The sequence below is a fragment of the Mesorhizobium helmanticense genome (genome assembly GCF_003034915.1).
GTDB lineage: Bacteria > Pseudomonadota > Alphaproteobacteria > Rhizobiales > Rhizobiaceae > Mesorhizobium > Mesorhizobium helmanticense.
Map to the genome: position 1 here is coordinate 1 of NZ_PZJX01000024.1, position 54,682 is coordinate 54,682.

A 54,682-nucleotide genomic window follows, 5' to 3' on the forward strand; every position below is an offset into this window, starting at 1 on the left:
GATCTGCGAGAACAGATTCGAATGATGCGGATAGAGTGTGTTGTCGAGGTCAAACACCCAGTCGGTGACATGGGCAAAACGGGCGGGTTCGGGGAGCGTGGTCATGCGATCCTTATGGCACGAAACGATCCCTTTGGCAGAGGCTTTATCCACAACTTATGCGCGTCTCGGGTGGTGAAAGTGGCATCACGATTCAAATTTTAGGTATCGCCGAAAGATGGCGTTCAGGGCTTGCTGGCACAGAGACGGTCCAGTGGGAGCTAGCGATGAGTCGCATATTTCTGAAGTCCGCCGCCGTCGCTTTCGCCTCCCTCGCGGCCTCGCTCCTGCTGACGTTGATCGTCGTTCCGGCCATGGGCTTCCCAATCAACCGCACCATCTGGCTGACATCCACGGTCTGTCCACTGGCTCTCGCCTGGGTCGCCGGCGCCTACACGTTCTGGCAAGGCGAGAGGCTGAAAAGCGCTCACCGCGATCTCGCCCGCGCCCATGCCCAGCTCGCCGCCGCGCACCGGCGCCTCTCGGAGAAGGCGAGCCGCGACGACATGACCGGCATGCTCAACCGCGAGAGCTTCTTTGCCGCGCTCGACGGCTCGCGGCGCAAATCCGATCGCGGTGCATTGCTGATCATCGATGCCGATCACTTCAAGAAGATCAACGATAGCTTCGGTCACCTGACCGGCGATGACGCGCTGCTTCTGATTGCCGCCGCCATCGAACGTGGCGTGCGCAGCGGCGACGTGCTCGGCCGCATCGGCGGCGAGGAATTCGCCGTGTTCCTGGCCGGCGCCACCGACCAGGAAGCCAAACGCGTCGCCGAGCGCATCCGCCGTGAGGTCGAGCTGATCCGCTTCCGGCCGGTTGACGAGCGAGTCGTACCCCTCACCGTCAGCATCGGCGGCACCCTGTGCGGCGAGGATGCCGCCGTGTCGGAACTGATGCGCGCCGCCGATCAGTGCCTCTATGAGGCCAAGCACCGCGGCCGCAATCTGACGATCCTCGACAACGACATTTCCGAGGCCGCCTGAGCAATTCCGGCTGTTAGCACAATCCTAACCCTGTTCGAATTCATGCCGCCCGTTCACACGCCTGAAGCAGGTTTCCAGCTAGGTTTGGCATGGATTTGGCTTCCCCTGGCGAGCATGTGCCGTTGAGGGAAAGCCATGCGTGGATCGAAGCCCCAATCGAGAGACGTATCATGAGTTTCTTCACCAAAAAAATATCGCGCCGCATGGTCATGCAGGCGCTGATCGCGTTGCCGACCCTGTCGCTGTTCCGCGGACTGCCCAAGGCTGATCGCCCCGATGCCGATCCGGACGCGATCGTCGAGATCAATGGCTGGATCCTGAAGCGGAGCGATCTCGCATGATCTTCGACAGCTACGAGGCCTTCCGCGCGGCCAATTTCACTCCCAAGGTCTGCATCCTGGGCTCCGGGCCGGCCGGCACCACGATCGCCAGGAAGCTTGGCGCCGCCGGCATTCCGGTTGTGGTGCTTGAGGCCGGCTCCCGCGAATTCAGCGATGATTCGCAGGATTTCTACCGTGGCAGCACGGTCGGCGATCCCTATTTCGATCTCGACATCACCCGGCTGCGCTTCCTCGGCGGCAGCTCCAATCACTGGGCCGGCTGGTGCCGGGTGCTCGACAAACAGGATTTCGAGCCGAAGGCCTGGGCGCCCGATACCGGCTGGCCGATCAGCCGCGCTGATATCGAGCCCTATCTGAACGAAGTCCACGACATCCTCGAACTTCCCGACTTCCGGCCGGATGTGTCGATTTCGGACGACATTCGCTGGGTGCAACTGATCAAGAGCCCGGCCGTGCGCTTCGGCGAAAAATTCGCCGACGAACTCGACAAGAGCGAGAACATCGCCGTCGTGCTCAACACCTATGCCACCGAGCTGGCCGGCGACGGCAGACGAGTGACCGGCGCCAGACTGTGGTCGAACGGGCAGGATGCCGGATCCTTCACCGCCGATTATTTCATCGTCTGCACCGGCGGACTGGAGAATTCGCGGCTGCTTTTGTGGTCGAACCAGCGCTCGAACGGTGGCGTCGTGCCGAATGCCGCGGCCCTCGGCCGCTATTGGATGGAGCATCCGACCTTCGAAGGCGGCAATGCCATTCTCGCCGACTACAGCGAGTTCGAGGTCGATGCCACCAACGAGGCCTTCTTCTCGCCGACGCTCGCCGCCATGGAGCGACTGAAGATCATGAATTTCGGCATCCGGCTGATCGAGACGCCCTATGCCGGCATCAAAAGTCTGGTTGCCGACCTCGCTTGCACCGCACCCGACATGGCCGAATGGGTGGCCTATCAGCTCAGCCAGAATTTGCGCTGCGCCGCTCAGCTCTATGTCGCCTGGGAACAGGCGCCGCAAGCGTCGAACCAGATCGAACTGTCGAAAACCGATGTCGACCACGCCGGCGTGCCGCGCATCGAACTGCATTGGAGAAAGTCGGAGATGGAGTACCGCACCCTGCTGGAGGGACTGCGGCTGTTCGGTACGACGCTTGTCGAGAAGAATCTCGGACGTGTGCGTATCGCCGACTGGATCGTCAATGGCGGCGACTATCCGACGAATGAGGAGCTGGCCGGCCACCACCATATGGGCGGCACCCGCATGGGCACCGACGTGACCAAGAGCGTGGTCGATGCCAATTCAAAGGTGCACGGCATGGACAATCTCTATGTCGGCGGCTCCTCGGTGTTCTGCACGTCGGGCGAATGCAACCCGACGACCACGATCACCGCATTGGCCTGCCGGCTGGGCGATCATCTCAGCAAGGTGATCACAGTCTGATGGTTCCGCTCAAATCGTATTGCAGCGACGCCGAGCTGGCCACGATCTTGCGGTTCACGACAGCGGCGCTCGACCTTCAGCGCGAGCAGCTTGCCCGGCTGAAGGCAGAAACCGGCTGAACCGTCAGACGGCTGCCAGGTCGAGCGCCGGCTTGCCCTTGTTACGTCCGACGATGCCGGCCATGTCGGCGGTCTGGAACGCGTCGCGCAAGGCGTCGAAGGACGGCAGCACGAAATAGGCGCGCTGGAATTTGTCGATCTCGTAGCCGGTGCGCATCACCGTTTCCAGATCGAAGGCGACATGGTGCGCATCCCTGCTTTCGACGGCGAATTGCAGTTCGGTGAAGGATGACATCAGTCCGGCGCCGAACGCTTTCAGCGGTTGGCCGGCCTCCTGCATTAGCCCGTACTCGGCCGTATACCAGTAGAGCCGGGTGATCATCTCGTCGCCGCCGAGCGCGATCACGTCCTCGGCCTTCTCGCCATACATCTGCATGAAGTCGGCGAAGACCGGCTGCGTCAGCGCCGGCACATGGCCGAAGAAGTCGTGGAACATGTCCGGCTCGACGATGTAGTCGAGCTCCTGGCGCGTCCGCAGCCAGTTGGTGACCGGGAAGCGGCGGTGGGCGAGGTGGTCGAAAAATGGCGCGGCGGGAATAAGGCCCGGCACGGCGACGATCTCCCAGCCTGTCAGCTTGCGCAGCTTTTCACTGACCGCGCCGAAATCCGGGATCTGGTCGAGAAGACCAAGTTCGGCGACGCCGTCGAGATAGGAATGATGCGCCAGCTTGCGCGTCAGTTTCGTCTGGCGGTCGCACAGCGTGCGCCACACCGCCTGTTCGTCGGTGCTGTAGTCGTACCCCTGCGCCACCGTGAAGTCGGCGCGGCAGACCGAATAGTCGCCGCGCAGCCCTTGCGCGGCACACTCCCTGGCGTAGTCGGCAACGCTCATTGTCATGGCTGTTCTCCTCGCAATCGTGACCAGTGGCCTCCTGCCGAAGACTACGCAAATCCGGCGAGGCAAATCCGCCTTGATGATGGCTAGAACGCGGGATTTGAGGTAAAAACAACCACCAAAGAGCTCTGGGAGAGTGAAGATGCCTCAATTCGATGATTTCGAGATCAAAATGCTCGATATCCTGCAGCGCGACGGTCGCAAGCCGGTATCCGAACTGGCCGAGCAGATCGGCCTGTCGACGACGCCATGTGCCCGCCGTTTCGAGGCCCTGCAAAGCGCCGGCATCATCAAGGGCTTTGCTGCCGTGCTCAGCCGCCGCGCCGTCGGCCTGATGGTGGAAGTGTTCATCCAGGTGCGCCTGGTCAGCCACAGCGACGGTTCGCCCGAAAGCTTCATTGCCGCCGTGCAGCGCATGGACGAGGTCTCGTCATGCTGGACGATGACCGGCGATCACGATTTCCTGCTGCATGTGATGGTGCCGTCGGTCGACGAACTCAACGCCTTCGTCATGCACCGGCTGATGCGGCTCGCCGGCGTGCGCGACGTCCACACGCAGCTTGTGCTGCAGAACATCAAGGGGCCGGGCCATGTGCCGCTGGGGCATCTCAGGAAGTAGAAGGTCCGGTCGAGGGCCGCTGTGCGGCCGAAGATAGAGCCCGCTCGCGCGGAAGCGCGGTTGCCCCGGACACGTCAAAACATTGTCGTTCGCCTCGGTTGGCAGAATGACTTGGTCGCGCCATTTTCGGACATTGACGGCAAAGACTATAGCTCACATCGGCAAGCAATAGACCTCGCCGATTTGGTTCTACAGTGCTATATTCTGGTAGGACATTTAGGTTGACGGCCGGAAAGGCCCCGGTCGAATCGTCTGAGGAGGACGGGATGCTCGCCTCTGCTTTGAAGTTCGGCAGTTTGTTCCTTGCAGGAGCGTTTGCTATCGGCTTTGCGACGCAGGCTTTTTCGCAGACATCGCCGGAAAAAATTCCGACCGAGGAACAGCTCGCCAACGACAACAATCTTTTCCTCAAGCTCGCGAGGAAGGCCCTGAAATGGGAAGAGCCGGAGGAGCCGGTCCAGATCCTCGGGCCGATCTACTTCGTCGGCACCAAGGGGCTCGGCGTGTTCCTGTTCACTACGCCTGAAGGCCACATCCTGATGAACACCGGCATGCCGTCCTCCGGGCCCATGATCGAGGAGTCGATCAAAAAGCTCGGTTTCAAGCCGGAAGACATCAAGGTCATGATCAACGCCCATGCGCATATCGATCACGCAGGCGCTTACGCTTACCTCAAGGAGAAGTACGGGGCCGAGATGGCGGTGATGCGCGAAGATGTCCCGGCGATGGAGAGCGGCGACAAGGGCGACTTCAAATACGCCGACGATTTTCTCTATCCACCGGTCAAGGTCGACCGCATCCTGCGCGACGGGGACACGGTCAGGTTGGGTGATGTATTGCTCACCGCCTACCTGACGCCGGGCCATACGCGCGGGGCCACCACCTGGGTCGCCAACCTCATGGTTGACGGCAAGGCCTATGTCGTGGTGTTCCCCGATGGGTCGGGGTTCAACCCCGGCTACCGGCTGGTGAAGGACCCTTCATATCTTGGCATCGCCGACGACTATCGGCGGACGCATCACATGCTGGAAATGCTCAAGCCCGACATCTGGCTGGCGCAGCACAACGAATATTACGACCTCGCCGGCAAGCGCGAACGGGCCAAGACCGAAGGTGTTGCCGCCTGGATCGATCCGGAAGGGTATCGCCGCTTCGTCGCCGGCAAGAAGCGCGCCTTCGAGAACGAGGTCGACAAGGAACTCGGAGTCGCAAAGGCCGCCAACTGATGGGACCTCGCCGTGGCGGGGTGCCACCCTTCTCAGGGGTTCTTTCGAACAGTGGGCAATGGTGCGAAACCCGGGAGGGGTCTAATGGTCGGGAACAGCTTTCCCGCGCGAGCGCTCAGTTTGGCTGCATCGTGCATCTTTGTCGCTGCCTGCTGCCTTGCGGCGCAGACAGCCTCGGCGCAGGATTCACTTGAGAGCAAAGTATACAAATTCAAGGGCAAAGTCATTGCAGCCCGTGAAGCCGAAATCGCCGCACGCGTCGACGGACGGCTGGCCAAGATCAACTTCACCACGGGGCAGATCGTGAAAAAGAAGTACCAAAACTGCAAGGAGGTCTTGCGATGACGCGGGTGAATACGACTTCGGGTATTGTTGGGTCCATGGCGGTGGTCGTAGCAGCCGGGATGGTCGCATTCGCAGCCCAGGCCGCCGACCCGCCGATGAAAGTCACCGTCGGCAACTTCATCCGCGCCGAGACCGACTTCTACTTCAAGACGCGCGAGTTCGGGAAACTGAACCACAACCGGACCATGGCTGCCATCGACGAGCAGGACGTGGTCCGGATGAACCGCGACACGCTCTACTCCTCGGGTGTCTTCGACCTAGAAGCGGCTCCTGTGACCATAACGCTGCCGGACCCTGGCAAGCGTTTCATGTCGATGCAGGTCATTTCCGAGGATCACTACACCGTCGAAGTCGTCTATGCGCCGGGGAGTCACACCTACACCAAGGACAAGGTGGGCACTCGCTATGTCTTTCTGCTTGTCCGCACGCTTGCCAATCCCGAAGACCCGGCAGACCTGAAGATTGCCAACGCCCTTCAGGATCAAATCAAGGTCGATCAAGCGAGTGTGGGAAAATTCGAAACGCCGGACTGGGATTCCGCATCGCAAGCCAAGGTGCGCGATGCCCTGAATGCGCTCGCCCCCCTGCGCGAAGGTGACAAGGGCGCCATGTTTGGCACTCGAGAGGAGGTCGATCCAGTCGCACATCTCATCGGCACGGCCATCGGGTGGGGCGGCAATCCCGACTACGCTGCTGTCTACAGCAGCTTCTATCCGAAGGGCAACGACGGCAAGACAGTGCACAAACTGACCGTCAAGGACGTGCCGGTGGACGGCTTCTGGTCGATCAGCCTCTACAATGCCAAGGGTTTCTTCGAGAAGAACGACCTCAACGCCTATTCCATCAACAATCTCACGGCGAAGCCGAATCCCGACGGCTCTTTTGCCGTCCAGTTCGGCGGTTGTCGTGATGACACAGCGAATTGCCTTCCGATCATGGAGGGCTGGAATTACACGGCACGCCTCTACCGTCCGCGCAAAGAAATCCTCGACGGCAGTTGGAAGTTTCCGGAAGCTCAGCCGGTTACCGAGTGATGCGCGCAGATCCGCATTGATGAAACCAGTTCTCTGTGGAGGTAGAGTGCGATGAGGGGAAAACTCAGCATCCTGTCAGCGGCGACCCTGCTCTGGGTGTGCGATGACGCGGCGGCCATAGACGACGGGCCGCGCGGCTACCAGCTTGTGCCGGAGGGCACGAATGCGATCACGGTCATCGGTCTCTTTCAGGAAGGCAATCAGTCCTTCGGTCCCGGCACCGCGCTGAGCGGAGCCGACATTGATATCGATATCGGCCTCGTTCAGTACACGCGTTCATTCAACATAGCAGGTAATTTGGGAGCCCTGTTCGTTGTGCTTCCGGCCGGTAAGGTCTCTGGGACCCTGCATACTGCCGTTGGCGATCTCGAAGGTGAGAGTTCCGGCATCGGCGATCTCATCGTGGGTGGAGTTGTGGGCCTGTATGGCTCTCCGGCCCTGCCCAAGGCCGAGTGGGCCGCCTACGACCCCGGACTGTCGATAGGGCTGCTGGGCAAGGTGTATGCGCCGACGGGCGCATTCAGCGGCGACAAGATAATCAATCTCGGCGCGGATCGCTGGGTTGGACAGATCGGCCTGCCGATGAGCTACTATTTCGGAACGTCGATGCTTGATCCGGAGTTGGCAACGCTAGAACTGGCGCCGTCGGTCACGTTCTTCAGCGACAGCGGTGATACCAGCCAGGACCCCATTCTCACACTTGAGGGGCATGTCACCCGCAATCTCGGCAGCCGGTTCTGGGCCTCCCTGGACGGACTCTACGTGTACGGTGGAGAGACATCCACGAACGGCATATCTAATGGCGACACGCAGGAGTCCCTCGCCCTGGGCGGGACGCTTGGAGTGAATGTGACGCCGTCGTTCTCGATGAAGTTCAGCTACGGAGAATTCGTGTATCACAATACCGACGGCTTGGATGGCCGGAGTTTCCGGGTCGTCTCAAACTTTGTTTTCTGACTTGTCGCGCTTCCCCAGCAGGCGAATGTCTGCTCCGAAAATTCGGCCTGAACGCCGGCTTCTGGCGCAAGATGCTCGTTCGTGCTGGTCAGAACGGACGACCGCTCACCACACCCCGTGCGGTCATTCAAGCCAAGTCATTCCAGTGCTTCATGTGCCTCCTGCTGGCGGAATTCGGCAACGATTCTTGAGACGGTTGGCTCGCTCACGTCATATACCTTGCCATTTCGGCGCCAGACTTGCGGCCCGAAATGACGGACTCGGCGATCTCACGCCGCTTTTTGTCATCGAGCTTGCGCCGTCGCCCACCAACGCGACCTTCCAGCCGGGCCTGAGCCAGCCCTGCGCTTGTCCGCTCGCGGATCATGGCACGCTCGAATTCGGCGAAGCTGCCGACCATCTGCATCATCATGCGGCCAGCCGGCGTCCGGCGCGGCAGCGGGCCGCCGCCGCTACGGGGATTTCGCCAAGCGCCTGAGCGCTGAGTCGCCGGCTGACGAAGCCATTCAGCCTGCGCCGCTTATGGCACGATCAGCGTGCCGGCGCCGTGTTCGGTGAAAAGTTCAAGCAGCACCGAATGCGGCGTCTTGCCGTTCAGGATGACGACGCCTTCGACGCCGCGCTCGATCGCCTCGATGCAGGTCTCCACCTTGGGGATCATGCCGCCGGACACCGTGCCGTCCTTGATCAGGGCTTTCGCCTCGGCGACCGTCAATTCGTCGATCAGCTTCTTGTTCTTGTCGAGCACGCCGGGCACGTCGGTGAGGAAGAGCAGGCGTGTCGCCTGGCAGGCGCCGGCGATGGCGCCGGCAAAGGTGTCGGCATTGATGTTGTAGGTATGGCCGTCACGGCCGGGCGCCACCGGCGCCAGCACCGGGATCATTTCGGAACGCGCCAGAAGGTCGAGCAATGTGCGGTCGACCTCGACCGGCTCGCCGACGAAGCCGAGATCGAGCACGCGCTCGATATTGGAGTCCGGATCGATCATGGTCTTGCGCGCCTTTTCGGCGAAAACCATATTGCCATCCTTGCCGCACAGGCCGATCGCCCACTCGCCTTCGGCGTTGATCAGCGCGACGATCTCCTTGTTGATCGAGCCGGCCAGCACCATCTCGACGATCTCGACGGTCTTTTGGTCGGTGACGCGCAGGCCGCCCTCGAACTTCGATTCGATGCCCATCTTGGTCAGCATCGCGCCGATCTGCGGCCCGCCGCCATGCACGACGATCGGGTTGACGCCGGATTGCTTCAACAGCGCGATGTCGCGGGCAAAAGCCTTGCCGAGCTCAATGTCGCCCATGGCGTGGCCGCCATATTTCACCACCACCGTCTTGTTCTCGTAGCGCTGCATATAGGGCAACGCCCGTGAAAGCAGCGCGGCCTGCATTTCGGCGGTGGCGGTGATCTCCGTCATCGGCATGGTTCCCGGCTTACTGGAAAGGACGGCGGCGTCTTAGCGGGAATTGCGGCGGGCCGCAAACGGCTTTGCTGTCACAATGATGAAATCGATTCTATCTTCTTGTTTGACCGTGGTCTTGTCCGAAAACCGGTTCCCACTTTTCGGGACCATGGTCACGCCGGGGCCCTGAGCGGCGCCCGCCGCTTGAGCCACCCCGAAATCTTCTCCATCTGCGCGGCAAGCGACAAAAGCGTCTCCTCGTCCCCGGGCCGGCCGGCGGCTTGGATGCCCAGCGGCAAGCCAGCCTCGGTGACATGGACAGGCAACGCGATCGACGGCTGGCCGCTGACATTCTGGATCGCCGGCCAGTGGGTGAACCACAGACTCTTGTCCATCAACTGGCCAAGCAGCGGCTTGAACCGCAGCAGGCGTGTGAGATGCAGCCGGTCCAGCATGTTCTCGATGAACTCATCGGCGCCCTTCGGGTCCATGGCGCCGCAGGCCAGCGGCGGGCGCGCGATGATGGGCATCAGCACGGCGTCATATTGCGCGGTCTCGCTGATTAGCCTGCGCGATGTGGCGTGCAGCCGCTGCAGGCCGGCATAGATCTCGCCGGCCGAGGCGATTTCGCCGAAGCGGCCGATAACCCGCGTGGCGCGCTCCAGGTCGCCGGAAACGGAGCGACCGAGGCGAGCGCCCTCAAGGCGCATCATGCCGGCCACTGCCGCCGCGACGGTCTTGCAGAAATCCGCCATGAAATCGCGATCGATATAGGGCAGGTCGATCTCCTCGACGGTGTGGCCGCCTTCGCGCGCCAGCGCCACGGCCGTGTCCAGCGCCGTCTGTGTCTCGGCCGATATCGGCAGGCCAAGCGGCGATTTCCGGTAGACGGCGAGCTTGAGCTTGCCGGGGTCTCGCGCTGCCGCGGCGGCAAACGTGCCTTTCGGCGCCGCCGCCGCATAGGGCGACAGCGGATCGGGGCCGTGGGTGAGGTCAAGCAGCAGGGCCGAATCCCGGACCGAGCGGGCCAGCGCGTGGTCGACGACCAGGCCGTACCAGCTTTCGGTGACCAGCGGCGTCAGTGGCACGCGGCCGCGCGCGGTTTTCAAGCCCACCAGCCCGGTGCAGGCTGCTGGAACGCGGATCGAGCCGCCGCCGTCCGAGGCATGCGCCACCGGCACGACGCCGGCCGCGACCAGCGCCGCCGCACCTCCCGACGAGCCGCCGCTGGTGTGCGCCGTGTTCCACGGATTGCGGGTAATGCCGAAAGCGGCCGATTCGGTCATCAGCCTCAGCCCGTGTTCGGGCGAGGTGCTGGTAGCGATAGGGATCAGGCCGGCGGCCAGATGACGGTCGGTCATCACCGAGTTGAAGTCGGCTGTGAAGGCGGGAATGCGGCTGCCTGAATGCGTTGGCACGCCCTTCACGGCGATGCCGAGATCCTTGATCGCAAAAGGCACGCCGGCCAGCGGCAGATTACGGTCGACGGTTTTCGCCCGCGTCCGCGCTGCCTCGTAAAGCGGCTCGGCAATGGCGTTGATATCGGGACGCGTGGCCTCGGCCCGGGCAATGGCTGCATCGACAAGCTCCGGCGCCGAGATCTCTCCCTTGCGCACCAGGCTGGCCAGGCCGGTTGCATCATGCTCCCACAGAGCTCGTTCGACCGACATTCCTGCGTCCCCCGCTATTGGCAAAGCTAGCTTGCGGCAGTCTCCTTGGCAATTGACGTGCAAATGCCGGCGTATGGAAGCGTTCGGCCGTTGCAAATACATTGCAATCTTCTAATTTGGCGGCCGATGACGCCGCAGGACATCACCAAGCTGATTGTCCGGACTTCGATGAAGGACCGGGCCGCGTTCGACCTGCTTTACCGGCAGACGAGCGCGAAACTTTTCGGCGTCTGCCTTCGTGTATTGAATGACCGGGGAGAGGCTGAAGAGGCGCTGCAAGAGGTCTTCGTCAAGATATGGACGAAGGCGGATCGTTTTGCCGTTTCGGATCTGAGCCCGATCTCCTGGCTGGTGGCCATAGCGCGCAATCATGCGATCGATCGCATCAGGGCGCGCCGCAAGCCCGCCGCGGACATCGACGCCGCGCTCGACGTGGCCGATCCGGCGCCGGGACCGGAGGCCATGGTTGTGGCGGGCGGTGAAGCCGAGCGCGTCCATCATTGTCTCGATGAGCTGGAGAAGGACCGGGCGGCGGCCGTCCGGGGCGCCTATTTGAACGGCGAAAGCTATGCCGAACTGGCGGAACGCCATGGCGTACCGTTGAACACGATGCGGACCTGGCTGCGGCGCAGTTTGCTGAAACTGAGAGAATGCCTGGAAAGATGACGCTGGCAGAGGACAACGGACCGGAACGTGGAGGCGACGACCTGCTCGCCGCCGAATACGTTCTTGGCGTTCTGGCGAACGATGAGCGCCAGATTGCGTCCCGTCGCGTCGATACCGAATCCACCTTCGCCCGCCTCGTTGATGTCTGGGAGGTATATTTGTCGCCTCTGGCCACCGCCTATGCTGCGGTCGAGCCTCCAGCTTCCGTCAAGGTGGCGATCGATCGGCGGCTGTTTGCCTCGACGCCAGCCAGGTCCGCCGAACCTCGGACCGGCCTCTGGTCGAGCCTCGGTTTCTGGCGTGGCATTGCCACCGCGGCGTTGGCAGCGCTGGCGATCTATATCGCCGTGCCCTATGTCAGCCTGCCGGTTGAGCAGGAGCGGCTCGTCGCGTCGCTGGCCGCCGACGGCAGCGATGTCAAATATCTCGTCGTCTACGATGCAGCCACGCACGATGTCGGCCTCTCTCACGTTTCGGGCGAGCGCGCCGCCGGCAAGGATTTCGAGCTGTGGATGATCGAGGGCAAGAACGCGCCGGTCTCGATGGGCGTCATCCCGGCCGGTGCAGCCACGCACCTTACAGTGTCGCCGGCCGTGCAGCAGAAGCTGGCGCAAGGCGCCGTGCTTGCGGTGAGCGTCGAGCCGACGGGCGGTTCGCCGACCGGCCAGCCGACCGGACCGGTTGTTGCCGCGGGCGATCTGAAGGGTGTCTGACGGCCCAGCGCCGGACATACCAGGAAAGAAGAGCCGAAATCTATCTCTCGCGAAGGAAAGGCTTGCAAAAAAACTTGGCGGCCGGATAGCGATTGGGCTTAACAATTTTCAGTAAGACAAGATTTTTTCTGAGAGGACGAAACTCTCGTATTTCTGCCCCGTATCTCCTTGCGTTCCCGAAAGAGGCGAACAATAACCCGAGGAGATTGATATAATGCGTAAACTCGCCACCCTTTTGCTCGCCGGTACGATCGCTGTTTCCGCGCTTGCCACCGCTGCCTACGCCGAAAACCCGATGGTTGGCGGCGCCGCCATGTACGCCGACAAGAACATCGTCGAGAATGCCGTCAATTCGAAGGATCACACGACACTGGTCGCGGCCGTCAAGGCCGCCGGCTTGGTCGAGACGCTGCAGGGCGCTGGTCCGTTCACCGTGTTCGCACCGACCAACGAGGCCTTTGCAGCGCTTCCGGCCGGCACGGTCGAAACGCTGCTCAAGCCCGAAAACAAGGACAAGCTCGTCAAGATCCTGACCTGCCATGTCGTTGGTGCCAAAGCCATGTCGGCTGATGTAACCAAGATGGTCCAGGACGATGGCGGCGCGCACAAGGTCAAGACGGCCGGCGGTTGCGAATTGACGCTGAAGGCCGATGGCGGCAAGGTCACCGTGACCGACGAGAACGGCAATGTCGCCAACGTCACCATCGCCGATGTCGAGCAGTCGAATGGCGTCATCCATGTCATCGACAAGGTTCTTCTGCCGAAGATGTAACGAAAGGCCCGCTGCCGGCGAAATATGGCCAAGGCTCCATGCCGACGGCGCGGGTCTGCTCCCGTGACCCGCGCCGTCGACAAGCGTACACTCCGCATCGCTGCTCCAGGCCTGGAGCCGGTGCGGAGTGCCCGCTTCCAGGAGTTGGCCGTCACCGGCTTTTGATTTCCGTGTGACGGTCTAATTTGGCAAAGGGAAATCAGGAGGAATGGTGATGACCCGTCGCGACTTTCTTTGGAGCGGTGCCGCCGGCGTGGCATTGCTGGCGGGAACGGCGGCAATGCTGCGCATGGGCGGACCGCCGGATGCGCGGGCGGCCGAAACTTTCGAGGTCACCAAGACCGAGGCCGAGTGGCGTGCCATCCTGTCCGACGCGGCGTTCAATGTGCTGCGCAAGGAAGGCACCGAATATCCCGGCACCAGCCCGCTGCTCAACGAACACCGCAAGGGCACCTTCGCCTGCGCCGGCTGCGAATTGCCGGTCTATTCCTCGCAGACCAAGTTCGATTCCGGCACCGGCTGGCCGAGCTTCTGGCAGGAAATTCCCAACGCCGTCGGCACGACGCAGGACAGGTCCCTGGGCATGACCCGCACCGAGGTCCATTGCCGGCGCTGCGGCGGCCATCTCGGCCATGTCTTCGACGACGGCCCGCCGCCGACCGGCCTGCGCCATTGCATCAACGGCGTCGCCCTGACCTTCAAGCCGGCCACGGCCTGACGACTAGCTGCAACCTGACTTTGTCAGAGCGCGCGAGAACATCGTGACGGTAGATTTTGCGCATGACCCCGAAAATTGCTTTTCGGGGTCATGCGCGAGGATGCCGGGCGGGGGTCCGGCGCTCCTCAGTGTCCGCCACCGCCGCCGCCACCGGCCGCGGCCGGCTTGCGGATGAACAGGGTGAAGAGCCCGAGCGTGGCGAACAACACCGTGAGCATGAAGAACACGTCCATGAAGGACAGCAGCGACGCCTGCTGCTGGACCATGCCCGACAGTTTGGAGATCGCAGCCTTGGAGGCGTCGAGCCCGGCGGTCTGCTCGAAGGTGAGCGTCATGTTCTGCAGCTTCTCCTGTGCGGCGGCACTGCCCCATTGCACGTGCTCGGAGAGCCTCGCGTAGTGGAAGGCATTGCGGTCGATCAGCACCGTGTTGATGACGGCGAGGCCGACCGCGCCGCCGAGATTGCGGGTCAGGTTGAACAGGCCGGACGCATTCTTCAGCCGCTCGGGCGGCAAGGTGCCCAGCGCGATGTTGTTGATCGGCACCATGCACAGCATCATCGAACAGCCGCGCAGGATCTGCGGGATCAGCAGTTCATGGAAATCCCAGTCGGCGGTGAGATGCGTCATCCACCAGGTTCCCGTGGCGAAGCCGAAGAAGCCGATCATCATCATGATGCGCGGGTCCATCTTGTTCGACAGGATGCCGGAGATCGGCGCGGTGAGGAACATGGCCAGACCGCTGACGAACAGCGCCTCGCCGATCATCATCGAATCGTAGCCGCGGATGCGCCCGAGGAACACGGGGTAGAGATAGGTCAGGCCGTAGAGGCCTATGCCGACGACGAAGGAGAACAGCGAGCCGAAGGCGAAATTGATGTTGCTGAACGCCTTGAGATCGACGATCGGCTCCTCGGCGGTGAAGACGCGCCAGAAGAACAGCACCGCGCCGACGGTCATGATGATGGCGCAGATGAACACCGCCTGGTCCTGCAGCCAGTCATTGTTGGGACCTTCCTCCAGCACATATTCCATGCAGCCCAGGAAGGCCGCCATGCCGGCAAGGCCCCACCAGTCGAATTTGCTGAACAGCTTGAGATTGGGCTTGTCGAAGTCGATCAGCGACCAGGCGGCTGTCGTCACCAGAATGCCGGGCACGACGTTGACCAGGAACAGCCAGTGCCAGGACATGGCGTGGCTGATATAGCCGCCGACGGTCGGGCCGATGGTCGGCGCCAGCGTCGCCACCAGGCCGATCATCGGCGAGACGACGGCGCGGCGCGACGGCGGGAAGATGGTGAAGGCGGCTGCAAAGACGCTCGGGATCATGCCGCCGCCGATGAAGCCCTGCACGGCGCGGTAGACGATCATCTGGTCGATATTGGTGGCGGTCGCGGCCAGCGCGCTGGCCGCCGTGAAGCCCGCCGCCGAAATGGTGAACAGCACGCGCGTCGACAGCATCCGGCTGAGGAAGCCGGACAGCGGGATCATGACCACCTCGGCGATCAGATAGGCCGTCTGCACCCACGGGATCTCGTCGGAACTGGCGCTGAGGCCCGCCTGGATCTCGGCCAGGGAGGCCGAGACGATCTGGATGTCGAGGATGGCCATGAACATGCCGAACACCATCGCCAGGAAGGCGATGACGCGGCGGATCGGCATGTGATCGGTCTGGGCCGGGACGGCCGGCGCCGATCCGGCGGTAATGGTTGCGGTTGCCATGTCATGGCCTCCCTAAGCAATTCCGGGAAAAGTGCGTGGCGGTTTTCCCGTCCGGAATTGCGTCAAAACAAACTTGGCAGGCAGGGCGGCTCAGCGCTCAACAGGCCACTGAGCCGCCCCCCCAAAGTGCTCAGTTGGTCGTTGCGGTGGGCGCCGTGCGGCTGTCGACGGCGACGATGACGCTGAGGCCGGCGCGCAGCCTGCCTGTCTTCAGTACGTCCGCGGGAACGTCGATGCGGACCGGCACGCGCTGCACCACCTTGGTGAAGTTGCCGGTGGCGTTTTCCGGCGGCAGCAGCGAAAACACCGCACCCGAGGCCGGCGCCAGCGAAGAGACCGTGCCTTCGAAATCATGGCCGTCTATCGCGTCGACCGAAATCCTGACCTTTTCGCCGGGCACCAGCCGGCCGAGCTGCGTCTCCTTGAAATTGGCGACGATATAGAGCTTGTCCATCGGCACGATGACAGCCAGCTTCTGTCCGGGGCTGACAAGGTCGCCCTGCTCGACCGAGCGGTTGCCGACCACGCCGTCATAGGGCGCGCGCAGCACGGTGAAGGACAGGTCGCGCGCGGCCTTGTCGCGGCTGAGCTGCAGCGACGCCAGCGTGCTGGCGGATTCGGCGCGTTGCGCCTGCAGCACGCAGATATTGGCCTGGGCCGCCGCGATCTGCGCGTCCGCGCCGACAAGCGCTGCCTTGGCCTGATCGAGGGCGGTCTGGGCGTCGTCGAGCTGCGCTTGTGTGCCGACATGCGTCTTGAGCAGTTGCGCCGCGCGCTGCTGTGCGCGCGCCGCATTGTCGGTCGCGGCCTGGTCGGCGGTCTTTTGCGCCTGCGCCTGCTGCAGCGACGCGCGCGCCGCCTCTGTCTGCGCGTCGATGCGGTCGAGCGTCTTGCTCAGCGTGGCGATCTGCGCCTCGGCCTGGGCGACGGCTATCTTATAGTCGCCATCATCGACGGTCAGCAGCGGGTCGCCCGCCTTCACCTGCTGGTTCTCGCTCACCTCGACCTGGTCGACATAGCCTGAAATTTTTGGCGAAATGAACGCCATGTCGGCCTGGACATAGGCGTCATCGGTTGAGATCATGAAGCGGCCGTCGGTCCAGTAATGGTAGCCATACCAGGCGCCGGCGCCGAGCAGCCCAAGCCCGATGATGGGCAGCAGAAGCGAGCGCACCGAGCGCTTCTTCTTGGCCGGCGCCGCAACCGGAACCTCGATGACGGGTTTAGTTTCCGGCGCCTCGACCGCCGGTGCGGTCTTGGCGTTGGGGAAGGGACGAACTTCGGCGGTAACGGACGCGTTCGAGGACATGGTGTTTCTCTGCCAGTCAGTCTATGAGGAAAAGCTATCATACTGAACCGTTCGGTTCGAACTGGACATTGACTTAGCGCTAAAAGGGGCCCATATCAAGGGCAATCGAACCGGTCGGTTCGAATTATTTTGCGAGGTGCGACTTTTATGGGCGAACCACGACCAGATGCCGGTCCGAATGCTGGCCCGGATATTGGCAAGGACCAGTGCGATCTGCTGGACAGCCTGCGTCGCGGACGTCCGGCGGCGGGACAGGATCCGGTCAAACGCAGCCAGATCATCGACGGCGCCCGCCGTGTCTTCATCGACAAGGGCTTCGAGGCCGCCTCCATGAACGACATCACCCGCGAGGCTGGCGTCTCCAAGGGCACGATCTATGTCTATTTCGCCAACAAGGAAGAGCTTTTCGAGGCGCTGATCGAGGAAGAGCGCGGCACGATCTTCAAGAACATGTACGATATGCTCGACCGCGCCGACGACCTTCGCCAGACGCTGGTGAAGTTCGGCAAGGTGCTGTCGCTCAAGATCACCTCGGCCAAGGTCATCCAGGCGCAGCGCACGGTGATCGGCGCGTCCGATAGGATACCCGACATGGGCGCGCGTTTTTATGAGCGCGGCCCCAAACGCGGCCACGACAGGATGGTGGCCTTTCTCAATGCCGCCATCGAGCGCGGCCTGCTCAAGATCGATGATGTCGATCTTGCCGCCTATCAGTTCACCGAACTGTGCCTGGCCGGTCTTTTCCGGCAATGCATATTCGCCTACCGCACCAAGGCCCCGAGCCAGGAAGAAATCGACCACATCGTCAGGTCAGGCGTCGGCATGTTCCTGAAGGCCTACGGCACCGAAAGGCTTGCCGAGGAAGAAAGCCACCAGATGATTGCGCTGGAGGCGAAGCGCTAACCTGTTTTTGCTCTATCCGCCATTGGCCGCAAGCACGATCGCCGCGCGCAGCTCTTCCAGGCCCTCGTTTCTTTCCGACGATGTCGCGAGAACGAACGGAAACGCCGCCGGCCGCTTCTTGATTTTCGCCAATGTCTCTTCGATCAATCGCGGCACGCCGGCGGCCTTGATCTTGTCGGTCTTGGTCAGCACGATCTGATAGGACACCGCCGCCTTGTCGAGCAGCGACAGCACCTCGTCGTCCTTGGCCTTGATGCCATGGCGGGCGTCGATCAGCACGTAGACTCGTTTCAGCGTCACGCGGCCCTTGAGATAGTCGAAGACCAGCTTCGTCCAGTCGTCGACCTTTTCCTTGGGCGCGCTCGCATAGCCGTAGCCCGGCATGTCGACCAGCGCCATCGGCGGCAGGTCGGCGCCTTCGCCCGAAAATCCATCCGGCACGAAGTAGTTGAGTTCCTGCGTCCGTCCCGGCGTGTTGGAGGTGCGCGCCAGTCCCTTCTGGTTGACCAGCGCATTGATCAGCGATGATTTGCCGACATTCGAACGGCCGGCAAAGGCGATCTCCGGCGGCCCTTCCGGCGGCAGGAACTTCATCGACGGCACGCCGCGGATGAAGATCCAGGCTTGCGTGAACAGTTCGGGAGCGATCGCGGTCTTGTTGCTTGTCGTTTTGTCTGTCGCGCTCAAACCGCGGCCTCCAGGCGAGCAATGTCGGCGCCTCTGATGGCATCGAGGTTGCGGCTGATCTTGTCCACCGGCCAGTCCCACCAGGCCGCCATCAACAGCCGCCTGATCGTCTTGTCGTCGAAGCGCATTTTCACCACCTTGGCCGCATTGCCGGCGACGATCGCATAGGGCGGCACGTCGTGCGTGACCACCGATTTCGCCGCCACGATGGCGCCATGGCCGATCTTGACGCCGGGCAGGATCACCGCCTCCATGCCGATCCATACATCATTGCCGAGCACCGTGTCGCCGCGTATTTCCTTCGACCACGTCTTCGGGTCGAAACCCTGTTCCCAGCCATGGCCGAAGATGTTGAACGGGTAGGTCGAGAAGCCAGACATGGCATGGTTGGCGCCGTTCATGATGAAGCGCGCGCCCTCGGCTATGGCGCAGAATTTGCCGATGATCAGCCTGTCGCCGATGAACGGATAATGATGCAGCACGCAGCGCTCGGCGAATTTGTCCGGCCCGTCCGGGTCGTCGTAATAGGTGTAGTCGCCGATCTCGATGTTCGGCGCGTTGACCAGTCCCTTGAGGAAGCCGACGCGCGTGTGCATCGGGATCGGGTGCTTGATGTTGGGGTTGGGTCCGTCCATGTCGAGGTCCGTCGAGTGGTTGGCAGCCGCGCGCAGGTGAAATCCGCATGCGCCGTTCAAAATAGCGTGATCCGCCCTATAGCGCCAATCGCCTGATGAGCGTGCCCTGCAAGGCTTCGATGTTCACTTCGTGGCTCGGCAAATCACGATCGGATCGGACATCGGCCGGTCGAAACCGCTGCCCTGGTAGACGCTGACATTCACGGCGCCTGGCGGCAAAAGGAAGCTGCCCTCGACGATCTTCTGATCGCCGGTCGGCATATGCAAAGCCCAGCTAAAGCTGCAGAACTGCGGCGCCGCCTTGGGTTCGACAAGGCCGCAGTTCAATTGCGCGCCGCCCAGCATCGCGGCCCCGCCACAGCTGACTGCCTCCTCGGCGACGGCCGGAAACGCACAGCCCGACAGGACAGCCACGGTCGCGATCCTGAGCCAGTTCATCGTCATCTTTTCACCGGCCCCATGCCGGTCCTTCCTTTGCGCCACCGCCGATGTGACATTTGCTCCAGGCGGCCTAATCCATCTTGCACACCGCGTCCAGCAGGATTATGTGCATGATGATAATAAGCATGCTCACGAAAAGTTGCTAGCCGACTCCAATATCCCTGCCATGTCCTCAACACCCAACATCAGCTTCGTGCTGCACGATGTCGCGCGCCTGCCCAGCAAGCGGTTTGAGCAGCGTTCGCGCGCCTCCGACGCCCACCAGTATCAGCTGCAAACCCTATCCCTGATCAAGTTCAATCTGCCCGAGGCTTGCGTCCAGCCAGCCGCCGACTGGGAGAAAATACATGGCTGAATCAACCTCACCAAAGAAGCCGGCCGGGGAACCTTCCGCGGATCGGGCGAGCGACCAGATAATCCGGCTGGACAGCGAACGCGAGCAGAGGCGGGCCAACACGGTCATCGACGATGACGAGCTGGAAGCGCCGGTTGCCCTGGAGCCGGCGGTACTCGAGGCTCCGTCCCCGCAGCCGCGGCAAGCCACGGTCACCGTGGCGCCTCCCGCTCCGGTCAAGCCCCGGCGCAGCCTGACGCGGCCGATCCTTTTTGCGCTGCTCCCCGTGGCGCTGGCCGTCGGCGGCTACTACTACGTTGTCGGCGGCCAGGTCATGACCACCGACAATGCCTACATCCAGGCCCAGTCGCTCGGCGTTTCCACCGACGTCTCCGGTACTGTCACCGAGATCGACGTGCACGAGAACGAGGCGGTGAAGAAGGATCAGGTGCTCTTCCGCTTGCGGCCGGCTTCCTTCGAAACCGCTCTCGCCGCAGCCCAGGCCCAGCTGGGCACGGTGCGCAACCAGGTGCTGACCTTGCAGGCGAGCTACCAGCAGTCGCTGGCGCAGATCGAGCAGGCCGAGGCCGACATTCCCTATTTTGAGGCAGCCTTCCAGCGTCAGCAAGATCTGCTCAAGACCTCCACCGCCTCCAAGGCAAGTTTCGACAGTGCCCAGCATGACCTTGTTGCCGCCCGCCAAAAGGTGTCCGTGGCCAAGGCCCAGGCTCAAGCGACGCTTGCCCAGCTCGGCGACGACGCCAACCAGCCGGTGGAGAAGAATCCTTTCTACCTCCAGGCCCAGTCGGCCGTGGACGACGCCCAGCGCAACCTCGGCGATTCCGTCGTCAAGGCGCCGTTCGACGGCATTGTCACCAACGTCGACGCGCTCCAGGTCGGCAAGTACTTGCCGGCGTCGCAGCCGGCGTTCAGCCTGGTTTCGGCGAGCGATCTCTGGATCGCGGCGGAGCCGAAGGAAACCGAGCTGACTTATGTGCGGCCGGGGCAGACGGCGACCATCAGCGTCGACACTTATCCGGGCGCGGTCTGGCATGGCACGGTCGCCAGCATCAGTCCCGCTTCGTCGTCGAGCTTTTCGCTGTTGCCCGCGCAGAACACCACCGGCAACTGGGTCAAGGTCGTGCAGCGTATTCCCATACGCGTGACCGTTGACGATCCCCAGGGCAAGCCGCCGCTGCGAGGCGGAATGAGCGTCGTCGTCGGCATCGACACCGGCCATGCGCGCGGCTTGCCGGACTTCGTCACCAACCTCATCGACAGGTTCGAGCAGAAGTCATGACCAGCGCGTCGGCGACGGATGGCGCATCGGTGGTCGCCAATCGCGGCGCCATTACCGCCTGCGTCATCCTTGCCGTCATCATGCAGGCGCTGGACACGACCATCGCCAACGTGGCGCTTCCCTATATCCAGGGCAGCGTGTCGGCGAGCGCCGACCAGATCAACTGGGTGCTCACCTCCTATATCGTCGCGGCCGCCGTGATGACGCCGCCTTCCGGCTACCTTGCCAATCGTTTCGGCCGCAAGCGCATTCTTTTGACCTCGATCACCGGCTTCGTCGTCGCGTCCGTGCTTTGCGGGTTCGCGCAGTCGCTGCCGCAGATCGTTGGCTTTCGCCTGCTGCAGGGCCTGTTCGGCGCGGCTCTTGTGCCGCTCTCGCAAAGCATCCTGCTCGACATCTACAGCGTCGAAGAGCGCGGCTCGGCCATGGCGCTGTTCGGCGTCTCCGTCATGGTCGGACCGGTGCTCGGACCGGTCATAGGCGGCTGGCTGACCGAAAATGTCAGCTGGCGCTGGGTCTTCTACATCAACGTCCCGATCGGCATGCTGGCCTTCGCCGGCGTGTCGATGTTCGTGCTGGAAACCAAGACGGACCTCAAGGCAAGGCTCGACTGGCTGGGATTTGGCATGCTCAGCATCACCATCGCGGCGCTGCAGATGTTTCTCGATCGCGGCGAGCAGCTCAACTGGTTCTCGTCATCCGAGATCATCGTCGAGGCGCTGATCTGCGCCTCGGCCTTCTACATCTTCCTCGTCCACACCTTCACCGCCCGCAATACATTCGTTAATCCCCGGCTTTTCCTCGACAGGAATTTCGCGGTCGGGATGGTCTTCATTTTCATCATCGGCATCACCTATCTGGCCTCACTGGCCCTGATGACGCCCTATCTGCAGACGCTGATGGGATATCCGGTGGTGACGGCCGGCATCGTCATGGGGCCGCGCGGCCTTGGCACCATGGCTTGCATGTTTTTGGTCGGCAGGCTGGTCGGCAAGGTGGATACGCGCTGGTTGCTGCTGACCGGCCTGCTGGTCACCGCCTGGGCGATGTACGACATGACCGGCTGGACCCCGGACGTGTCGCAATGGACGATCATCAGCACCGGCTTCATCCAGGGCGCGGGGCTCGGCTTCCTGTTCGTTCCGCTCACCACCATCACCTTCGCCACGCTGGCGCCGGAGCGGCGCGCGGAAGGAACCGGGCTCTACAATCTGTCGCGAAACATCGGCTCCAGCGTCGGCATATCGGTCGTCACTGCGCTTTTGACGCAGAACGTGCAGATCAACCATGCAAACATCGCCACTTATGTGACGCCCTACAATCAGGCGTTCAGCAACCCGGCTATCTCCGAGGCAATGAACCCTTACAGCGCCGCCGGCCGCGCAGCGCTCGACGGCGTGGTCACGCTGCAGGCGACGATCATCAGCTATATGAACGACTTCAAGCTGATGATGATCCTGTCGCTTGCCGCCATCCCGCTGGTTCTGCTGCTGCGCAAGCCTTCGACCCCGGCCAAGGTCGATCACAGCGCGGTTGTGGACTAATGCTTCGGAAGCGCGTTCCAGCCTATGCGTCTGGATAAGTCGCCGCCGCACAAGGCCTCGGAACCTCAACCGGGGTCCCGCGAAGGATGACGGGACCCCGGTCGCCGGCACGGCCTCCCAAACACCGGCGCCAGCGCGCCGGAAGCCGTCACCGTGGTATGGCGATGGAGCAGCAACGCAACATGGCAAGCCAAAGTTTCGCCGCCGGCGAAATGTGATCGCCGACAACAAAAACCCCGGACGAGCCGGGGTTTCGCAAATTCGATATAGGATCGGGGCGCCCGCTATTCCGCGGGCGAGGGTTTCTTGCGGAACATCGCCACCAGATTGTCCCACAACTCGATCTTGGCGCCCTGGCGCTTCATGATCACGCCCTGCTGGATGATCGAAAGCGTATTGTTCCAGGCCCAGTAGATGACCAGGCCGGCGGGGAAACCCGCCATCATGAAGGTGAAGATGACCGGCATCCAGGTGAAGATGGCGGCTTGCGTCGGGTCCGGCGGCGTCGGGTTCATGCGCATCTGCAGGAACATCGTCACGCCCATGACCAGCGGCCAGACGCCGATCATCAGCATGTGCGGCAAGGTGATTGGAATGAGGCCGAACAGGTTGAAGATCGAGGTCGGATCGGGTGCGGCCAGATCCTGGATCCAGCCGAAGAACGGTGCGTGTCGCATTTCGATGGTGATGTAGAGCACCTTGTAGAGCGCGAAGAAGACCGGGATCTGCAGCGCCACCGGCCAGCAGCCGGCGATCGGATTGATCTTCTCGGTCTTGTAGAGCTCCATCATCGCCTGCTGCTGCTTCATCTTGTCGTCCGCGTATTTCTCGCGGATTTCGAGCATCTTGGGCTGCACCTTCTTCATGTTCGCCATCGACGCGTAGGACTTGTTGGCGAGCGGGAAGAAGAGGGCCTTGACGATGACGGTGGTGGCGAGGATCGCCAGGCCGAAATTGCCGAAGAATTTGTAGAGCGTGTCGATCAGCCAGAACATTGGCTTGGTGATGAAGTGGAACCAGCCCCAGTCGATCAACAGGTCGAACCGCTTGATGTGGCGGTCCTCGGCATAGGCATTGATCTTGCCGACTTCCTTGGCGCCGGCGAAGACCTCGGTCTCGACGGTCGCCGACTGGCCGGCGTCGATATTGATAGGGTCGGTCAGGAAGTCGGACTGATAGCGGTGCCGGCCATCCTCGAAATAGGCATAGCGCGGCTGGAACGGCTGCTTCTCGGTCGGCACCAGCGTCACCGCCCAGTATTTGTCGGTGATGCCCAGCCAGCCGTCGGTCGATTTGCCTGGCTTGAATTCCCTGTCCTTTTCGATGGACGCGTATTTGTGTTCCTGCAGGCCTTCCTCGCCGGTGAAGCCGATCAGGCCTTCAAACAGCACATAGATGCTGGCAACGGACGGCTTGTCGAAACGGGTGACGCGGCCATAGTTGAACAATGAGACGGCGGCGGCGCCTGAATTCTGCACCGTATCGGAAACCGTGAACATATAGTCGTTGTCGACCGAGAAGGTGCGCTTGAAGGTCAGGCCCTTGTCGTTCGAATAGGTCAGCGTCACCGGGCTCGACGGCGTCAGTGTCGCATTGCCGTCGACGGTCCACACCGTGTCCGAACCTGGCACCGCGCCTGTCTTGTCGTTGCCGACAAAGCCGATCTCGGCAAAATAGCCATTGGGCAGCGCCGACGGATTGAGCAGTTCGATCTCGGGCGAGTTCTTGTCGACCGTCTCCGTGTAGTGCTTGAGCTTTATATCGTCGAGACGCGCGCCGGTAAGGTTGATCGAGCCTTCCAGGCTTGGCGTGTCGATCTTGACGCGGCTGGTCGCCGCCAGCGCCTGATCGCGGCCGGCCGCTGTCACCACTTCGCCGCCGGGCGCGTTGGGAATGGCGCCCGGCGGCGGCGCCGGCGTTCCCGCGCCGCCGGGATTGGCGCCTTCGGCCGCCTTCTTCTGCTCCGCCACCCGCTGCTCCTCGATGCGGGCCGCCTCGCGCTGGGCTTCGACGCGCGGGTTCATGTAGAACACTTGCCACAGCGTCAGGATCAGCACCGACAGCGCGATGGTGATGAAGAAGTTCCGGTTGTTTTCCATCGAAAGCCCTTGGCCTATCGTGTTCCGCGCAATCGGCGGGAGAGTTCGGCCTTCAACTGGCCGAACGGAATGGCAAGCACGTCTTCGCGCCCGACGATGACATAGTCATTGCCAGGCGCCATGTCATCGGCCGCATGCGTGCGCACGGCTTCCCTGAGCCGCCGCCTTATGCGGTTGCGCACCACGGCGTTGCCGACCTTCTTGGTGACGGTATAGCCGACGCGCGGCGACAGTTCGTCGCCGCGGTCGAGAACCTCGACGAGAAAAAGCCGCCCGCGGCGCTTTTCACCACGCCGGACGGCCAGGAATTCCGCGCGCTTCAGAAGCCGCTTGGGATTTGGTCCCACTGGCTTGCCGGTGGCGGGCAACGATCTCGTCTTCCGTTCAGGCGCTGAGCCGCTTGCGGCCGCGGTTGCGGCGGGCTGCGACGACGCCGCGACCACCCTTGGTGGCCATGCGGGCACGGAAACCGTGCCGGCGCTTGCGGACGAGTTTGGACGGTTGGTAGGTACGCTTCATTTGTTTTAATACCGCGGGGTGCGGCCCTTCTTGATTCTGTCACTCTGTAACAGGAGCTCTGCCGGGCCGGTTTTGGCGCGATCGAAACCGCGCCGGGACGAATGGCCCGAGCGTGAGCGGGCTTATAGAAAGAAGGATTTTGGAAGTCAATCCGGTGCCGTCAGGCCGACGGTCGAAGTCTTGAAGTTCCGGTGCGATGTTTCGACGAAGGATGAATTTGGCAAAAAAGCCGCAATCCCCTAATCTCGGGTGATCAAGCGATCGTGAAGACAAGAGCAGCATGAGTGAAGTCCCAACCGCGGATGAACGGGTCGATCCGGCGAAGACCGCCGCCGGAACGGCGGCGCGTGCCGTGCCTCCCCGCACGGTGCCCTTGTCGCGTGGCCTGTCGACAAAGCTGCTGCTGCTCACCATCGTCTTCGTGCTCCTGGCCGAAGTGCTTATTTTCCTGCCCTGGATCGCCAGCTACCGGGTGAGCTGGCTGAAGGAGAGGTTGGGCACGGCTGCCGCCGTGTCGATCGTGCTGGTGCAGGGCGACCCCGCCTCGCTGTCGCGCGCCGCCCAGAACGATGTGCTGATGGCGATCGGCGCCAAGGCGATCGCCGTGCGCGACGGCGGCGTCTCGCGGCTTCTGGTCGTTGCCGAGATGCCGCCGCATGTCGACGAGCATATCGATATCGCCAATGTCGGCATGCTCAGCGGCATGACCGGCGCCCTCGACACGCTGTTTTTCGGCGGCAATCGCATGCTGCGCGTGTTCGGGCCGGTGGGCGAGAGCGACAAGGAGTTCGAGCTGATCATGCCCGATCACAGCCTGCGCAAGGCCATGCTGATCTATTCGCGCAACGTCGCCTTCGTCTCCCTGCTGATCTCGCTGTTCACCGCCATGCTGGTCTATGCCGCCATCGACCTGATCATGATCGGCCCGATCCGCACGATGACGCGCTCGATGCTGTCCTTCTCTGAGGCGCCGGACGATCCCGGCCGGATCATTCGCCCCGCCGAGCGCTCCGACGAGATCGGTGTCGCCGAGCGTGAGCTTTCGCAGATGCAGGAGCGGCTGCAAAAGATGCTCTCCGAGCAGAAGCACCTTGCCGACCTTGGCCTCGCCGTGTCGAAGATCAACCACGATATGCGCAACATCCTGGCCTCGGCGCAACTGATATCCGACCGGCTGCGCCAGGTCAGGGATCCGACGGTGCAGGCCTTCGCGCCGAAACTGCTGCGCGCGCTCGATCGTGCGGTGTCCTATTCGGAAGGCGTGCTCGCTTATGGCCGCACGCAGGAGCCGCCGCCTTCGCGCCGCCGCGTCAGGCTGCGCCAACTCGTCGAGGACGTGCAGGGCCTGCTCGACATCGAAGAGGGCATCGAATTCGTCAATGCCGTCGAGCTCGCCTTCGAGGTCGACGCCGATTCCGACCAGCTTTTTCGCGTGCTCACCAATCTGTGCCGCAACGCCTTGCAGGCGATGGCGGCGGACCAGGAGAGCGCCCTGGTGCGCCGGCTGGCGGTGTCGGCCGAGCGCCTGGGCAGCGTCAGCCGCATCATCGTCACCGATACCGGCCCCGGACTGCCGCCGAAGGCGCGCGAAAACCTGTTCGCCGCATTCCGCGGGTCGGCCCGCAGCGGCGGCACCGGTCTTGGCCTGGCCATCGCCCATGAATTGATCCGCGCCCATGGCGGTACGGTGGAGCTTGTCGAAAGCGTTGGCGGCCGCACCACCTTCGCGGTCACCATTCCCGACCAGCCGGTCCGGCTCGACCAGGCCCGCAGCGGTCTGCGCCGTCCCGCCTGATCCCCAGCATTCCCTGATCCGGACCAATTTCGGGGGAAGGTGCGCAAACGGCTTTCCGTCGGGAATTGCGCCGAGCAAAGAGCAGGCCATGAGGCGAACCGCAAAACTTTTGCCGGATCGGCTTGCTTTTCGGAAATTCAGTCGCTAGGGAACACTCCACATTCGCGGCCGGTCGTTAAGGATCGGATCGCGGGCTATGCAGAGCATGGCCTGTTGCGCGCCCGTAGCTCAGCTGGATAGAGCACCAGACTACGAATCTGGGGGTCAGGAGTTCGAATCTCTTCGGGCGCGCCATTTTCCGCCGAATGCCGCCGTCCTCTCCGCCCTGATGCGATGATGATTCAAGCCCGTCGGAGACAAGGCGGCTTTCGGCGCTTCGCGGCGTCAATGGCGCGCGCGACCTGCCGCGGCCCGTTCGCTACCCGCCCACTGCATAAGTCAGGATCATCCCGCCGATCTTGAGCGGGCGCGCGCTTTCTAGGCGCATCTTGACCTGCTGGTCCTGCGGCTTGAAGAGGGGATTGCCCCCGCCCAGCACCATCGGGGCGACGCAAACGCGGTGTCCGTCGACGAGTCCGGCGGAAAGGAGCGAGGCGAGCAGATCCGCGCTGCCGAACACGTAGATGTCCTTGCCGTCCTCCGCCTTGAGATCCCTGACCGCCTCGGCCGCATCACCCTTCAGGAGCCGCGTGTTGTTCCACGTCGCCTTGTCGAGCGTGCGGGTCGCTACCGCCTTTTCGACCGAGTTCATCATGTCGGCCACCGCACCGGTCGCTGTGGCCCAGTGACTGGCCATGCCCTCATAGGTCCGCCGTCCGAAAAGCAGCGTGCCGATCTCCCGGCCCTGCTCGAGCGAGAACGCCTCCAACTCGTCTCCCCAGACCGTCTCAAGGAAGCCGAGGTCCCACGGGCTCCTACCCTCGAAATAACCGTCGAGCGACATCACGTTCCAAACCACCAAACGTCTCACTGCATCACTCCTCTGCTTCAGCCCTTCAGGGCATCGACGTGTCTGGCGAGCTTGTCGAGGGTCTGATAGCCTAACTCGACGGCCCCAAATCCGATCCCGCCATCGCGATGCGCCTTGGTCGGATGCAGCTGACGCAATGTGACGACAGTCTTCCCATTGCTCTGCTCGTCGAAGGTAACGATAGTTCTGAATTGGTTTGGATCGTCATCCTTATCGGCGCCGTGGTTCATTTCGAGCAGGTGTGGCGGTTCGATCTTCAGGAACACCATGCGGTTGTCATAGCGCGTGCCGTCGGGACCAACGAAGACGAATCTCCACTGGCCGCCGACGCGAACATCGATCTCGTGAGTTTCGACCTTGAAGCCTTCTGGCCCGAACCATATCGGCAAGTGCTGCGGATCGGTCCATACCTTGAACACCAGTTCGCGCGGTGCGGCGATGACGCGCGAGAGAACGATCTCGCGATCGAGTGCCCACGAATCGAGGGGCGAATTACTTCCGATGCGCTCGCTTGCCACGCTTTTTCTCCGTTGTTTGCAACTCGAGGATATAGTCTTCCATCCGGTCGAGCCGTGCTTCCCAGATCTCCCGGCGCGCGCTGAGCCACTGCTCGGCGCGTCCGATCGCTTCGGCGGAGACGCAGCACGTCCGCGTTCGGCCAATCTTCTCGGTAGAGATGAGGCCGCTCGCCTCGAGGACCTGCACGTGCTGGACGATAGCCGCCAGCGTCGTCTCGAAAGGCGCGGCCAACTCGCTCACTGACGCGGGACCTTGCGTGAGCCGATCAAGAACAGCCCGCCGCGTTGGGTCGGAAAGCGCGTGGAAGACGCGGTCGAGCTGCGGCGATTGGTCAAGCATATGCTTTAGTATCGCAGGCGCGCAAAAAGTCAAGCAATTCCTTTAGTATTGTGCCGGACACCAGCCAACCGGGCCAGCCTGGCTGCCGCTCATAAGTGGTTCTTAGCGGAATCGTGCAAGCCGCGTAGGCGGCCCTAGTTCGACGCGCCCGCCGCCGTGATCGGCAGCAAGCCGTGAGGCGCAAAGAAAACGCACGTCAATGGGGCGGCGGCACGGCCCGGTAGGCTCAGTTGACCTGTTCGATCAGTGGAGACGGTGTCTGTTCAATCAGCGGAGCCGCCGTGCAATCTTGCCCGGTGCACTCCTCGACAGGATCATCTGCCGGCGGGAGGCAGTTCTGCCCCTCGCAATGAACTGGCGGCTGCTCTTTCGTGATTTCGCTGTCCTGTGCAACAGGCTGATCCTCGGCGCGAACGGCCGGCATCCCTGCCAGGCCGATCATGGCCGTGCACAGGAGCGCAATCCGAAGGAAATTCATTTTCGCCTCCGCGGCTGACAGCAGGCGGCATCCTACACTTTGGAACTGCGGCCGGCATCTGTCACCCGCAAACGGTGTTAACAGCGCGTTTCGGCGGGCCGACCGGCTTCGGATGCTCCTGGCCCGCGCCGCCGGCGGAACAGTTCGTCAACTCGAGGTAAGCGCGGGGCTCCGCCATCCTTCATTTGAATGCTTCGCCGATATTAGCATTGACGCATACATCTTCGCCAGCCGGAGCCCCCCGCAAAGCCCCTCCGGTAAGGCCCGGCTCCATCCCGTTTGACAGGAGCCGGGCCGCTGCTTCGCCCTTGGGCCACAAGCCGTGGAACGAGTGTTTGTCTTTCGCGACTACATCATGAAATAGGGGGAAGGCTCTGAGACCTGAAGATCGCGCGATGTGCAAAAGGGTAATCGACCAGGTAACCGCTGACGCCAAATGGTACAGCACCTCAATCGATGGCGAGGTTCTGGCCTCGACCACGCTGACCCTCTTCCAAGCCGGCGTCATCAACGAAACGAATTTGCTGGCGCATGTTCGCGCACGTCGCCACGATTTCATGAAGCCGGCCGGCTAGCTCTACCCGCCCGTCATTGGCGCCGCGTCCGCCCTTGACACTTCGCGATTTACTGCGCCGGCCAAGGCCGGCTGGCCGCAGCGCTGGCCGGCCGCCGAAAAAAAATGACAGGCCGCCGTATTGTCAGACCAAGCGAATGCGTGGTCAGCCCGCCGCAGCGCCAACCGACTCCCGTTCGACCAGCGGGCATTCGAGCTTGGTGATGGGATAGCGGCCCCTGCCGGGCGGCGCGGGGATCTCGAGCTGTTCGATCGCCCATTGCCCCATCGCCATATGCGGCAGGATCGATGTCGTCAAAGGCGGGAACAGATGGCGGGCGATCTCCTCGTCGTCGTAGCCGACGACCGAGATATCCCCGGGGATGTGCAGGCCGGCTTCCTTCAGCGCCTCATAGCAGCCGATCGCGGTGCGGTCGTTCTGGCAGAAGATGGCGGTCGGCCGGTCCTTCAGCGCGAGCAGCTTGACGGTCGCCGCATAGCCCGCACTTGCCGACCAGTCGCCTTCGACCACCAGCTCCGGATCGAACGGGATGTCGGCGGTGGCCAGCGCCCGGCGGTAGCCCTTCAGCCGGTCCTGCGCCGCTTGCATCCAGGGCTCGCCGGTGATGGTGGCGATGCGGCGGTGGCCATGGCCGATCAAGTGCCGGGTCGAGCTTTGCCCGCCGGCGATCTCGCTCGGCACCACGGCGGGGAAGGCGTAGTCCGACGTATAGCAGTTCAGCAGGATGACCGGGATGTCGAGGCCGTAGAGATAGTCGGGGGCCGATATCTCGCGGGTGAAGATGGTCATGTAGATCAGCGCCGAAATCCCCCGCTTGGTCAGCGCCGCGATGGCGCGGGGTTCCATGACGGCATCGCCCATCGTCTGCGCAACCAGCAGCACGTTGCCGGCGTTCCATGAAGCCTGGCGCGCCCCCTCGATGGCGACCACCGCCTCGGGGCTGGTCGCCAATTGGTCGACGGCGAAACCGATAACCCCATCCAGTCCTTCGAACGGCGCGACGGGGGCACGCAGCGCGGAAAAGGCGGGCGGCGCATAGCCGAGAGCCCGCGCGGCCTCGATCACCCGCTCGCGGGTCTGCTGCGACAGCCTGATGCCCGGCGTGTTGTTGAGCACGAAGGAGACCGTCGCCTGCGAGCAGCCGGCGGCCCTGGCGATGTCGGTCATGGTGACGCGGCCCTTCGGGTTCTTGCCCGCCGGCTTGCGGCGCCTGGTGGCTTCGAGGGCATCCGTCGGTTCGCTCATGGCAGCATGGTTCCCAATCCCGGCCTGTTCTTAAGCAAAGGCCACGCGTGGCGGCAAGATGGCCCGGCGTGACGCATTTATGGAAAATGGCAGTGCGCTGATCATTATTAGCAGGCGGCGCTGACGGTGCGACGACCGCCACGCGGTAAACAAAGTCTACGCGGTTTTTCCCAATTTTGCTGCGCTGCAACAGCGCAGTCGACTGCCAATGTCCTCCTCCCCTACGATTCCGCTGCTCGCGACTCCTTGCGCCGGGCGGGCGATTTCAAACCGCATAACTAATAGTTATTTACTAATAGCCGCAAGCAATCTAGTGTCAATCCGCCGTGTCCGTCTCGGGTCGAGCCGGACGCTGCGAAACCACCGTGCGACGTGCCGAAGTGGCCGGAAGAAGGCCGGGGAGGGATGCCGTACAATCACGAAAATGTCAGACAAATCGGACTATTTACGAACGTCGAATGTGTGTCTAGAGTTCGGTTTGCGGCTTGGAGTGGCGCCGTTCTTTCGCTGCCGCAACCCTTGAGGAGGAGGCGTCCAGGCCGCAATCGACAAATTTCAGATCAGAAATGACTGTGCCAAATGGGAGGTTGAACATGAAATCTGTAATGCGAACTGCATCCGTAGCCGCGGCGGCTCTGCTGCTCGGCCTGTCGGCGAGCGCGATCGCGCGCGCCCAGGACAAGCCGACGCTGGCCTTCGTCGTCAACGGCGCGTCCGACTTCTGGAAGGCGGCGGAAGCCGGCGTGAAGAAGGCGCAGGGCGAGTTGCCCGACTACAATCTTGAGCTGAAATATCCCGAGCAGTCGTCGGTCGCCATCCAGCAGCGGCTGATGGACGATCTGGTCACCGCGGGCGTCAAGGGGATCATGGTGTCGGCCGTCGATCCCAAAACCTCGACCGACGGGCTGAACAAGATCGCCTCGGAAACGGCGCTGTTCACCACCGACAGCGACGCCCCGCAGACCAAGCGCGTTGCCTATATCGGCTCGTCCAACGTCGATGCCGGCAAGCAGGCGGCCGAGATCGCCAAGAAGGCGATGCCTGATGGCGGCAAGTGCCTCGGCTTCGTCGGCCTGCTTGGCGCCGACAATGCCAAGGAACGCATCCAGGGCATGAAGGACGGGCTCGCCGGCACCAAGATCGAACTGATCGACGTGCGCGGCGACGATATCGACCAGGCCCGCGCCAAGAAGAATGTCGAGGACGCGCTGGTCGCCAGCCCCGACGTGACCTGCATGGTCGGCTTCTACTCCTACAACACGCCGCGCATCTATGAAGCGCTGCGCGACGCCGGCAAGCTTGGCCAGATCACCGTCGTCGGCTTCGACGACGATCCGATCACGCTGGGCGGCGTCAAGGAAGGCACGGTGGCTGCCACCGTCGTCCAGCAGCCCTTCGAATGGGCCTATCAGGGCATGAAGCTGATGGCCGCCTATCTCAAGGGCGACAAGTCGGGCATTCCGGCCGACGGGCTGATCATCATCCCGACCAAGATCATCGGCAAGGACGATGTCGACGCCTACGCCGCCGAACTGGCGAAGATGGCGGGCAAGTAAGACAAAGCAGCGGTGCCGGCGCAGGATTTCTGGAGCCGGCGCTCGTATTGACGGGCCTCGCGAGGCCCGTCAGTCTGCGTGGAGCAATTCCAGGAAAAGTGTGAAGCGGTTTTCCGTCAGGAATTGCGCAAACAAGAGTTAGAGCGGTTCGGTGTTTCCGGAAACGATGAACCGCTCTAGGTCTCGTTTTGGGGGCTACCGGCTGCTGTCAGGCGTGATGAATTATTCCGACACATCCATCGTTGCATCGACGACCGCTCCGTTCCTGAGCCTGGAGGGCGTGCGCAAGACCTATCCGGGCGTGGTCGCGCTGGACGGGTTCTCGATGGAAGTCAGGCCAGGCGAGATCATCGGCCTGGTCGGCGAAAACGGCGCCGGCAAATCGACGCTGATGAAGATACTCGGTGGCGTGACCAGGCCGGACAGCGGCACCATCACGGTCGACGGCGTCGCGCATGACGGTCTGACCGTCGAAGGCAGCCTGGGTTCGGGTATCGCCTTCGTCCACCAGGAACTCAATCTGTTCGAAAACCTCGACGTCGCCGCCAATATTTTCTTCGGTCGCGAGCCGTTGCGCGGCGGTCCGCTCAAGCTGGTGGATCGCGCCAGATTGCGCATCCAGGTGGCGCCCTTGCTCAAACGCGTTGGCGCCAATTTCTCGGCCGACACGCCGGTATCGGCCCTGTCGCTTGCCCAACAACAGATGGTCGAGATCGCCAAGGCGCTGTCGATCAAGGCGCGGCTGGTCATCCTCGACGAGCCGACCTCCAGCCTGCCGCTTGCCGAGACCGACAAGCTGCTCGACGTCATAAAGGCGCTGAAGATCGAGGGCATCAGCGTCATCTTCATCTCGCACCGCCTGCACGAGGTCGAGCGGGTCGCCGACCGCGTCGTGGTGCTGAGGGACGGCATGCTGGCCGGTACCTTGCCGAAGAGCGCCATCAATCACGACCAGATGGTCAAGCTGATGATCGGGCGCATGCTGAAGGAGCGCGAGAAGGCCTCGGAAGCGGCGCGCGCGCCCGGCTCCGTCGCACTGTCGGCCAAGGCGGTACGCACCGGCGCCTATCCCGACCGGCCGGTCGATCTAGACGTCAGGCATGGCGAAATCCTCGGCCTGGCCGGCCTGGTCGGCTCCGGCCGGACCGAGCTGGCGCGCGTTCTGTTCGGCATCGACGAGCGCTTTGGCGGCAGCGTCAAGCTGGACGGACAGGAACTGGCGCTGAAATCGGCCGCCGACGCGGTGGCCCATGGCATCTTCCTCGTCCCCGAGGATCGCAAGCTGACCGGCGTCCTGCTCGACCTGTCGATCGCCCAGAACATTTCGCTCCCCAATCTGCCGGCGCATGCAAGACATCAGCTGGTCTCGGCCAGCGCCGAGGTCGCCACCGCCGAGAAGCAGAAGAACAATCTCGGCATCAAGGCGCCCTCGGTCGCGACACGCACCGGCACGCTGTCGGGCGGCAACCAGCAAAAGGTCGTGCTCGCCAAATGGCTGGCGATGAACCCCAAGGTCATGATCCTCGACGAGCCGACGCGCGGCATCGACATCGGCGCCAAGGCCGAGATCTACGGGCTGATGCGAGCGCTGGCCGACGCCGGCGTCGCCGTGCTGATGATCTCCAGCGACATGGAGGAGGTGATCGGGGTCTCGGACCGTATCGCCGTCATGCATGAGGGCCAGATCTCGGGCATTCTCGACAAGGACGACTTCAGCCAGGAGAACGTGCTGCTGCTGGCCGTGGGCAAGAAGCCGAGATAGGTTTTTGGTTTGCCGCAGGTTCCGCAAAACTGCGGAACACTTTTGCGGAACCTGCATAGGGGAGGGATAACGATGAGCAAAAAAGATCTCGGTCTGTTGATCCTGATCCTGGTGGTGGGAGCGGTGGTTGCGATCATCAACCCGCGCTTCCTCTTGCCGATCAACCTTGCCAACACGTCGAACCTGATCGGCCTGTTCGGCATACTGTCGATCGGCCAGGCCTTCGTCATCATCACCGGCGGCATCGAATTGTCGGTGGGATCGGTGGTCGCGCTGCTCGGCACGCTGTTCATCGACTTGATCGCCGTGCGCGAGATGGAGTGGCCGCTGGCCTTCGTGCTCATCATCGTGCTCGGCGCCATCATCGGCCTGGCGCATGGCTGGCTGATCACCCGGCTGAAGTTGCAGCCTTTCGTCGTTACGCTGTGCGGCCTCTTGATCTATCGCGGCGTGGCGCGCTTCTACACCGGCGACGGCACGGCGGGTTTTGCCTTCGGCCAGAATTTCCCCGATCTGGAATTCCTGACCGCCGGTCGCAGCTACGGCGTGCCGAACTCCTTCATCGCGCTCATCGTCATCTCCATCGTCATGTGGGTGGTGCTGCATCGCTCGGTGTTCGGGCGCTATCTCTATGCCATCGGCAAGAACGAGGAGGCGGCGAAATATTCCGGCATCCGCACCGGCCGCGTCGTCATCGCGGCCTATGTCATCTGCGGCGTGCTGACGGCCCTGTCGGCGATCTATTTCGCCATGTACACGCGCTCGATCTCGCCGGCCAGCCATGGCCAGTTCTATGAACTCTACGCCATTGCCGCCGCCGTGCTCGGCGGCTTTTCGCTGCGCGGCGGCGAAGGCTCGCTGATCGGCGTTCTCCTTGGCACGGTGCTGCTGCAGGAGTTGCAGAACCTCGTCAATCTGCTCGGCATCCCCTCCTCGCTCAACTTCGCGGTGATGGGCGGGGTGATCCTGATCGGCGTGCTGGTCGACCAGCAATGGGGTGTGTTCCGCGAGCGCCGCCTGATGCTCGACGCCACCCGCAAGGGCGCCGCCGGGGCGCCGGCGGAGTAGCGGCACCGCCTCTTCCTTCTCCCCTTGTGGGAGAAGGGAAAGAGGCATCCCTAAATAAGCCCTGACATGTCTGAAAAGGCCATCGCCTTTCGCAGCACCTCGGCGAAACGCTCGCCTGCCGCTTCGCGTGGACCGCCATTGTCGATCGAGGTGACACCAGGCCCGGACAGCGCGACATTGGCGCTGCGCGAAAGCCGCGCCAGCACTTCGCCGCGCGACTCGCGTCCGCGCATGGCCAGCCGCTCGGCCAGGATTTCCGGCGACGCGGTGATCTCGACGACCGCCAGATTGGCGTAGCGTTCGCGCAGCTTCGGGATGATCGCGCGGGACACGTTCGCCACAGCAACGCGCCCGTTGGCGACCGAACTGTCGACTTCCGCCGGGATACCATAGTGCAGGCCATGCGCTTCCCAGGAAATGGCGAAGGCGCCGTCGGCTTCGGCCTCAATAAAGGCCGCGTCGGCCAGCGTGTCGTGCTCCTCGCTCGCGGCGTCGCTCGGCCGGGTGATGACGCGGCGCACGAACTCCAGCCGGCTTTCCTCGGCAAACAGGACGCGGGCATAGCCGATCACCGTGTCCTTGCCGGCGCCGCTCGGCCCGACGACAGCGACGAAGACGCCTTCGCGGATCGGAAACGCCTCAGTCGACAATTCGCGCTCGATCAACGCCGACACCATCATGCGACGCGCCGACCCTGCCGCCAGACGGTGCGCACGACAGGCACATGGTCATCGACGCGCACGCGCACCAGATCGGCGCGCCGGCCCTGTTCGATGACGCCGCGATCGCTGAGGCCGACCGCCTCGGCCGGGTTCTTCGACACCATCGCCACCGCTTGCGGCAGCGAAATACCTTCGACCACATCGCCGAGGAAGAAGGCCGACTGGATCAGGCTGAAGGGAATGTAATCGGACGACAATATGTCGAGCAGCCCGTCGCCGGCCAGCGTGCGGGCCGAGACATTGCCCGAATGCGAGGCGCCGCGCATGACGTTCGGCGCACCCATCAGCACGCCAAGCCCGGCCTGCTTGGAGGCCCTTGCCGCTTCCTCGGTGGTCGGGAATTCGGCGACGCGCACGCCTTGCTCGACCGCCTCGTCGACATGGCCTGTCGTGGCGTCGTCATGGCTGGCCAGCACGATGCCGCGCTCATGGCAGGCGGCGGCGATGAAGACGCGGTTCGGGCCTGAATTCATCGCCGATTCCGCCATCCGCTTTTCGCAGAATTTCTGGAAGTCGCTATCCGTCAGCTTCAGCTTGCGCTGGTAATAATAGGCATAGGTGTCGAGATCGACGAACTGGCGCTGGCCCGGCGCATGGTCCATCAGCGATGCCAGCCTCACCCTTTCGTCGCGATCGAAATTGGCGAAAGCCCTGAGGCAGTCCGGCGCCGAAACCTCGCAGCGCAGATGGATGAAATGGTCGGCTCTGAGCCGGTCCTGCGTGACGCTGTCCTCGATCGCGTCGGCCAGCTTGCGGATGTCGTCTGCGTTCAGGTCGGCATCCTCGTCCATGCCGACGCGCAGGGCGTCGAGCACCGTGGTGATGCCGGCGGTCGCCACCTGCGCGTCGTGGGCGAGCACGGCGGCGATCGGGTTCCAGCGCACTTTCGGCCGCGGCGCGTAATGGCCTTCCAGATGGTCGGTGTGCAGTTCGACCAGCCCTGGGATGATGTAGTCGCCACCCATGTCCTCGCCCGAACGGGCGGCGCCCGGATCGATGGCGGCGATCAGGCCGTCGCGCAGCACTAGCGAGCCTTCGACGATCTCGTCGGCAAGCACGATGCGGGCGTTGGCAAGAACGGTCTCGGCGGTCATTTCAGGCAGTCCTATCTCAAGCAGTTTTTCTTGCCGGGCGACGCCCGAGCGCATGATGGGATAGCACCATGAACGGGGCGCCGGGTTCGGTTTCGACAAACAGCGTCAACGCGTCCACCGGCACCGGCCGCAGCAGGATCTCGGCAAACAGACGCTCGATTGCTGCACGAAGACGAAGGCTTTCCTGTGGCCCGGCGCGGCCGGACAGCGTCATGTGGAAGCGAAAAGTCTCGAAGACGTAGGGGTAGCCCCACTGGCACAGATTGCGGAACTCGTCCGGCTTCAGCGAATCGGGGCTGCGCCGTTCGATTTCGGCCTCGGTCAGCGGCGCGCGAAAGCGATCGAAGGCGAGCACGACATCGCCGGCGAAGCGATTGAGCGCCGGCAGCGGCGCTTCCGGCACCAGCGCAAAGAAGCCGTCGATCTGGCTGACGACAAGGCGCGGGATCATCACCACGGGCGTCGCTTCGGCAAAGCTGTCGAGTGCGGCGCGCAACGAGGCTTCCGTCTCGCTCGCAGCCAGCCGGAAAGGCGCCTTCAGCGTCGCGTGAAAACCGTAGCGACGTGCCGAAGCGGTGTGAAAGGCGACTTCCGCCGCCGACAAATCACCCACCGCCTCGACCGGCCGGGTCGCGGCGCCGAACGGGTCACGGCCGAGCCAGTTGGCGGCGATCCGCGCCAATGGCTCGTCCTGCCTCGGGGTGAAATAGATCGCGTAGCGCATCGAAAATCCTCGTCAGCACCGCTGCCATAGGCGATTTGCATGACGAATTGACGAAGCTTTGCGGCATTTTCGATGGCAAACCCGCCGGGTCGGATCATTAGCCGACGTTTTTTTCGTTCTGGACCAATCAATGCAGCCGTGGGAACGATCGATCAGGCCTTCATCAGCCATTCGTGCTCCGGCGCGTTGTGGAATTTCCACGTCCGCTTCGGCCCGGCCATGACGTTGAGATAATAGAGGTCATAACCGTGGCAGGCGGCACATGGGTGGTAGCCCTCGGGCACAAGCACCACATCGCCGTCCTCGATCGCCATCGCCTCGTCCAGCGCACGGGCGCCGTTCCCGTCGGCATCGGTATAGACGCGCTGGAAGGCAAAGCCCTGCGGCGGGTTGAGCCGATGGTAGTAGGTCTCCTCGAGATAGGATTCATCAGGCAGATTGTCCCGGTCGTGCTTGTGCGGCGGATAGCTCGACGTATGGCCGCCCGGGGTAATGACTTCGACCACCAGCAGCGAGTCGGCCGGCTTGCCTTCCGGCAGGATGTTGGTGACGTAGCGCGTGTTGGTGCCCTTGCCGCGCACCTCCTGGCCGAGATCGTCCGGCGCGATGACACGGACAGGCAGGCCACCGCCAAGTCCGGGCGCCGAGCAGACGGCCAGTTCAAGATCGGTGTCGGCGCTCACCGACCAGTCCGAACCCTCCGGCACATAGACCGACCACGGCTTGCCTTCGAAGGGCGACATGCGCTGGCCGAGCAGGCCGAGATCCTTGCCGCCGGCCATCACCTTGCCCTTGCCGGTGACGAACACCAGGCAGACCTCGCGGTCGACGGTTTGCCCGGACGCCGTCTCGCCGGGCTTCAGCCGGTGCAGGTCGAAGCCGACATAGGTCCAGCCGGCGCTTCTGGGCGTGACATGGGCGACGCGGCCATGGCCCTTGTTGGCCTTTACCAGCAGTTTCGACATCGGGTCATTCCTTCGGTTCGGCTTCAGCCGATGCCTCAGGCTCGGCGCCAGCCGATGGCCTGCTCTCGTCCGCCGGCTTGTAAAGATAGAAGAACTGCCAGACGGCGTAGCCGGCGAAGCCGAGCGCAATCATGCCCCAGAACGGCGTGCCGGAGGCGAATTCGATCACCGCCCACACCAGGCAGACCGCGACGATGGCGACACGCCGCCAGAGCGGCCGGAAGAATGGGTGTTCTGAATCCTTCATCGGACCAACCTATAGCAAGCCTGCTTCACCGGAAACCACCGCAATCAGGCATTGGGGAAGCCCTGTGTTTCGACCGTGTAGCCCGCGGCGGTCATCACCCGCATCAATTCCTTGTAGCCGACTTCGGCCATCTTGAGCGGCGGATTCTTCTTCGGGTCCTGCTCGGCCTCGACCACGAACCAGCCTTCGTAGCCATGATCCGCCAGCCTTTGCACGATGGCGCCGAAATCGAGCGAGCCGTCGCCCGGCACGGTGAAGGCGCCCAGCGCGACCGCATCGAGGAAGGATTGCCTGGTACGGTCGAGCCTGTCGATCACACCCATTCGCACATCCTTGACATGGACATGATTGATGCGCCGGTGGTGATTGTCGATGGCGCGCAGCACATCGCCGCCGGCAAAGGCCAGATGGCCGGCATCGAGCAGCAGCGGAATGCCTTCGCCGGAATGGCGCATGAAAGCATCGAGTTCCGGCTCGGTCTCGACCACCGCCGCCATATGATGGTGGTAGGAGAGCGGCATGCCTTGCTCGGCGCACCACTCGCCGAATTCGGTCAGGCGCCGGGCATAGGCCTTCATCTCGTCGCCGGAAAGTTTTGGCTTGGTGGCCAGCGGCTTCGAACGGTCGCCCTGGATCGAGCGGCCGACCTCGCCATAGACGATGCAAGGCGCGTTCACCGCCTTGAACAGATCGATCATCGGCTGGATGCGATCCTTGTTTCCCGCCATGTCTTCGTCAACCAGCGTGCCGGAGAACCAGCCGCCGCAAAGCGTCACGTCGGCCTCTCTCAGGATAGGCAGCATGACCTTGGGATCGTTGGGGAAGCGGCGGCCCATCTCCATGCCGGTGAAGCCCGCCGAGCGCGATTGGCGTAGACATTCCTCCAACGACACGTCGTCGCTCAATTCCGCAAGGTCGTCGTTCCACCACGCGATGGGGGACATGCCCAGTTTGGCTTTCAAGTCGGCACTCCAATGTCTAGTCGTTGCAGGACGGACCTGAGCTCAACCTTGCCGGTCGCCCAAGGCTTCCTCGTATTTCTTGCGCGCGGCGTTGACCTGCGGCCGCACCGAGACTTCCGGCACGGCGACATCCCACCAATGACCGCCGGCATCGGTCGACACCAGCGGGTCGGTGTCGATGACCAGCACCGTCGTCCTGCTATTGTCCTTCGCCTTTGCCAGCGCCGTTTCCAGCCCGGCGATCGACGGCACTTTCTCGGCGATGGCGCCAAGACTTGCCGCATGCGCGGCGAAGTCGATGTCGGGCATCGCTTCGTGGCGGGCGTCCTTCAAGAGATTGTTGAAGTTGGCGCCGCCGGTCGCCATCTGCAGCCGGTTGATGCAGCCATAGCCCCTGTTATCGAGCAGCACGATGGTGAGCTTGAGACCGAGCATCACCGATGTGGCGATTTCGGAATTCATCATCAGATAGGAGCCATCGCCGATCATGACGACGACCTCCTGGTCGGGCTTCGCCATCTTGGCGCCGAGCCCGCCGGCGATCTCGTAGCCCATGGTCGAGAAGCCGTATTCGCCGTGGTACGAACCGGGCGCTCCCGCCTGCCAGAGCTTGTGCAGTTCGCCCGGCAGCCCGCCCGACGCATTCAGCAAGATCACGCCGGAACCCATGGCACGCTGCACGGCGCCGATCACCTGCGCGTCCGAGGGATAGGCGGCATTGGTCGAGGCCGTCACCTTGCCGGCCTCGGCCTGCCACACCGTCTTGCCCTTGACTGCATTGTCGGTCCATGCGGCCGGCGCCTTCCAGCCTTTCAATGCCGCGCCGAGTTCGGCGAGCCCTTCGGCCGCGTCGGCGACCAGCGGCAGCGCCCAGTGCTTGCCGGCGTCGAAGACCTGGGCGTTGAGGCCGATGATGATCTTGCCGGAATTCTTGAACAGCGCCCAGGAGCCGGTGGTGAAATCCTGCAGTCTGGTGCCGACGGCAAGCACCACGTCGGCCTCCTCCGCCAGCCGGTTGGCTGCCGAGGTGCCGGTGACGCCAACCGCCGCCATGTTGAGCGGATGATCGTCCGGCAGCGAGGATTTGCCGCCTTGCGTCTCGCAGACCGGAATGCCGGCGCCCTGCACGAGCTTGGCCAGTTCTGCGGAAGCCTGCGAATAGAGCACGCCGCCGCCGGCGATCACCAATGGCTTTTTCGCGCCCTTCAGCGCCGCCACCGCAGCGGCCAATTCGCCACGGTCCGGGCGCGGCCGGCGCTGATGCCAGACCCGCTCGGCAAAGAAGCTTTCGGGATAATCATAGGCTTCGGCCTGCACGTCCTGGCAAAGCGACAACGTCACCGGTCCGCATTCGGCCGGATCGGTCAGCACCTGCATGGCGCGATTGAGCGCAGGCATAATCTGCTCCGGCCTGGTGATGCGGTCGAAATAGCGCGACACCGGCCTGAAGCAGTCATTGACCGTCGCCGTGCCGTCGGAAAAATCCTCGGCCTGCTGCAGCACCGGATCGGGCAAGCGGTTGGCGAAGACGTCGCCGGGCAGAAACAGGACGGGCAACCTGTTTACATGCGCAAGCGCCGCCGCCGTCACCATGTTGAGCGCACCGGGGCCGATCGAACTGGTCGCCGCCATGAAGCGGCGGCGGAAATTGGCCTTGGCATAGGCGATCGCGGCATGCGCCATCGCCTGTTCGTTGTGGGCGCGGAAAGTCGGCAGTTCGTCGCGCACCTGGTAAAGCGCCTCGCCGATGCCGGCGACATTGCCATGGCCGAAGATCGCCCAGACACCGCCGAAGATCGGTATCCTCTTGCCGTCGATCTCGGTCATCTGGCGGGACAGGAAACGGGTCAGCGCCTGCGCCATCGTCAGGCGGGCCATCTTCGGGCGGATTGTCTTGGTCATGTGTTTTCCTCCGCAGTCCTTATGCCGCGCCTTCTTATGCTGCTTTGCGGCCACGCGCGGCAAGCCATGCGTCGGTCAGTTTCTCGAAGCGCGACGCCATGTCGGCCACCGCCTCGTCGTCCGACATCTTGCCGGCAAGCCACTGTTCGGCGGCATTGATGAAAATGGTGCGGCCGACGGCAAAGCCCCTGACAATGGGCGCCTTGGCGGTGGCGGCAAAGGCCGCTTCCAGCTCGTCCTGCGGCGCCTCCAGCCCGAGCAGCACGACGCCGCGGCACCATGGGTCGTGCTTCAGGATCACCGCTTCGATCCTGGCCCAGGCGTTTGCCGAGGCCTGCGGTTCGAGCTTCCACCAGTCGGGCTTGATGCCGAGCCCATAGAGTTCCTCCAGCGCGCGCGGGATCGTCGTGTCGTCGAGCTTGCCATGCTTGCCGGCGATGATCTCGATGAGAAGTTCTCTACCCACTTTCCGCGCGGCCTCGAACAGGCCTTTCAGCTTCTGCTGCTGCTCGTCCTTCAGCGCGGCGGGATCGTCGGGATGATAGAAGCACAGGCATTTGATGCAGTGGTCGACCGGCCACTCGACCAGTTGTGAACCGATGTCCTGCGAGAATTCGAAGCGCAGCGGCCGCGATCCCGGCAGTTCGACCGGCCGGCCAAGCCAGGCAAATGAATGGCGGGCGAACTCGAACATGGCGTCGCGGCCATATTTCTCGTCGAGCAGCATGCCGTAGCCGGCGCGGCCGGCGGCAACCTTTGCCGCCGCCTTGACCGTCAGCACCTTGAAGGCGGGGATGCGCGAGGCATCGGCGCCGGCTTTGGCGGCAACGTCCTCGAGCTGGATACGGTGGTCGCAGGCCAGCGCCATCAGCGCGGGAATGTCGCGCCGGCGCGTGGTCGCCCAGTGGATGTGGTTGATCGCCTCGTCCTTGCGCAGCGCCAGATGCTTGCTGCCGTTCTTGAGGAAGAACTGCAATTCCTCGAAGGTCGGATATTCCGGCGCGCAGAGCAGCCGCGACACGGCAAAGGCGCCGCAGGCATTGGCCCAGGTCGCCGCCGTGGCAAGGCTTTCGCCACCGAGCCAGCCGCGCAGGAAGCCTGACATGAAGGCATCGCCGGCGCCGAGCACATTGTAGACCTCGATCGGGAAACCCTTGCCGACGACGCCGTCCTCGAGATCGTCGCTGATCGGCCCGTCATAGACGATGCAGCCCATGGCGCCGCGCTTCAGCACGATAGTCGCCGAGGACAGCGAGCGGATGGTCTTCAGCGCGCTCAGGCAATCGTCGGCCCCCGAAGCGATCATGATCTCCTCTTCGGTGCCGACGATGAGGTCGCAGTGGGGCAGCACCGTCTTCAGTTGGGCCGAGACACGGTCTGATTTGACATAGCGCTCGAACCCTTCGGCATGGCCGGCGAGCCCCCACAGGTTAGGGCGATAGTCGATGTCGAACACCACCTTGCCGCCCCTGGCCTTCATGATGCGGATGGCCTTGCGCTGGGCGGCGTCGCTGTTGGGACGGGAGAAGTGTGTGCCGGTGACGACAATGGCGCGTGCCGAGGCGATGAACGCCTCGTCGATATCGTCCTCCGAAAGCGCCATGTCGGCGCAGTCGGTGCGATAGAAGATCATCGGCGAGACGCCTTCTTCCTCGACCGACAACAGCACCAGCGCGGTCAGCCGGTCGGGATCGGTCTTCAGGCCATAGACGGATACACCTTCGCGTTTCAGCTGCTCGCGGATGAAGCGGCCCATCTGCTCGTCGCCGACGCGGGTGAGCAGCGCCGAGCGCAGGCCGAGCCTGGCGGTGCCGACCGAAATGTTGGCCGGACAGCCGCCGACCGATTTGGCAAAGGAGGTGATATCCTCCAGGCGCGAGCCGATCTGCTGGCCATAGAGATCGACGGAGGCGCGGCCAATGGTGATGACGTCGAGCGGCGCATGTTTCGCGTCCACGGCTTCGCCCATTCGAACCTCCCGTCGGCCTTGTTGTTTTGGCAACACGTTGTTTTGGGTAACACGCGCGAGCGGCAGCGTGGCGCCGGCAATATGAAATAATAATTCCAATCCATAGTCAATATGGAACGAGCATTCCTTTGCTGAAAAGTGGTCCTCTACGCCTTCTTGCGGCCGCTTTCGCGCCGCTTCTCGCCGACGGCAACGGTCAGCGCCATGGCCAGCGCCATCGTCGCCGACAGCGAGCGGAAGCCGCCGAAATCGGCCTCGGCGACCTCGAACCACACCTTGGCGAATTGGGCGAGCGGCGAGAATGAGCTGTCGGTGATGGCCACGATCGGCACGCCCTGATCCGAGATGGTGCGCGTCTCCTCGATGGTCGCCGGCGCATAGGGGGAAAAACTGATGGCGATGACGGCATCCGCGGGCGTGGCAAAGCCGATCATCTCGGCGTTCAGGCCAGCGGCCGACTCGATCAGCTGGTTGCGGATCTTGAGCTTGCCAAGCGCATAGGCGATGTAGGAGGCGACCGGATAGGAGCGGCGCTTGGCCAGCACATAGATCGTCTCGGCCTTTGCCAAAAGGGCGATCGCCTCTTCGAAATGCTCTTCGTTCAGCGTCCGCGAAATGTCGCTGAGCGAGGTGCTGGCGGCGGCGACGAAACCATCGAAGATCGCCCGATGGCCGGCGCCTTCCTCGGCCTTGGCGCGCAGTGCCGCAAGTCTTTCGTCATAGGAGGAATTGCGTTCGCGCAGGCGCTCGCGAAACACCTGCTGCAGGCTGGTGAAGCCGTCAAAGCCAAGCTGCTGGGCAAAGCGGATCAGCGTCGAGGGCTGGACACCCGCCGAAGCAGCGATGCTGGCGGCGGTGCCGAAGGCGATGTCGTCGGGGTTATCGAGCGCATAAGCGGCGATCTGCGCGATACGCTTGGGCAGGCTCTGCCGCCGCTCCAGGATTGTCGCGCGCAGCGTCTCGAAATCGCGGGGCACCCGTTCGTCCATCGTCGCTCCGCCTAAGGCCATGTCGGTATTCCCTCTCCTGCCTCATCATAGCGGGCTTGTGCAAGAAGACCATAAAAAATGAGCTACACGTTCCATTTGCGAGGAAAATGGATTAATTCATCCACATCAGCTTTTCCTTGCATTTGGAGATGACGGAAATGGTCGGAGTGGGCCTCATCGGCACGGGCTTCATGGGCAAGTGCCATGCCATCGCCTGGAACGCCGTCGGCGCCGTCTTTCCCGACGTGGCCAAGCCGAGGCTGGTCCATCTCGGCGAGATCAATGACGAGCTTGCCAAACGCAAGGCGGCCGAATTCGGCTTCGCCAAGGGTTCCGGCGACTGGCGCGCCGTCGTCAACGACCCCGAGGTCGACATCGTCTCGTTGACCACGCCAAACCAGTTCCATCCGGAAATGGCCATCGCCGTCCTCGAGGCCGGCAAGCATCTGTGGTGCGAAAAGCCGATGGCCCCTAGCTTCGCCGAAGCGCAAGCCATGGCGGCGGCAGCGAAAAAGTCCGGCAAGGTGGCAGCGCTCGGCTACAACTACATCCAGAACCCGGCCATCCGCCATATCGGCGCGCTGCTCGACGAGAAGATCATCGGCGAGGTTAACCTTCTGCGCATCGAGATGGACGAGGATTTCATGGCCGATCCGGAGGCGCTGTTCTTCTGGAAGCATGAGGCAGCGTCCGGCTACGGCGCGCTCGACGATTTCGCCGTGCATCCGCTGTCGCTGGTTTCGGTGTTGTTCGGCCGCGTCGCTCGGGTCATGTGCGACATGACCAAGCCCTATGCCGACCGCAAACTCGCTTCCGGCGGACGTCGCGCGGTCGAGACCTACGACATCGCCAGCGTGCTCATGCATCTTGAAAACGGCGTCGCCGGCACGCTTTTGGTCAACCGTTCGGCCTGGGGCCGCAAGGGCCGCATCGCCATCCAGATCTTCGGCTCGAAGGGCTCGATCCTCTACGACCAGGAGCGAATGAATGAATTCCAGCTCTATCTCACATCGGACCGCCCGACCGAGCAGGGCTACCGCACCATCCTGGTGGCGCCGCACCACAAGCCCTATGACGCCTTCTTGCCGGCGCCCGGCCACGGTCTCGGCTTCAACGACCTCAAAATGATCGAATGCCGGGAACTCCTGACCAGGCTGGCCGGCAAGCCGGCACGCATCATCGACTTCGACGATGGACTGGAGATCGAGCGCACCGTGCATGCGATGGCGCGCTCGTTCGAGGAAAAGCGCTGGGTGGATGTGAGGTAGCGCCAGCGTTGGCTTCCCCTTCTCCCCTTGTGGGAGAAGGTGGCCGAGCGAAGCTCGGTCGGATGAGGGGTGTTGGCCGGATCGCGACTTTGATGTCTTGAGAACTTAAAATCACTCGATCTTTTAACGTCTCGTTTCTTCCAGCACCCCTCATCCGTCTCGGCGCTGCGCGCCGATCCACCTTCTCCCACAAGGGGAGAAGGGGAAAGCGTCAGGCAGCGCCCGGGCGGCTGGCGACCATGGTATGCCGCGCCGACCGGCGTTGCTCGACGGCGTCCGCAAGGCCATGCAGCACTGTCTCGGTGGTTGCCCAGTCGATGCAGCCATCGGTGATGCTCTGGCCGTAGACGAGCGGCTTGCCGGGCACGACATCCTGGCGGCCGGCGACGAGATTGCTCTCGATCATGACGCCGATGATGCGCTCGTCGCCCACCGCCACCTGGCCGCCCACGTCGGCGGCCACTTTCGGCTGGTTCTCCGGCTTTTTCGAGCTGTTGGCGTGGCTGACATCGACCATCAGCCGCTGCGCGACGCCGGTCCGCCCGAGCTCCGCGCTCGCCGCCGCGATGCTCGCCGCGTCATAGTTGGGCTGGATACCGCCGCGCAGGATGACGTGGCAGTCTTCGTTGCCGGTGGTTGTCGCAATGGCGCTGCGCCCGCCCTTCGTCACCGCCATGAAATGATGCGGCTGGGCGGCGGATTTCACCGCCTCGGCGGCGATCCGCACATTGCCGTCGGTGCCGTTCTTGAAACCGACCGGGCAGGAGAGCCCGGAGGCGAGCTCGCGATGGATCTGGCTCTCGGTCGTGCGCGCGCCGATCGCGCCCCAGGCGACGAGGTCGGCGATGTATTGCGGAGTGGCCATGTCGAGGAATTCTGTCGCCGCCGGCAGGCCGAGATTGTTGACCGCCGAGAGCACGTTGCGCGCCATGCGCAGCCCCTTGTCGATGTTGAAGCTGCCGTCGAGGTCGGGATCGTTGATCAGGCCCTTCCAACCGACCGTCGTGCGCGGCTTCTCGAAATAGACGCGCATCACGATCTCCAGCCGGTCCGCCAGGCTCTCGCGCAGTGCGGCCAGACGGCTGGCGTATTCCACGGCGGCGACCGGGTCGTGGATCGAACAGGGGCCGACGATGACCACCAGCCGGTCGTCGGCGCCGGTCAGGATGGAATGGATGGCGTTGCGTGAGGCGGTAACGGTGCGCGTCGCCGTCAGCGTGCGCGGTATCTCCCGCATCACCTGGTCCGGCGTACTCAGTTCTCGGATTTCCTTGACCCGAAGATCATCTGTGGTGGTCAACACGGCTTTCTGCTCCTGATTGGGAGACCTGCCGGCTCAAACAAAAAAGCCGCCAGGTCTGGCGGCTGTTCGGATTTTGATGCTGCAATCCTCAGATCGAGCGCAATCCTCCCGCCGCCAGCGAGCTCCTAAAGTACCAATACGTGGCGGTCAGGTTGATCATGAGTGGTCATATAGTTGATGCTTGGGTGTTTGTCACGGGGGTGATGTGTCGTTCGTATCCCAGGGCGAAGCAGGAGCGAAGCTCCGTCGCGGAGACCCTGGGATCCATGCCGTGATATTGGCCGAAGGGCGCGGCGGAGCAGAATTCTGCACCGTGGCAACGCTTAGAAGTCGCGGCATGGATCCTCGGGTGTGCGCTGCGTCGCTACGCTCCTTGCTCCGCCCGTGGATGACGAAGTGATGGGCGTTTCGGCTAATCGCTAAGGCATGCAGCGCCGAGCGGTTCACGCAGTCCAGGGATCGAAGAGTTCAAGTCCAAAGCCGTCGAAATCCTTCGTATTGCGCGTTGCCAAGGTGATCTCCCGCGCAATCGCCGTGGCTGCAATCAGGCCGTCCATCGACGACAGACCGCGACCGCGGCGCTTCGCAAGGCCCATCAGGTCGCCCCACGCCAAGGCAACCGGTTCGTCTACCGGAAGAACCCTCTGCTCGAAGCGCTGCGGCAGATCCTGAGCGAGCCATTCGGCCAGTGCCTCGCGTTTCCGGCCCTCATCCATGAGGGCGACCCCGCGCCGGATCTCGGCGATCGACACGACGCTGATGAATGAGCGGTCCTCATCAAGCCCATCCAGCCAGTTCAGAACGCGTGCGTCCGGCGCCGGCCTCGTCACCTCGGACAGGACATTCGTATCGAGCAGTAGCCTCACAGCGGCAGATCACGCGGCTCGTCGCGCTGACGCTCAAGGTTGAGTTCGGCGCCGCGCATCGGCGACTCCATCAGGAACTCAGCAAGCGTACCCTTGCGTGCGGTTTTCCGCTGCCATTCCTCGGCCGAGACGACAACCACGCTTGGTTTGCCGTTTCTGGTGATCGTCTGCGGCGAAGACTGCGCGCGCTCGATAACCTCCGAGAGCCGGGCTTTTGCCCCGGCGACCGTCCAGTTGGTACCCTCTTTAGGCGCAGACTGCATTTCAGCATCCATGACCATTCTGACTATCTTGACTATATGGGAATGGCGATGTGGCGGCAACAGGGACGGAGAGGGGCTTGAGAGCCCGGGTGTCTTGGTGAGCTTGGTCCGGAAACGCCGGCGCTGATATTCTCGGCTGATCTTATTCCGGCGACGATCCGGCGATGTTCTGGTCATAGTCGACCAGCGACCCGGTCATGACGCCGGATTGCGGGCTGACCATGTAGCTGATCAGCCGGGCAAGCTGGTCCGGCTTCACCAACTGGCCCATAGGCTGCGCGGCTTCGGCCTTCTCCAGCCAATTATCCGGCGCATCGTGCCATTTCTTTTGCACGATCGCTTCGCCCTCGGTGTCCATCCAGCCGGGCAGCACGGCGTTGCAGCGGATGCGATTGCCGCGATAGGCGTTGGCGATATTCTTGGTCAGCGTCATCAGCGCGCCCTTGCTGGTCGAATAGGGCGTCAGGAACGACTGGCCGCAATGCGCCGACATCGACAGCACATTGACGATCGAGCCCGGCGCCTTCTTGTCCAGCAGATGCGCCACCACGCTTTGCATCAGGAAAAACGGTCCACGCACATTGGTCGCGAAGATCGTGTCGAAAAGCTCTTCGCTGGTCTCGACCAGCGACCCGCGCGCCGAGGTGGCCGCCGCGTTGACCAGCGCGTTGACGGTGCCGAAATGGCCGATCGCCGTGTCGACAGCGCGCTTGCAGTCGGCCACTTTGGAAACATCGGCACTGATGAAGATCGCATCGACGCCCGACTTCTTGAGGGTAGCGACAGCCTTGTCGCCCTTCTCCTGCGAGCGGCCGATCAGCGCCAGCGCGCGGCAACCCTCGTCTGCCAATGCAGTGGCTACGGCAAAGCCGATGCCTTGTGCGCCGCCGGTGACGATGGCGCGCGTCTCGCGATTGCGACCAGATGAATCGCTCATGGCTATGCTCCTTGTCCGATCTTGATTCAGCTGGCCTTGTCGAGGCGCACGGTCTTGCCGGACTTCGCCGACTTCAGCGCCGCGTCCGCCAGCTCCAGGGCAACAAGCCCATCCTTGCCGCTGGGTGCGGCCTTCTTGCCCGATGTCACCGCCGTGATGAAGGCGGCGATCTCATTGGCATAGGCGTCGATATAGCGGGTCATGAAGAAGTCGTGCAGCGGCGGGCGTGTATAGCCCTTGTCGTTGGCCAGTTCGATCGACACCGGCCGCTGGTTCTCGGCCGCGACCATGCCCCTCGAGCCATGCACCTCGATGCGCTGGTCATAGCCATAGGTGGCGCGGCGCGAGTTGGAGATGATGCACTGCTTGCCGGAGGCGGTCTCGAGGATAACGCTGACGCTGTCGAAATCGCCGGCTTCGCCGATCTTTTTGTCGACCAGGACAGAGGCATGGGCGCTGACCGCCACCGGCTCCTCGCCGAGCAGGAAGCGCGCCATGTCGAAGTCATGGATGGTCATGTCGCGGAAGATACCACCCGAGCGGCTGATATAGTCGAGCGGCGGCGGGCCGGGATCGCGGGACGTGATGGTCACCATCTCGACCGTTCCGATGGCGCCGTCGTCGATCGCCTTGCGCACGGCGGCGAAATGCGGGTCGAAGCGGCGGTTGAAACCAACCATCAAGGTGGCCTTGGCCTTGTCGACAACGGCGAGGCATTTTTCGACGCGCTTGGCATCGAGGTGGATCGGCTTTTCGCAGAAGATCGCCTTGCCGGCCTTGGCGAAACGCTCGATCAAATCGGCATGGGTGTCGGTCGGCGTGCAGATGACGACCGCGTCGATGTCTCCGGCTTTTTCGATGGCCTCGATGCTGCGCACTTCGGCGCCATAGGCCGATGCCAGATCGGTCGCCGCCTTCTCGAAGGCGTCCGCCACCGCAACCAAGCTGGCTTGCGGATTGGAGCCAACCGCGCGGGCGTGGACCTTGCCGATACGGCCGGCGCCGAGGAGAGCGAAGCGAAGAGTCATCTGGTATTTCCCCTAAGGATGGTTCAAAACGGTGTCCGCGCTGGTCGGGCGCGGACGATCTGGTTATAGCAGGTCACGAGCGGCCGGTTATCCGTCGCTCAGCTTCCGACTAGGCGGCGGCAAGTTCCGCCTCCCCGGTCTTGGAGCCGGTGATATAGGAGACGATGTCGTTCCCGTCAGTGTCCTGCTTGCGCAGATTGGCGACGATGCGGCCGCGCCGGAAGACGACGATGCGATCGCAAAGATCGAACACCTGGCGCATGTTGTGGCTGATCAGGATCAGCGGCTCGCCGTTTGCCTTCAGCGTGCGGATGATGTTTTCGACCTGCGCCGTCTCCTGCACGCCGAGCGCTGCCGTCGGCTCATCCATGATGATCAGCTTGGACGCGAAGGTCGCGGTTCTGGCGATCGCCACGCACTGGCGCTGGCCGCCCGACATGTGGCGGATGGTATTGTTGAGGTTGGGGATCTTGACGGCGGTGCGGACCAGCGCCGCCTCGGTCGCCTTGCGCATATATTTGCGGTCGAGGATCGAGAACGGTCCGAGGTTGAACAGCACTTTTTCGCGGCCGAGGAACAGGTTGGACGGCACGTCGAGATCATCGGCCAGCGCCAGGTTCTGGAACACGGTCTCGATGCCGGCCTCGCGCGCCTCGATCGGGCCGGCGAAGTTCACTTCCTTGCCGTCGAACCAGATCTTGCCGTCGGTGCGCTGTTCGACGCCGGTGATCTGGCGCACGAAGGTCGATTTGCCGGCGCCATTGTCGCCCATGATCGCGACATGCTCGCCCTTGCGCAGCTCGAACTCAGCACCTTCCAGCGCATGCACGCCGCCATAGTGCTTGGTCAGGTTTTCGGTCTTCAGAACAATGTCCGACATGGTCAAGCTCCTATCGCCCGCCGGCGTTGACGCCATTGATCGAGAACGACTGCACCGACGATGATCACGCCCTTGACCATCTCCTGATAGTAAGCGTCGAGGCGCAGGAAGGTGAAGCCGGAGATGATGACGCCGAAGATCAGCGAGCCGATTACCGTGCCGATGATCGAGCCGCGGCCGCCCGACAGCGAGACGCCGCCGATCACCGCCATGGCGATCGCATCGAGTTCGTACATCACCCCCATGCCGGCCTGGGCGGTGAGGTTCTTGGAGCACAGCACCACGGCGGCGAGCGAGGCGAGGATGCCGGCGATGGCGTAGACCAGGATCTTGTGGTTCTTGACGTTGATGCCGGACATGCGCGCGGCGTCCTCGTTGGAGCCGATGGCGTAACAGTGCTTGCCGTATTTGGTGTAGCTCAGGATCAGCTGGAACAATATCGCCAGCGAGATGAAGATGATGACCGGCATCAGGCCCTTGCCGATGGCCGCGAAACTGTCGGTCGGAAACGAGATCGGCTGCCCCTTGGACCACCATTTGGCAATCCCGCGCGCCGTCACCATCATGCCGAGCGTGGCGATGAATGGCGGGATGCGCGTGTAGGCGATCAACGAGCCGTTGACCAGGCCGGCCAGCAGGCCGCAGCCGATCGCGACGACCAGCGGCACGATGACCGGCAGGTCGGTCCAGCCCTGCGCCAGGAACATCGCCTTGGGGTTCGGGTTGCCGTTGACCGTCGCCACCTGGGCGAAGCTCATGGCGATCATCGCCGTGGCGCCGACGATCGAACCCGAGGACAGGTCGATGCCGCCGGTGATGATCACCTGTGTCACGCCGATGGCGATGATGCCGACGATCGACACTTGCAGGATGATGATCTGCAGCCGCGCTTCGTTGAAGATCGCATCGACATTGTCGCGGGTGTTGAACAGGAAGCTGTCGCCAAGAAAGACGCGGCCGATCAGTTCGAAAGCGCCGACGAGGATGATGAGCGCCAGGAAAACGTTGAATTCGGCCGGCCATGCGCGCTGCTTCGCATCATAGGTGAGCCCGCCGACGCCATGAGATGTCTGTGCCAAGGTCGTTTTCCTCCGGCCGCCTCGGCCCGAAAATCGGAACCGATTTTCGCAAAGCACGATGCGTAGTCTCAAGTTCAGAGCTTTGTCGCTCTAATCGCATTCATCTTCCCGCACCGAGGCGGCAGGAAGATGGGAGCGGCGCTGTTTTTCTGGTGGTCGCGCCGCCCCGTATCGAAGCCTTGCCTCAGTTCTTCTTCAGGAACTTGTCGATGTTGGCCGGCGTAACCAGCTGGAAGGGAACGTAGACCTTCTTTTCGACCTTCTCGCCCTTGGAGAGCTTCAGCGCGGCATCCAGGGCGCCCGCGCCCTGGCCGGCCGCGTCCTGGAACACCGTTACATCCAGGTCGCCGGCCTGCATCGCCGCAAGCGCGTCCTGGGTGGCATCGACGCCGCCGACGACAACCGATTTCATGTCGATATTGCCGGCTTTCATCGCCTGGATGGCGCCGATGGCGCTCTCGTCATTATTGGCGATCACACCGTCGAACGGCTTGCCGGTCGACAGCCAGTTGGTCATCAGGTTCTGGGCTTCGTCGCGGTTCCAGTTCGATGTCTGCTTGTCGATGATCTTGATGAAGCTGCATTCGGGCGTGGCGATCACGTCGTCAATGTCCTTGGTGCGCATCACCGCGGCCTGGTTCGAAAGCTCGCCCATGATCACATAGACATTGGCTTCCTTCTTGCCGGCTTCCGTGAACAGGCGGCAGACTTCCTTGGTCTCGAGCGTACCGGAATCGGCTTCGTTCGAGGCGACGAAAGCCTGGCTGTCCGGCAGTGTATCGACATTGACCGGCTCGCGGTTGACATAGACGAGCGGAACCTTGGCTGCGGCCGCCGCATCCGACATCGCCTGGGTGGCCGAAGTGTCGACCGGATTGACGATGATTGCGTCGACGCCCGAGGCGACAAAATTCTTGATCTGGTCGAGCTGCTTGGCGACGTCGTTCTGCGCGTCCTCGACCTGCAATTCCACGCCGTCCATGGCCTTGGCCTGCTCGATCATGCCGTTGCGCAGCACGGTGAGAAAATTGTCGTCGAACTTGGCCATCGACACGCCGACCTTGGCGGCGAGGGCGGACGAACTCATCAGCGCCGCGATGGCGACGCCCAAAAGCAATTTTTTCATTTTATCTCTCCTCCACAGAATTGGTGTCCGGCTGCACCGATCTACCCGGAATCCCCGCTCTCCCGGGGAATCTCTCCCGCTTTCGTCTCTGCTCCGGATGGCGTCTTTCGCGTTGGCTGGAACGCCAAGCCCTCTGTTTGAAACAGATGTTCCGGAACGAAAGAACCAAAATGCCCAGTTGGTGAAATATTTATTCCATTCCGCGTGAGGGCGTCAAGGAGATTCCGAAGCGGGATGCCGGATTTTTCAGAGGGTGGGGCTTTCGCATCGGCAGACCTATGCAAGTTTCCATCATGTTGATGGTTCACATCATCGGTCGATGCGGCGCCTTTCTGAACCCGGATGTTCTGTCTGACCTAGATGTTTTCCGGCAGATAGATGTCGAAGGGCAGGAAGGTCTGGCCCGGCGCATTGGCTGCGCCTGCCTCGATGGCATGCGCCATCAGCCCGACAAGCTCGCGGCACAGCGCTGCCAGCGGCGTCGAGATCACCATGGTCAGGATGTTGTCGGCGAGCGCCGCGCGCGATTCTGCGTTGATTTCATTGCAGACGACCACCGGCATATTGACGGGCCTCGCTGCCCTGAGCGCCGAGACCGCGCCTTCCATGCCGCCGCCGGCGACGTAGCAGCCGGCAAGATCCGGGTAGCGCGCCAGAAGATCGATCATCGCGTCATGGGTG

The 54,682-nt window shown here is 62.9% G+C and carries 57 protein-coding genes, 1 tRNA gene and 1 pseudogene (1 of these 59 cut by a window edge); 23 read left to right on the forward strand and 36 right to left on the reverse strand.

What is annotated here, in order from left to right; all coding sequences use genetic code 11:
• A pseudogene (locus tag C9427_RS34750) lies at positions 1 to 105 on the reverse strand (pyrimidine 5'-nucleotidase); the annotation flags it as partial.
• Positions 106 to 266: 161 nt separating this feature from the next.
• Between C9427_RS34750 and C9427_RS09690 the strand changes: the two are divergent.
• The 3 genes from C9427_RS09690 to C9427_RS09700 all read left to right on the forward strand — a co-directional run bounded on the left by C9427_RS09690 (position 267) and on the right by C9427_RS09700 (position 2,805).
• Entirely contained in the window at positions 267 to 1,028 is a 762-nt protein-coding gene (locus tag C9427_RS09690) for a GGDEF domain-containing protein (RefSeq protein ID WP_107648968.1), read from the forward strand.
• A 170-nt stretch (positions 1,029 to 1,198) separates the two neighbouring features.
• The gene (locus C9427_RS34060) at positions 1,199 to 1,369 is read left to right on the forward strand and encodes a hypothetical protein (RefSeq protein ID WP_165779561.1); all 171 of its coding nucleotides are present in this window, start codon (positions 1,199 to 1,201) and stop codon (positions 1,367 to 1,369) included.
• Complete coding sequence (locus C9427_RS09700; RefSeq protein ID WP_107648971.1) at positions 1,366 to 2,805, forward strand: GMC oxidoreductase; 1,440 nt, start codon at positions 1,366 to 1,368, stop codon at positions 2,803 to 2,805. Before C9427_RS34060 ends, C9427_RS09700 begins: the two co-directional genes overlap by 4 nt.
• A gap of 123 nt (positions 2,806 to 2,928) precedes the next feature.
• On the opposite strand, the gene phhA is transcribed toward C9427_RS09700, so the two are convergent.
• Positions 2,929 to 3,762, reverse strand: a complete 834-nt coding sequence (phhA, locus tag C9427_RS09710; RefSeq protein ID WP_107648973.1) for a phenylalanine 4-monooxygenase — start codon at positions 3,760 to 3,762, stop codon at positions 2,929 to 2,931.
• A 139-nt stretch (positions 3,763 to 3,901) separates the two neighbouring features.
• Between phhA and C9427_RS09715 the strand changes: the two genes are divergently transcribed.
• The 5 genes from C9427_RS09715 to C9427_RS09735 all read left to right on the forward strand — a co-directional run bounded on the left by C9427_RS09715 (position 3,902) and on the right by C9427_RS09735 (position 7,940).
• Entirely contained in the window at positions 3,902 to 4,378 is a 477-nt protein-coding gene (locus C9427_RS09715) for an Lrp/AsnC family transcriptional regulator (RefSeq protein WP_107649228.1), read from the forward strand.
• A gap of 266 nt (positions 4,379 to 4,644) precedes the next feature.
• Positions 4,645 to 5,604 carry a subclass B3 metallo-beta-lactamase gene (gene bla, locus C9427_RS09720; protein ID WP_107648974.1) on the forward strand — a complete coding sequence of 320 codons (960 nt, stop codon included), beginning with the start codon at positions 4,645 to 4,647 and terminating at the stop codon, positions 5,602 to 5,604.
• A gap of 84 nt (positions 5,605 to 5,688) precedes the next feature.
• Positions 5,689 to 5,949, forward strand: a complete 261-nt coding sequence (locus tag C9427_RS09725) for a hypothetical protein (RefSeq protein WP_146172528.1) — start codon at positions 5,689 to 5,691, stop codon at positions 5,947 to 5,949.
• Positions 5,946 to 6,983 carry a DUF1254 domain-containing protein gene (locus tag C9427_RS09730; RefSeq protein ID WP_107648978.1) on the forward strand — a complete coding sequence of 346 codons (1,038 nt, stop codon included), beginning with the start codon at positions 5,946 to 5,948 and terminating at the stop codon, positions 6,981 to 6,983. The genes C9427_RS09725 and C9427_RS09730 overlap by 4 nt, the downstream gene beginning before the upstream one ends.
• Before the next feature lie 51 nt (positions 6,984 to 7,034).
• The gene (locus C9427_RS09735; protein WP_107648979.1) at positions 7,035 to 7,940 is read left to right on the forward strand and encodes a transporter; all 906 of its coding nucleotides are present in this window, start codon (positions 7,035 to 7,037) and stop codon (positions 7,938 to 7,940) included.
• 205 nt (positions 7,941 to 8,145) lie between these two features.
• On the opposite strand, the gene C9427_RS09740 is transcribed toward C9427_RS09735, so the two are convergent.
• From C9427_RS09740 to C9427_RS09750, 3 genes are all read right to left on the reverse strand, one after another.
• On the reverse strand, positions 8,146 to 8,349 hold the full coding sequence (locus C9427_RS09740) for a recombinase family protein (RefSeq protein ID WP_245437040.1): 204 nt from the start codon (positions 8,347 to 8,349) through the stop codon (positions 8,146 to 8,148).
• Positions 8,350 to 8,460: 111 nt separating this feature from the next.
• Positions 8,461 to 9,354 carry an acetylglutamate kinase gene (gene argB, locus C9427_RS09745; RefSeq protein WP_107649229.1) on the reverse strand — a complete coding sequence of 298 codons (894 nt, stop codon included), beginning with the start codon at positions 9,352 to 9,354 and terminating at the stop codon, positions 8,461 to 8,463.
• A 158-nt stretch (positions 9,355 to 9,512) separates the two neighbouring features.
• On the reverse strand, positions 9,513 to 11,009 hold the full coding sequence (locus C9427_RS09750) for an amidase (RefSeq protein ID WP_107648981.1): 1,497 nt from the start codon (positions 11,007 to 11,009) through the stop codon (positions 9,513 to 9,515).
• Between the two features lie 126 nt (positions 11,010 to 11,135).
• Between C9427_RS09750 and C9427_RS09755 the strand changes: the two genes are divergently transcribed.
• From C9427_RS09755 to msrB, 4 genes are all read left to right on the forward strand, one after another.
• Positions 11,136 to 11,675 (forward strand): sigma-70 family RNA polymerase sigma factor, encoded by a 540-nt coding sequence (locus C9427_RS09755; RefSeq protein WP_107648983.1) that lies wholly within the window; start codon positions 11,136 to 11,138, stop codon positions 11,673 to 11,675.
• Entirely contained in the window at positions 11,672 to 12,388 is a 717-nt protein-coding gene (locus tag C9427_RS09760) for an anti-sigma factor (protein WP_107648985.1), read from the forward strand. The genes C9427_RS09755 and C9427_RS09760 overlap by 4 nt, the downstream gene beginning before the upstream one ends.
• Before the next feature lie 214 nt (positions 12,389 to 12,602).
• Positions 12,603 to 13,160, forward strand: a complete 558-nt coding sequence (locus C9427_RS09765) for a fasciclin domain-containing protein (protein WP_107648986.1) — start codon at positions 12,603 to 12,605, stop codon at positions 13,158 to 13,160.
• Positions 13,161 to 13,374: 214 nt separating this feature from the next.
• Entirely contained in the window at positions 13,375 to 13,878 is a 504-nt protein-coding gene (msrB, locus tag C9427_RS09770; RefSeq protein WP_107649230.1) for a peptide-methionine (R)-S-oxide reductase MsrB, read from the forward strand.
• A gap of 125 nt (positions 13,879 to 14,003) precedes the next feature.
• Here msrB and C9427_RS09775 read toward each other — a convergent pair whose 3' ends face one another.
• A complete protein-coding gene (locus C9427_RS09775; RefSeq protein WP_245437052.1) occupies positions 14,004 to 15,539 on the reverse strand; it encodes a DHA2 family efflux MFS transporter permease subunit in 1,536 nt (511 codons plus the stop codon).
• A gap of 190 nt (positions 15,540 to 15,729) precedes the next feature.
• Positions 15,730 to 16,908, reverse strand: coding sequence for an HlyD family secretion protein (locus tag C9427_RS09780; protein ID WP_107648988.1), 1,179 nt, complete (start codon positions 16,906 to 16,908; stop codon positions 15,730 to 15,732).
• Positions 16,909 to 17,055: 147 nt separating this feature from the next.
• On the opposite strand from C9427_RS09780, the gene C9427_RS09785 reads away from it, so the two are divergent.
• Positions 17,056 to 17,811 (forward strand): TetR/AcrR family transcriptional regulator, encoded by a 756-nt coding sequence (locus C9427_RS09785; protein WP_167434300.1) that lies wholly within the window; start codon positions 17,056 to 17,058, stop codon positions 17,809 to 17,811.
• Between the two features lie 12 nt (positions 17,812 to 17,823).
• Here the strand turns inward: C9427_RS09785 and yihA are convergent, their stop codons facing one another.
• The 3 genes from yihA to C9427_RS09800 all read right to left on the reverse strand — a co-directional run bounded on the left by yihA (position 17,824) and on the right by C9427_RS09800 (position 19,577).
• Positions 17,824 to 18,498, reverse strand: coding sequence for a ribosome biogenesis GTP-binding protein YihA/YsxC (yihA, locus tag C9427_RS09790; RefSeq protein ID WP_107648989.1), 675 nt, complete (start codon positions 18,496 to 18,498; stop codon positions 17,824 to 17,826).
• Complete coding sequence (locus C9427_RS09795) at positions 18,495 to 19,133, reverse strand: CatB-related O-acetyltransferase (RefSeq protein WP_107649232.1); 639 nt, start codon at positions 19,131 to 19,133, stop codon at positions 18,495 to 18,497. Before C9427_RS09795 ends, yihA begins: the two co-directional genes overlap by 4 nt.
• A gap of 123 nt (positions 19,134 to 19,256) precedes the next feature.
• Complete coding sequence (locus C9427_RS09800) at positions 19,257 to 19,577, reverse strand: hypothetical protein (protein ID WP_245437041.1); 321 nt, start codon at positions 19,575 to 19,577, stop codon at positions 19,257 to 19,259.
• A 103-nt stretch (positions 19,578 to 19,680) separates the two neighbouring features.
• Here C9427_RS09800 and C9427_RS09805 point away from each other — a divergent pair, with 103 nt between their 5' ends.
• From C9427_RS09805 to C9427_RS09815, 3 genes are read left to right on the forward strand one after another with little or no spacing between them, the layout of a single operon-like run.
• Positions 19,681 to 19,929 carry a hypothetical protein gene (locus C9427_RS09805; RefSeq protein ID WP_245437042.1) on the forward strand — a complete coding sequence of 83 codons (249 nt, stop codon included), beginning with the start codon at positions 19,681 to 19,683 and terminating at the stop codon, positions 19,927 to 19,929.
• On the forward strand, positions 19,922 to 21,208 hold the full coding sequence (locus C9427_RS09810) for an HlyD family secretion protein (RefSeq protein WP_107648990.1): 1,287 nt from the start codon (positions 19,922 to 19,924) through the stop codon (positions 21,206 to 21,208). Before C9427_RS09805 ends, C9427_RS09810 begins: the two co-directional genes overlap by 8 nt.
• The gene (locus tag C9427_RS09815; RefSeq protein ID WP_107648991.1) at positions 21,205 to 22,752 is read left to right on the forward strand and encodes a DHA2 family efflux MFS transporter permease subunit; all 1,548 of its coding nucleotides are present in this window, start codon (positions 21,205 to 21,207) and stop codon (positions 22,750 to 22,752) included. Before C9427_RS09810 ends, C9427_RS09815 begins: the two co-directional genes overlap by 4 nt.
• Positions 22,753 to 23,036: 284 nt before the next feature.
• Here C9427_RS09815 and yidC read toward each other — a convergent pair whose 3' ends face one another.
• The 3 genes from yidC to rpmH are packed head-to-tail and all read right to left on the reverse strand — an operon-like array spanning position 23,037 to position 25,370.
• Positions 23,037 to 24,851 (reverse strand): membrane protein insertase YidC, encoded by a 1,815-nt coding sequence (yidC, locus tag C9427_RS09820; protein ID WP_107648992.1) that lies wholly within the window; start codon positions 24,849 to 24,851, stop codon positions 23,037 to 23,039.
• A gap of 14 nt (positions 24,852 to 24,865) precedes the next feature.
• Positions 24,866 to 25,219, reverse strand: a complete 354-nt coding sequence (gene rnpA / locus C9427_RS09825; protein ID WP_097573941.1) for a ribonuclease P protein component — start codon at positions 25,217 to 25,219, stop codon at positions 24,866 to 24,868.
• Between the two features lie 16 nt (positions 25,220 to 25,235).
• Positions 25,236 to 25,370 (reverse strand): 50S ribosomal protein L34, encoded by a 135-nt coding sequence (rpmH, locus tag C9427_RS09830; protein WP_008833937.1) that lies wholly within the window; start codon positions 25,368 to 25,370, stop codon positions 25,236 to 25,238.
• A 280-nt stretch (positions 25,371 to 25,650) separates the two neighbouring features.
• Between rpmH and C9427_RS09840 the strand changes: the two genes are divergently transcribed.
• A complete protein-coding gene (locus C9427_RS09840; protein ID WP_107648994.1) occupies positions 25,651 to 27,165 on the forward strand; it encodes a sensor histidine kinase in 1,515 nt (504 codons plus the stop codon).
• 217 nt (positions 27,166 to 27,382) lie between these two features.
• Positions 27,383 to 27,459: transfer RNA gene (locus C9427_RS09845), tRNA-Arg, on the forward strand.
• 124 nt (positions 27,460 to 27,583) lie between these two features.
• Here the strand turns inward: C9427_RS09845 and C9427_RS09850 are convergent.
• The 4 genes from C9427_RS09850 to C9427_RS33780 form a co-directional block, all read right to left on the reverse strand.
• On the reverse strand, positions 27,584 to 28,135 hold the full coding sequence (locus tag C9427_RS09850; RefSeq protein ID WP_107648995.1) for a dihydrofolate reductase family protein: 552 nt from the start codon (positions 28,133 to 28,135) through the stop codon (positions 27,584 to 27,586).
• A gap of 17 nt (positions 28,136 to 28,152) precedes the next feature.
• Positions 28,153 to 28,653: an SRPBCC family protein gene (locus tag C9427_RS09855; protein ID WP_245437043.1), complete on the reverse strand. Its 501-nt coding sequence runs from the start codon at positions 28,651 to 28,653 to the stop codon at positions 28,153 to 28,155.
• Positions 28,628 to 28,993, reverse strand: a complete 366-nt coding sequence (locus C9427_RS09860; RefSeq protein WP_107648996.1) for an ArsR/SmtB family transcription factor — start codon at positions 28,991 to 28,993, stop codon at positions 28,628 to 28,630. Before C9427_RS09860 ends, C9427_RS09855 begins: the two co-directional genes overlap by 26 nt.
• 226 nt (positions 28,994 to 29,219) lie before the next feature.
• Positions 29,220 to 29,471, reverse strand: coding sequence for a hypothetical protein (locus C9427_RS33780; RefSeq protein WP_146172529.1), 252 nt, complete (start codon positions 29,469 to 29,471; stop codon positions 29,220 to 29,222).
• Positions 29,472 to 29,866: 395 nt separating this feature from the next.
• Here C9427_RS33780 and C9427_RS09865 point away from each other — a divergent pair, with 395 nt between their 5' ends.
• On the forward strand, positions 29,867 to 30,046 hold the full coding sequence (locus C9427_RS09865) for a hypothetical protein (RefSeq protein WP_107648997.1): 180 nt from the start codon (positions 29,867 to 29,869) through the stop codon (positions 30,044 to 30,046).
• A 144-nt stretch (positions 30,047 to 30,190) separates the two neighbouring features.
• Here the strand turns inward: C9427_RS09865 and C9427_RS09870 are convergent, their stop codons facing one another.
• A complete protein-coding gene (locus C9427_RS09870; protein WP_167434301.1) occupies positions 30,191 to 31,291 on the reverse strand; it encodes a LacI family DNA-binding transcriptional regulator in 1,101 nt (366 codons plus the stop codon).
• A 593-nt stretch (positions 31,292 to 31,884) separates the two neighbouring features.
• Between C9427_RS09870 and C9427_RS09875 the strand changes: the two genes are divergently transcribed.
• From C9427_RS09875 to C9427_RS09885, 3 genes are all read left to right on the forward strand, one after another.
• Positions 31,885 to 32,847 (forward strand): sugar-binding protein, encoded by a 963-nt coding sequence (locus C9427_RS09875; RefSeq protein ID WP_107649237.1) that lies wholly within the window; start codon positions 31,885 to 31,887, stop codon positions 32,845 to 32,847.
• A gap of 217 nt (positions 32,848 to 33,064) precedes the next feature.
• Positions 33,065 to 34,609 (forward strand): sugar ABC transporter ATP-binding protein, encoded by a 1,545-nt coding sequence (locus C9427_RS09880; protein WP_107648998.1) that lies wholly within the window; start codon positions 33,065 to 33,067, stop codon positions 34,607 to 34,609.
• A 72-nt stretch (positions 34,610 to 34,681) separates the two neighbouring features.
• A complete protein-coding gene (locus tag C9427_RS09885; RefSeq protein ID WP_107648999.1) occupies positions 34,682 to 35,677 on the forward strand; it encodes an ABC transporter permease in 996 nt (331 codons plus the stop codon).
• Between the two features lie 50 nt (positions 35,678 to 35,727).
• Here C9427_RS09885 and phnN read toward each other — a convergent pair whose 3' ends face one another.
• The 9 genes from phnN to C9427_RS09930 all read right to left on the reverse strand — a co-directional run bounded on the left by phnN (position 35,728) and on the right by C9427_RS09930 (position 45,251).
• Positions 35,728 to 36,357 (reverse strand): phosphonate metabolism protein/1,5-bisphosphokinase (PRPP-forming) PhnN, encoded by a 630-nt coding sequence (gene phnN / locus C9427_RS09890; RefSeq protein WP_167434302.1) that lies wholly within the window; start codon positions 36,355 to 36,357, stop codon positions 35,728 to 35,730.
• On the reverse strand, positions 36,354 to 37,493 hold the full coding sequence (locus C9427_RS09895; RefSeq protein WP_107649239.1) for an alpha-D-ribose 1-methylphosphonate 5-triphosphate diphosphatase: 1,140 nt from the start codon (positions 37,491 to 37,493) through the stop codon (positions 36,354 to 36,356). The genes phnN and C9427_RS09895 overlap by 4 nt, the downstream gene beginning before the upstream one ends.
• Before the next feature lie 16 nt (positions 37,494 to 37,509).
• Positions 37,510 to 38,217: a DUF1045 domain-containing protein gene (locus C9427_RS09900; RefSeq protein WP_107649000.1), complete on the reverse strand. Its 708-nt coding sequence runs from the start codon at positions 38,215 to 38,217 to the stop codon at positions 37,510 to 37,512.
• 152 nt (positions 38,218 to 38,369) lie between these two features.
• On the reverse strand, positions 38,370 to 39,182 hold the full coding sequence (gene iolB / locus C9427_RS09905; RefSeq protein WP_107649001.1) for a 5-deoxy-glucuronate isomerase: 813 nt from the start codon (positions 39,180 to 39,182) through the stop codon (positions 38,370 to 38,372).
• A 4-nt stretch (positions 39,183 to 39,186) separates the two neighbouring features.
• On the reverse strand, positions 39,187 to 39,429 hold the full coding sequence (locus tag C9427_RS09910) for a DUF3329 domain-containing protein (RefSeq protein ID WP_107649002.1): 243 nt from the start codon (positions 39,427 to 39,429) through the stop codon (positions 39,187 to 39,189).
• A 44-nt stretch (positions 39,430 to 39,473) separates the two neighbouring features.
• Positions 39,474 to 40,391, reverse strand: coding sequence for a myo-inosose-2 dehydratase (gene iolE, locus C9427_RS09915; RefSeq protein WP_107649003.1), 918 nt, complete (start codon positions 40,389 to 40,391; stop codon positions 39,474 to 39,476).
• Positions 40,392 to 40,433: 42 nt separating this feature from the next.
• Complete coding sequence (gene iolD / locus C9427_RS09920; RefSeq protein WP_107649004.1) at positions 40,434 to 42,293, reverse strand: 3D-(3,5/4)-trihydroxycyclohexane-1,2-dione acylhydrolase (decyclizing); 1,860 nt, start codon at positions 42,291 to 42,293, stop codon at positions 40,434 to 40,436.
• 34 nt (positions 42,294 to 42,327) lie between these two features.
• Positions 42,328 to 44,262 carry a bifunctional 5-dehydro-2-deoxygluconokinase/5-dehydro-2-deoxyphosphogluconate aldolase gene (locus C9427_RS09925; protein WP_107649005.1) on the reverse strand — a complete coding sequence of 645 codons (1,935 nt, stop codon included), beginning with the start codon at positions 44,260 to 44,262 and terminating at the stop codon, positions 42,328 to 42,330.
• A gap of 146 nt (positions 44,263 to 44,408) precedes the next feature.
• The gene (locus C9427_RS09930; RefSeq protein WP_167434303.1) at positions 44,409 to 45,251 is read right to left on the reverse strand and encodes a MurR/RpiR family transcriptional regulator; all 843 of its coding nucleotides are present in this window, start codon (positions 45,249 to 45,251) and stop codon (positions 44,409 to 44,411) included.
• A 158-nt stretch (positions 45,252 to 45,409) separates the two neighbouring features.
• On the opposite strand from C9427_RS09930, the gene C9427_RS09935 reads away from it, so the two are divergent.
• Complete coding sequence (locus C9427_RS09935) at positions 45,410 to 46,519, forward strand: Gfo/Idh/MocA family protein (RefSeq protein WP_107649240.1); 1,110 nt, start codon at positions 45,410 to 45,412, stop codon at positions 46,517 to 46,519.
• A gap of 211 nt (positions 46,520 to 46,730) precedes the next feature.
• On the opposite strand, the gene C9427_RS09940 is transcribed toward C9427_RS09935, so the two are convergent.
• From C9427_RS09940 to C9427_RS09985, 9 genes are all read right to left on the reverse strand, one after another.
• On the reverse strand, positions 46,731 to 47,822 hold the full coding sequence (locus tag C9427_RS09940) for a 3-deoxy-7-phosphoheptulonate synthase (RefSeq protein ID WP_107649007.1): 1,092 nt from the start codon (positions 47,820 to 47,822) through the stop codon (positions 46,731 to 46,733).
• A 443-nt stretch (positions 47,823 to 48,265) separates the two neighbouring features.
• Entirely contained in the window at positions 48,266 to 48,688 is a 423-nt protein-coding gene (locus C9427_RS09950; protein ID WP_107649009.1) for a type II toxin-antitoxin system VapC family toxin, read from the reverse strand.
• Positions 48,685 to 48,969, reverse strand: a complete 285-nt coding sequence (locus tag C9427_RS09955; protein ID WP_425351639.1) for a type II toxin-antitoxin system Phd/YefM family antitoxin — start codon at positions 48,967 to 48,969, stop codon at positions 48,685 to 48,687. The genes C9427_RS09950 and C9427_RS09955 overlap by 4 nt, the downstream gene beginning before the upstream one ends.
• A 124-nt stretch (positions 48,970 to 49,093) precedes the next feature.
• Positions 49,094 to 49,888, reverse strand: a complete 795-nt coding sequence (locus tag C9427_RS09960; protein WP_107649010.1) for an SDR family oxidoreductase — start codon at positions 49,886 to 49,888, stop codon at positions 49,094 to 49,096.
• Between the two features lie 26 nt (positions 49,889 to 49,914).
• Positions 49,915 to 50,916 carry an inositol 2-dehydrogenase gene (gene iolG / locus C9427_RS09965; RefSeq protein WP_107649011.1) on the reverse strand — a complete coding sequence of 334 codons (1,002 nt, stop codon included), beginning with the start codon at positions 50,914 to 50,916 and terminating at the stop codon, positions 49,915 to 49,917.
• Positions 50,917 to 51,025: 109 nt separating this feature from the next.
• On the reverse strand, positions 51,026 to 51,796 hold the full coding sequence (locus C9427_RS09970; RefSeq protein WP_107649012.1) for an ATP-binding cassette domain-containing protein: 771 nt from the start codon (positions 51,794 to 51,796) through the stop codon (positions 51,026 to 51,028).
• Positions 51,797 to 51,798: 2 nt separating this feature from the next.
• Positions 51,799 to 52,875 carry an ABC transporter permease gene (locus tag C9427_RS09975; protein WP_107649013.1) on the reverse strand — a complete coding sequence of 359 codons (1,077 nt, stop codon included), beginning with the start codon at positions 52,873 to 52,875 and terminating at the stop codon, positions 51,799 to 51,801.
• Between the two features lie 184 nt (positions 52,876 to 53,059).
• On the reverse strand, positions 53,060 to 54,001 hold the full coding sequence (locus C9427_RS09980) for a sugar ABC transporter substrate-binding protein (protein WP_097573919.1): 942 nt from the start codon (positions 53,999 to 54,001) through the stop codon (positions 53,060 to 53,062).
• 356 nt (positions 54,002 to 54,357) lie between these two features.
• A protein-coding gene (locus C9427_RS09985; RefSeq protein WP_107649014.1) for a LacI family DNA-binding transcriptional regulator crosses the window boundary here: on the reverse strand, positions 54,358 to 54,682 show its 3' portion. The gene runs 707 nt beyond the window's last position; the window shows 325 of its 1,032 coding nt (coding positions 708-1,032); the start codon falls outside the window, past its right edge — the gene reads right to left on this strand; it ends in the stop codon at positions 54,358 to 54,360.

What these genes read in the sequence shown, in the direction of transcription:
- C9427_RS09700 (WP_107648971.1), top strand. Translation starts at nt 1,366, where the DNA reads ATGATCTTCGACAGCTACGAGGCCTTCCGCGCGGCCAATTTCACTCCC.
- iolB (WP_107649001.1), bottom strand. Translation starts at nt 39,182, where the DNA reads ATGTCGAAACTGCTGGTAAAGGCCAACAAGGGCCATGGCCGCGTCGCC.
- argB (WP_107649229.1), bottom strand. Translation starts at nt 9,354, where the DNA reads ATGACGGAGATCACCGCCACCGCCGAAATGCAGGCCGCGCTGCTTTCA.
- C9427_RS09715 (WP_107649228.1), top strand. Translation starts at nt 3,902, where the DNA reads ATGCCTCAATTCGATGATTTCGAGATCAAAATGCTCGATATCCTGCAG.
- C9427_RS09740 (WP_245437040.1), bottom strand. Translation starts at nt 8,349, where the DNA reads ATGATGCAGATGGTCGGCAGCTTCGCCGAATTCGAGCGTGCCATGATC.
- C9427_RS09800 (WP_245437041.1), bottom strand. Translation starts at nt 19,577, where the DNA reads ATGACGATGAACTGGCTCAGGATCGCGACCGTGGCTGTCCTGTCGGGC.
- C9427_RS09690 (WP_107648968.1), top strand. Translation starts at nt 267, where the DNA reads ATGAGTCGCATATTTCTGAAGTCCGCCGCCGTCGCTTTCGCCTCCCTC.
- C9427_RS09980 (WP_097573919.1), bottom strand. Translation starts at nt 54,001, where the DNA reads ATGAAAAAATTGCTTTTGGGCGTCGCCATCGCGGCGCTGATGAGTTCG.
- C9427_RS09955 (WP_425351639.1), bottom strand. Translation starts at nt 48,969, where the DNA reads ATGGTCATGGATGCTGAAATGCAGTCTGCGCCTAAAGAGGGTACCAAC.
- C9427_RS09900 (WP_107649000.1), bottom strand. Translation starts at nt 38,217, where the DNA reads ATGCGCTACGCGATCTATTTCACCCCGAGGCAGGACGAGCCATTGGCG.
- C9427_RS09960 (WP_107649010.1), bottom strand. Translation starts at nt 49,888, where the DNA reads ATGAGCGATTCATCTGGTCGCAATCGCGAGACGCGCGCCATCGTCACC.
- bla (WP_107648974.1), top strand. Translation starts at nt 4,645, where the DNA reads ATGCTCGCCTCTGCTTTGAAGTTCGGCAGTTTGTTCCTTGCAGGAGCG.
- C9427_RS09970 (WP_107649012.1), bottom strand. Translation starts at nt 51,796, where the DNA reads ATGTCGGACATTGTTCTGAAGACCGAAAACCTGACCAAGCACTATGGC.
- C9427_RS33780 (WP_146172529.1), bottom strand. Translation starts at nt 29,471, where the DNA reads ATGAATTTCCTTCGGATTGCGCTCCTGTGCACGGCCATGATCGGCCTG.
- yidC (WP_107648992.1), bottom strand. Translation starts at nt 24,851, where the DNA reads ATGGAAAACAACCGGAACTTCTTCATCACCATCGCGCTGTCGGTGCTG.
- C9427_RS09750 (WP_107648981.1), bottom strand. Translation starts at nt 11,009, where the DNA reads ATGTCGGTCGAACGAGCTCTGTGGGAGCATGATGCAACCGGCCTGGCC.
- C9427_RS09910 (WP_107649002.1), bottom strand. Translation starts at nt 39,429, where the DNA reads ATGAAGGATTCAGAACACCCATTCTTCCGGCCGCTCTGGCGGCGTGTC.
- C9427_RS09870 (WP_167434301.1), bottom strand. Translation starts at nt 31,291, where the DNA reads ATGAGCGAACCGACGGATGCCCTCGAAGCCACCAGGCGCCGCAAGCCG.
- phnN (WP_167434302.1), bottom strand. Translation starts at nt 36,357, where the DNA reads ATGATGGTGTCGGCGTTGATCGAGCGCGAATTGTCGACTGAGGCGTTT.
- C9427_RS09895 (WP_107649239.1), bottom strand. Translation starts at nt 37,493, where the DNA reads ATGACCGCCGAGACCGTTCTTGCCAACGCCCGCATCGTGCTTGCCGAC.
- C9427_RS09775 (WP_245437052.1), bottom strand. Translation starts at nt 15,539, where the DNA reads ATGCCGATCCGCCGCGTCATCGCCTTCCTGGCGATGGTGTTCGGCATG.
- C9427_RS09925 (WP_107649005.1), bottom strand. Translation starts at nt 44,262, where the DNA reads ATGGGCGAAGCCGTGGACGCGAAACATGCGCCGCTCGACGTCATCACC.
- C9427_RS09930 (WP_167434303.1), bottom strand. Translation starts at nt 45,251, where the DNA reads ATGGACGAACGGGTGCCCCGCGATTTCGAGACGCTGCGCGCGACAATC.
- C9427_RS09860 (WP_107648996.1), bottom strand. Translation starts at nt 28,993, where the DNA reads ATGCTTGACCAATCGCCGCAGCTCGACCGCGTCTTCCACGCGCTTTCC.
- C9427_RS09765 (WP_107648986.1), top strand. Translation starts at nt 12,603, where the DNA reads ATGCGTAAACTCGCCACCCTTTTGCTCGCCGGTACGATCGCTGTTTCC.
- rpmH (WP_008833937.1), bottom strand. Translation starts at nt 25,370, where the DNA reads ATGAAGCGTACCTACCAACCGTCCAAACTCGTCCGCAAGCGCCGGCAC.
- iolG (WP_107649011.1), bottom strand. Translation starts at nt 50,916, where the DNA reads ATGACTCTTCGCTTCGCTCTCCTCGGCGCCGGCCGTATCGGCAAGGTC.
- C9427_RS09725 (WP_146172528.1), top strand. Translation starts at nt 5,689, where the DNA reads ATGGTCGGGAACAGCTTTCCCGCGCGAGCGCTCAGTTTGGCTGCATCG.
- C9427_RS09810 (WP_107648990.1), top strand. Translation starts at nt 19,922, where the DNA reads ATGGCTGAATCAACCTCACCAAAGAAGCCGGCCGGGGAACCTTCCGCG.
- C9427_RS09840 (WP_107648994.1), top strand. Translation starts at nt 25,651, where the DNA reads ATGAGTGAAGTCCCAACCGCGGATGAACGGGTCGATCCGGCGAAGACC.
- C9427_RS34060 (WP_165779561.1), top strand. Translation starts at nt 1,199, where the DNA reads ATGAGTTTCTTCACCAAAAAAATATCGCGCCGCATGGTCATGCAGGCG.
- iolD (WP_107649004.1), bottom strand. Translation starts at nt 42,293, where the DNA reads ATGACCAAGACAATCCGCCCGAAGATGGCCCGCCTGACGATGGCGCAG.
- C9427_RS09780 (WP_107648988.1), bottom strand. Translation starts at nt 16,908, where the DNA reads ATGTCCTCGAACGCGTCCGTTACCGCCGAAGTTCGTCCCTTCCCCAAC.
- C9427_RS09785 (WP_167434300.1), top strand. Translation starts at nt 17,056, where the DNA reads ATGGGCGAACCACGACCAGATGCCGGTCCGAATGCTGGCCCGGATATT.
- C9427_RS09865 (WP_107648997.1), top strand. Translation starts at nt 29,867, where the DNA reads ATGTGCAAAAGGGTAATCGACCAGGTAACCGCTGACGCCAAATGGTAC.
- C9427_RS09760 (WP_107648985.1), top strand. Translation starts at nt 11,672, where the DNA reads ATGACGCTGGCAGAGGACAACGGACCGGAACGTGGAGGCGACGACCTG.
- C9427_RS09815 (WP_107648991.1), top strand. Translation starts at nt 21,205, where the DNA reads ATGACCAGCGCGTCGGCGACGGATGGCGCATCGGTGGTCGCCAATCGC.
- C9427_RS09755 (WP_107648983.1), top strand. Translation starts at nt 11,136, where the DNA reads ATGACGCCGCAGGACATCACCAAGCTGATTGTCCGGACTTCGATGAAG.
- msrB (WP_107649230.1), top strand. Translation starts at nt 13,375, where the DNA reads ATGACCCGTCGCGACTTTCTTTGGAGCGGTGCCGCCGGCGTGGCATTG.
- C9427_RS09735 (WP_107648979.1), top strand. Translation starts at nt 7,035, where the DNA reads ATGAGGGGAAAACTCAGCATCCTGTCAGCGGCGACCCTGCTCTGGGTG.
- C9427_RS09885 (WP_107648999.1), top strand. Translation starts at nt 34,682, where the DNA reads ATGAGCAAAAAAGATCTCGGTCTGTTGATCCTGATCCTGGTGGTGGGA.
- C9427_RS09880 (WP_107648998.1), top strand. Translation starts at nt 33,065, where the DNA reads ATGAATTATTCCGACACATCCATCGTTGCATCGACGACCGCTCCGTTC.
- C9427_RS09935 (WP_107649240.1), top strand. Translation starts at nt 45,410, where the DNA reads ATGGTCGGAGTGGGCCTCATCGGCACGGGCTTCATGGGCAAGTGCCAT.
- C9427_RS09730 (WP_107648978.1), top strand. Translation starts at nt 5,946, where the DNA reads ATGACGCGGGTGAATACGACTTCGGGTATTGTTGGGTCCATGGCGGTG.
- phhA (WP_107648973.1), bottom strand. Translation starts at nt 3,762, where the DNA reads ATGACAATGAGCGTTGCCGACTACGCCAGGGAGTGTGCCGCGCAAGGG.
- C9427_RS09795 (WP_107649232.1), bottom strand. Translation starts at nt 19,133, where the DNA reads ATGGACGGACCCAACCCCAACATCAAGCACCCGATCCCGATGCACACG.
- C9427_RS09875 (WP_107649237.1), top strand. Translation starts at nt 31,885, where the DNA reads ATGAAATCTGTAATGCGAACTGCATCCGTAGCCGCGGCGGCTCTGCTG.